Source organism: Synechococcus sp. CBW1108 (genome assembly GCF_015840335.1).
GTDB lineage: Bacteria > Cyanobacteriota > Cyanobacteriia > PCC-6307 > Cyanobiaceae > Cyanobium_A.
In genome coordinates this window covers 820831-874871 of the sequence record NZ_CP060395.1, presented here as the reverse complement: position 1 = coordinate 874871, position 54041 = coordinate 820831, and the positions used below count along the sequence as shown (strand labels likewise).

The 54041-nt window shown below is 66.5% G+C and carries 60 protein-coding genes and 2 tRNA genes (2 of these 62 only partly in view); 32 read left to right on the top strand and 30 right to left on the bottom strand.

Going from position 1 to position 54041, the window contains the following annotated elements:
• The 3 genes in view from H8F27_RS04700 to H8F27_RS04690 are tightly spaced (each overlapping or abutting the next) and all read left to right on the top strand, a layout consistent with a single transcriptional unit that may run on beyond the window.
• A protein-coding gene (locus tag H8F27_RS04700) for an efflux RND transporter permease subunit (protein ID WP_197151641.1) crosses the window boundary here: on the top strand, positions 1–1226 show its 3' portion. Its footprint begins 2065 nt before the window's first position; the window shows 1226 of its 3291 coding nt (coding positions 2066–3291); the start codon falls outside the window, past its left edge; it ends in the stop codon at positions 1224–1226.
• Entirely contained in the window at positions 1226–1534 is a 309-nt protein-coding gene (locus H8F27_RS04695) for a hypothetical protein (protein ID WP_197151639.1), read from the top strand. The genes H8F27_RS04700 and H8F27_RS04695 overlap by 1 nt, the downstream gene beginning before the upstream one ends.
• Positions 1525–2832: an APC family permease gene (locus tag H8F27_RS04690; RefSeq protein WP_231596638.1), complete on the top strand. Its 1308-nt coding sequence runs from the start codon at positions 1525–1527 to the stop codon at positions 2830–2832. Before H8F27_RS04695 ends, H8F27_RS04690 begins: the two co-directional genes overlap by 10 nt.
• Here the strand turns inward: H8F27_RS04690 and H8F27_RS04685 are convergent.
• On the bottom strand, positions 2825–4462 hold the full coding sequence (locus tag H8F27_RS04685; protein WP_231596518.1) for an alpha-D-glucose phosphate-specific phosphoglucomutase: 1638 nt from the start codon (positions 4460–4462) through the stop codon (positions 2825–2827). The two genes, H8F27_RS04690 and H8F27_RS04685, sit on opposite strands and share 8 nt — an antisense overlap.
• A 110-nt stretch (positions 4463–4572) precedes the next feature.
• Between H8F27_RS04685 and H8F27_RS04680 the strand changes: the two genes are divergently transcribed.
• Positions 4573–4968 (top strand): hypothetical protein, encoded by a 396-nt coding sequence (locus H8F27_RS04680; protein WP_231596517.1) that lies wholly within the window; start codon positions 4573–4575, stop codon positions 4966–4968.
• Positions 4969–4989: 21 nt separating this feature from the next.
• On the opposite strand, the gene H8F27_RS04675 is transcribed toward H8F27_RS04680, so the two are convergent.
• The 11 genes from H8F27_RS04675 to sufR all read right to left on the bottom strand — a co-directional run bounded on the left by H8F27_RS04675 (position 4990) and on the right by sufR (position 12975).
• Positions 4990–5373, bottom strand: a complete 384-nt coding sequence (locus H8F27_RS04675; protein WP_197151635.1) for a hypothetical protein — start codon at positions 5371–5373, stop codon at positions 4990–4992.
• Between the two features lie 111 nt (positions 5374–5484).
• A complete protein-coding gene (locus tag H8F27_RS04670) occupies positions 5485–6714 on the bottom strand; it encodes an FAD-dependent oxidoreductase (RefSeq protein ID WP_197151633.1) in 1230 nt (409 codons plus the stop codon).
• The gene (locus tag H8F27_RS04665) at positions 6711–6953 is read right to left on the bottom strand and encodes a hypothetical protein (protein WP_197151631.1); all 243 of its coding nucleotides are present in this window, start codon (positions 6951–6953) and stop codon (positions 6711–6713) included. Before H8F27_RS04665 ends, H8F27_RS04670 begins: the two co-directional genes overlap by 4 nt.
• 49 nt (positions 6954–7002) lie before the next feature.
• Positions 7003–7416, bottom strand: coding sequence for a hypothetical protein (locus tag H8F27_RS04660; RefSeq protein ID WP_197151629.1), 414 nt, complete (start codon positions 7414–7416; stop codon positions 7003–7005).
• Between the two features lie 74 nt (positions 7417–7490).
• The gene (locus H8F27_RS04655; RefSeq protein WP_197151627.1) at positions 7491–8903 is read right to left on the bottom strand and encodes a phosphatidylserine/phosphatidylglycerophosphate/cardiolipin synthase family protein; all 1413 of its coding nucleotides are present in this window, start codon (positions 8901–8903) and stop codon (positions 7491–7493) included.
• A 130-nt stretch (positions 8904–9033) separates the two neighbouring features.
• Positions 9034–9216, bottom strand: a complete 183-nt coding sequence (locus H8F27_RS04650) for a hypothetical protein (protein ID WP_197151621.1) — start codon at positions 9214–9216, stop codon at positions 9034–9036.
• Positions 9207–10283: a DUF4912 domain-containing protein gene (locus tag H8F27_RS04645; RefSeq protein ID WP_197151619.1), complete on the bottom strand. Its 1077-nt coding sequence runs from the start codon at positions 10281–10283 to the stop codon at positions 9207–9209. Before H8F27_RS04645 ends, H8F27_RS04650 begins: the two co-directional genes overlap by 10 nt.
• 165 nt (positions 10284–10448) lie before the next feature.
• On the bottom strand, positions 10449–11210 hold the full coding sequence (locus H8F27_RS04640) for a phycobilisome rod-core linker polypeptide (protein WP_197151617.1): 762 nt from the start codon (positions 11208–11210) through the stop codon (positions 10449–10451).
• Positions 11211–11301: 91 nt separating this feature from the next.
• Positions 11302–11919, bottom strand: a complete 618-nt coding sequence (locus H8F27_RS04635) for a phycobiliprotein lyase (protein WP_197151615.1) — start codon at positions 11917–11919, stop codon at positions 11302–11304.
• The gene (locus H8F27_RS04630; RefSeq protein WP_197151613.1) at positions 11916–12314 is read right to left on the bottom strand and encodes a hypothetical protein; all 399 of its coding nucleotides are present in this window, start codon (positions 12312–12314) and stop codon (positions 11916–11918) included. Before H8F27_RS04630 ends, H8F27_RS04635 begins: the two co-directional genes overlap by 4 nt.
• Positions 12304–12975, bottom strand: coding sequence for an iron-sulfur cluster biosynthesis transcriptional regulator SufR (gene sufR / locus H8F27_RS04625; RefSeq protein ID WP_197151611.1), 672 nt, complete (start codon positions 12973–12975; stop codon positions 12304–12306). Before sufR ends, H8F27_RS04630 begins: the two co-directional genes overlap by 11 nt.
• A 209-nt stretch (positions 12976–13184) precedes the next feature.
• Here sufR and H8F27_RS04620 point away from each other — a divergent pair, with 209 nt between their 5' ends.
• Genes H8F27_RS04620 through H8F27_RS04600 form a run of 5 tightly spaced genes read left to right on the top strand, consistent with a single transcriptional unit; the run spans position 13185 to position 18260 of the window.
• Positions 13185–13553, top strand: coding sequence for a ferredoxin-thioredoxin reductase catalytic domain-containing protein (locus tag H8F27_RS04620; protein ID WP_197151604.1), 369 nt, complete (start codon positions 13185–13187; stop codon positions 13551–13553).
• Between the two features lie 14 nt (positions 13554–13567).
• Positions 13568–15007, top strand: a complete 1440-nt coding sequence (sufB, locus tag H8F27_RS04615; RefSeq protein WP_197151603.1) for a Fe-S cluster assembly protein SufB — start codon at positions 13568–13570, stop codon at positions 15005–15007.
• Between the two features lie 57 nt (positions 15008–15064).
• Positions 15065–15838 (top strand): Fe-S cluster assembly ATPase SufC, encoded by a 774-nt coding sequence (gene sufC, locus H8F27_RS04610; RefSeq protein ID WP_197151601.1) that lies wholly within the window; start codon positions 15065–15067, stop codon positions 15836–15838.
• Positions 15838–16950, top strand: a complete 1113-nt coding sequence (locus tag H8F27_RS04605; protein ID WP_197151600.1) for a SufD family Fe-S cluster assembly protein — start codon at positions 15838–15840, stop codon at positions 16948–16950. Before sufC ends, H8F27_RS04605 begins: the two co-directional genes overlap by 1 nt.
• Positions 16947–18260 carry a SufS family cysteine desulfurase gene (locus H8F27_RS04600; RefSeq protein WP_197151598.1) on the top strand — a complete coding sequence of 438 codons (1314 nt, stop codon included), beginning with the start codon at positions 16947–16949 and terminating at the stop codon, positions 18258–18260. Before H8F27_RS04605 ends, H8F27_RS04600 begins: the two co-directional genes overlap by 4 nt.
• Here the strand turns inward: H8F27_RS04600 and H8F27_RS04595 are convergent, their stop codons facing one another.
• Positions 18261–18983 (bottom strand): trans-aconitate 2-methyltransferase, encoded by a 723-nt coding sequence (locus H8F27_RS04595; RefSeq protein WP_197151596.1) that lies wholly within the window; start codon positions 18981–18983, stop codon positions 18261–18263.
• Between the two features lie 59 nt (positions 18984–19042).
• Between H8F27_RS04595 and H8F27_RS04590 the strand changes: the two genes are divergently transcribed.
• From H8F27_RS04590 to H8F27_RS04580, 3 genes are all read left to right on the top strand, one after another.
• Positions 19043–19582 carry a DUF1543 domain-containing protein gene (locus tag H8F27_RS04590; RefSeq protein WP_197151595.1) on the top strand — a complete coding sequence of 180 codons (540 nt, stop codon included), beginning with the start codon at positions 19043–19045 and terminating at the stop codon, positions 19580–19582.
• A 177-nt stretch (positions 19583–19759) separates the two neighbouring features.
• Positions 19760–20845 (top strand): S-methyl-5-thioribose-1-phosphate isomerase, encoded by a 1086-nt coding sequence (gene mtnA / locus H8F27_RS04585; protein ID WP_197151593.1) that lies wholly within the window; start codon positions 19760–19762, stop codon positions 20843–20845.
• A 48-nt stretch (positions 20846–20893) separates the two neighbouring features.
• Positions 20894–21568, top strand: coding sequence for a class II aldolase/adducin family protein (locus tag H8F27_RS04580; protein WP_255517735.1), 675 nt, complete (start codon positions 20894–20896; stop codon positions 21566–21568).
• Here the strand turns inward: H8F27_RS04580 and H8F27_RS04575 are convergent.
• Both H8F27_RS04575 and H8F27_RS04570 read right to left on the bottom strand, forming a co-directional pair.
• Complete coding sequence (locus H8F27_RS04575; protein ID WP_197151588.1) at positions 21541–22911, bottom strand: sodium/glutamate symporter; 1371 nt, start codon at positions 22909–22911, stop codon at positions 21541–21543. The genes H8F27_RS04580 and H8F27_RS04575 overlap by 28 nt on opposite strands.
• The gene (locus H8F27_RS04570; protein WP_370594466.1) at positions 22908–24827 is read right to left on the bottom strand and encodes a prolyl oligopeptidase family serine peptidase; all 1920 of its coding nucleotides are present in this window, start codon (positions 24825–24827) and stop codon (positions 22908–22910) included. Before H8F27_RS04570 ends, H8F27_RS04575 begins: the two co-directional genes overlap by 4 nt.
• Before the next feature lie 211 nt (positions 24828–25038).
• On the opposite strand from H8F27_RS04570, the gene def reads away from it, so the two are divergent.
• From def to rpsU, 4 genes are read left to right on the top strand one after another with little or no spacing between them, the layout of a single operon-like run.
• The gene (def, locus tag H8F27_RS04565; protein ID WP_197151586.1) at positions 25039–25623 is read left to right on the top strand and encodes a peptide deformylase; all 585 of its coding nucleotides are present in this window, start codon (positions 25039–25041) and stop codon (positions 25621–25623) included.
• Between the two features lie 30 nt (positions 25624–25653).
• Entirely contained in the window at positions 25654–25851 is a 198-nt protein-coding gene (locus H8F27_RS04560; protein WP_197151584.1) for a hypothetical protein, read from the top strand.
• Between the two features lie 52 nt (positions 25852–25903).
• Positions 25904–26584: a DUF3747 domain-containing protein gene (locus H8F27_RS04555; protein WP_197151583.1), complete on the top strand. Its 681-nt coding sequence runs from the start codon at positions 25904–25906 to the stop codon at positions 26582–26584.
• A 44-nt stretch (positions 26585–26628) separates the two neighbouring features.
• Complete coding sequence (gene rpsU, locus H8F27_RS04550; protein ID WP_010304532.1) at positions 26629–26799, top strand: 30S ribosomal protein S21; 171 nt, start codon at positions 26629–26631, stop codon at positions 26797–26799.
• Between the two features lie 9 nt (positions 26800–26808).
• On the opposite strand, the gene H8F27_RS04545 is transcribed toward rpsU, so the two are convergent.
• On the bottom strand, positions 26809–28359 hold the full coding sequence (locus H8F27_RS04545; RefSeq protein WP_197151581.1) for a YifB family Mg chelatase-like AAA ATPase: 1551 nt from the start codon (positions 28357–28359) through the stop codon (positions 26809–26811).
• A 56-nt stretch (positions 28360–28415) separates the two neighbouring features.
• On the opposite strand from H8F27_RS04545, the gene H8F27_RS04540 reads away from it, so the two are divergent.
• From H8F27_RS04540 to H8F27_RS04530, 3 genes are read left to right on the top strand one after another with little or no spacing between them, the layout of a single operon-like run.
• Positions 28416–28757: a histidine triad nucleotide-binding protein gene (locus tag H8F27_RS04540; protein WP_197151579.1), complete on the top strand. Its 342-nt coding sequence runs from the start codon at positions 28416–28418 to the stop codon at positions 28755–28757.
• Between the two features lie 38 nt (positions 28758–28795).
• The gene (locus H8F27_RS04535) at positions 28796–30787 is read left to right on the top strand and encodes an ABC transporter ATP-binding protein/permease (RefSeq protein ID WP_197151577.1); all 1992 of its coding nucleotides are present in this window, start codon (positions 28796–28798) and stop codon (positions 30785–30787) included.
• A 4-nt stretch (positions 30788–30791) separates the two neighbouring features.
• Positions 30792–31004: a chlorophyll a/b-binding protein gene (locus tag H8F27_RS04530; protein ID WP_197151575.1), complete on the top strand. Its 213-nt coding sequence runs from the start codon at positions 30792–30794 to the stop codon at positions 31002–31004.
• Between the two features lie 57 nt (positions 31005–31061).
• Here H8F27_RS04530 and H8F27_RS04525 read toward each other — a convergent pair whose 3' ends face one another.
• The 4 genes from H8F27_RS04525 to psbX form a co-directional block, all read right to left on the bottom strand.
• On the bottom strand, positions 31062–31556 hold the full coding sequence (locus H8F27_RS04525; RefSeq protein ID WP_197151573.1) for a hypothetical protein: 495 nt from the start codon (positions 31554–31556) through the stop codon (positions 31062–31064).
• Complete coding sequence (locus H8F27_RS04520; protein WP_231596515.1) at positions 31553–31942, bottom strand: hypothetical protein; 390 nt, start codon at positions 31940–31942, stop codon at positions 31553–31555. Before H8F27_RS04520 ends, H8F27_RS04525 begins: the two co-directional genes overlap by 4 nt.
• A 189-nt stretch (positions 31943–32131) precedes the next feature.
• Complete coding sequence (locus H8F27_RS04515) at positions 32132–32995, bottom strand: Ycf66 family protein (protein ID WP_197151572.1); 864 nt, start codon at positions 32993–32995, stop codon at positions 32132–32134.
• A 69-nt stretch (positions 32996–33064) separates the two neighbouring features.
• The gene (psbX, locus tag H8F27_RS04510; RefSeq protein ID WP_197151570.1) at positions 33065–33187 is read right to left on the bottom strand and encodes a photosystem II reaction center X protein; all 123 of its coding nucleotides are present in this window, start codon (positions 33185–33187) and stop codon (positions 33065–33067) included.
• Between the two features lie 88 nt (positions 33188–33275).
• Here psbX and H8F27_RS04505 point away from each other — a divergent pair, with 88 nt between their 5' ends.
• Positions 33276–33614, top strand: a complete 339-nt coding sequence (locus H8F27_RS04505; protein WP_197151569.1) for a YggT family protein — start codon at positions 33276–33278, stop codon at positions 33612–33614.
• Here the strand turns inward: H8F27_RS04505 and accC are convergent.
• Positions 33611–34969 (bottom strand): acetyl-CoA carboxylase biotin carboxylase subunit, encoded by a 1359-nt coding sequence (gene accC / locus H8F27_RS04500; protein ID WP_197151567.1) that lies wholly within the window; start codon positions 34967–34969, stop codon positions 33611–33613. The genes H8F27_RS04505 and accC overlap by 4 nt on opposite strands.
• A gap of 135 nt (positions 34970–35104) precedes the next feature.
• On the opposite strand from accC, the gene H8F27_RS04495 reads away from it, so the two are divergent.
• The 3 genes from H8F27_RS04495 to msrB all read left to right on the top strand — a co-directional run bounded on the left by H8F27_RS04495 (position 35105) and on the right by msrB (position 36995).
• A tRNA-Leu gene (locus tag H8F27_RS04495) sits at positions 35105–35186 on the top strand.
• Positions 35187–35237: 51 nt separating this feature from the next.
• Positions 35238–36497, top strand: coding sequence for a glycosyl transferase (locus H8F27_RS04490; protein ID WP_197151565.1), 1260 nt, complete (start codon positions 35238–35240; stop codon positions 36495–36497).
• A 27-nt stretch (positions 36498–36524) separates the two neighbouring features.
• Entirely contained in the window at positions 36525–36995 is a 471-nt protein-coding gene (gene msrB / locus H8F27_RS04485) for a peptide-methionine (R)-S-oxide reductase MsrB (protein ID WP_197151544.1), read from the top strand.
• A gap of 15 nt (positions 36996–37010) precedes the next feature.
• Here the strand turns inward: msrB and H8F27_RS04480 are convergent, their stop codons facing one another.
• Both H8F27_RS04480 and smc read right to left on the bottom strand, forming a co-directional pair.
• Positions 37011–38018 carry a PRC-barrel domain-containing protein gene (locus H8F27_RS04480; protein WP_197151543.1) on the bottom strand — a complete coding sequence of 336 codons (1008 nt, stop codon included), beginning with the start codon at positions 38016–38018 and terminating at the stop codon, positions 37011–37013.
• Between the two features lie 67 nt (positions 38019–38085).
• Positions 38086–41718 carry a chromosome segregation protein SMC gene (smc, locus tag H8F27_RS04475; RefSeq protein WP_197151541.1) on the bottom strand — a complete coding sequence of 1211 codons (3633 nt, stop codon included), beginning with the start codon at positions 41716–41718 and terminating at the stop codon, positions 38086–38088.
• 99 nt (positions 41719–41817) lie between these two features.
• On the opposite strand from smc, the gene H8F27_RS04470 reads away from it, so the two are divergent.
• Both H8F27_RS04470 and H8F27_RS04465 read left to right on the top strand, forming a co-directional pair.
• Positions 41818–42240: a DUF883 family protein gene (locus H8F27_RS04470; RefSeq protein ID WP_197151539.1), complete on the top strand. Its 423-nt coding sequence runs from the start codon at positions 41818–41820 to the stop codon at positions 42238–42240.
• Positions 42237–42623: a phage holin family protein gene (locus H8F27_RS04465; protein ID WP_197151538.1), complete on the top strand. Its 387-nt coding sequence runs from the start codon at positions 42237–42239 to the stop codon at positions 42621–42623. The genes H8F27_RS04470 and H8F27_RS04465 overlap by 4 nt, the downstream gene beginning before the upstream one ends.
• A 4-nt stretch (positions 42624–42627) precedes the next feature.
• On the opposite strand, the gene H8F27_RS04460 is transcribed toward H8F27_RS04465, so the two are convergent.
• Positions 42628–43812, bottom strand: coding sequence for a class I SAM-dependent RNA methyltransferase (locus tag H8F27_RS04460; RefSeq protein ID WP_370594491.1), 1185 nt, complete (start codon positions 43810–43812; stop codon positions 42628–42630).
• Positions 43813–43835: 23 nt separating this feature from the next.
• Here H8F27_RS04460 and H8F27_RS18115 point away from each other — a divergent pair.
• Positions 43836–43925: transfer RNA gene (locus H8F27_RS18115), tRNA-OTHER, on the top strand.
• A 212-nt stretch (positions 43926–44137) separates the two neighbouring features.
• Here the strand turns inward: H8F27_RS18115 and H8F27_RS04450 are convergent.
• Positions 44138–44983, bottom strand: a complete 846-nt coding sequence (locus H8F27_RS04450) for an oxidoreductase (RefSeq protein WP_197151536.1) — start codon at positions 44981–44983, stop codon at positions 44138–44140.
• Between the two features lie 158 nt (positions 44984–45141).
• Between H8F27_RS04450 and H8F27_RS04445 the strand changes: the two genes are divergently transcribed.
• Positions 45142–45504 (top strand): hypothetical protein, encoded by a 363-nt coding sequence (locus tag H8F27_RS04445; protein WP_197151535.1) that lies wholly within the window; start codon positions 45142–45144, stop codon positions 45502–45504.
• Positions 45505–45559: 55 nt separating this feature from the next.
• Here H8F27_RS04445 and H8F27_RS04440 read toward each other — a convergent pair whose 3' ends face one another.
• Genes H8F27_RS04440 through H8F27_RS04430 form a run of 3 tightly spaced genes read right to left on the bottom strand, consistent with a single transcriptional unit; the run spans position 45560 to position 47026 of the window.
• Complete coding sequence (locus tag H8F27_RS04440) at positions 45560–45919, bottom strand: SemiSWEET transporter (RefSeq protein WP_197151534.1); 360 nt, start codon at positions 45917–45919, stop codon at positions 45560–45562.
• Positions 45916–46551 (bottom strand): DUF938 domain-containing protein, encoded by a 636-nt coding sequence (locus H8F27_RS04435; RefSeq protein ID WP_197151533.1) that lies wholly within the window; start codon positions 46549–46551, stop codon positions 45916–45918. The genes H8F27_RS04440 and H8F27_RS04435 overlap by 4 nt, the downstream gene beginning before the upstream one ends.
• A 34-nt stretch (positions 46552–46585) precedes the next feature.
• Positions 46586–47026, bottom strand: a complete 441-nt coding sequence (locus tag H8F27_RS04430; protein WP_197151532.1) for a hypothetical protein — start codon at positions 47024–47026, stop codon at positions 46586–46588.
• Positions 47027–47210: 184 nt separating this feature from the next.
• On the opposite strand from H8F27_RS04430, the gene H8F27_RS04425 reads away from it, so the two are divergent.
• The 4 genes from H8F27_RS04425 (at position 47211) to H8F27_RS04410 (ending at position 50534) form a co-directional block, all read left to right on the top strand.
• Positions 47211–48179, top strand: a complete 969-nt coding sequence (locus H8F27_RS04425) for a DnaJ C-terminal domain-containing protein (protein ID WP_197151531.1) — start codon at positions 47211–47213, stop codon at positions 48177–48179.
• A 25-nt stretch (positions 48180–48204) separates the two neighbouring features.
• Positions 48205–49206, top strand: coding sequence for a porphobilinogen synthase (gene hemB, locus H8F27_RS04420; protein ID WP_197151529.1), 1002 nt, complete (start codon positions 48205–48207; stop codon positions 49204–49206).
• Between the two features lies 1 nt (position 49207).
• Positions 49208–50029, top strand: coding sequence for a hypothetical protein (locus tag H8F27_RS04415; RefSeq protein WP_231596514.1), 822 nt, complete (start codon positions 49208–49210; stop codon positions 50027–50029).
• A 115-nt stretch (positions 50030–50144) separates the two neighbouring features.
• The gene (locus H8F27_RS04410; RefSeq protein ID WP_197151526.1) at positions 50145–50534 is read left to right on the top strand and encodes a VOC family protein; all 390 of its coding nucleotides are present in this window, start codon (positions 50145–50147) and stop codon (positions 50532–50534) included.
• On the opposite strand, the gene H8F27_RS04405 is transcribed toward H8F27_RS04410, so the two are convergent.
• Positions 50492–51064 (bottom strand): hypothetical protein, encoded by a 573-nt coding sequence (locus H8F27_RS04405; protein WP_197151524.1) that lies wholly within the window; start codon positions 51062–51064, stop codon positions 50492–50494. The genes H8F27_RS04410 and H8F27_RS04405 overlap by 43 nt on opposite strands.
• Before the next feature lie 5 nt (positions 51065–51069).
• A complete protein-coding gene (locus tag H8F27_RS04400; RefSeq protein ID WP_197151523.1) occupies positions 51070–51465 on the bottom strand; it encodes a nucleotidyltransferase family protein in 396 nt (131 codons plus the stop codon).
• Positions 51466–51642: 177 nt separating this feature from the next.
• On the opposite strand from H8F27_RS04400, the gene H8F27_RS04395 reads away from it, so the two are divergent.
• Positions 51643–54041 carry the 5' portion of an endonuclease MutS2 gene (locus tag H8F27_RS04395; protein WP_370594465.1) on the top strand. The gene runs 34 nt beyond the window's last position, so 2399 of the gene's 2433 nt are visible here — the first part of the coding sequence; it begins with the start codon at positions 51643–51645; its stop codon lies beyond the right edge, outside the window.

The following is a 54041-nucleotide window of genomic DNA, read 5'->3' as shown; positions in this document are numbered from 1 at the left end:
CAGCCCGGGCGGTGGTGCAGCGGCTCAACCACCAGTTCCAGAAGATCGAGGGAGCCAAGGTGATGGCCCAGCAGCCGGCAGCAGTGCCGGGCTTCAGCGCCCAGGGCGGGCTCTCATTTCAGTTCAACGACCTAAGTAATGGCGGATACAGTCCCACCGATCTGTTAGTCATGGCTAACCAGCTGATCGACAAGGCCAAGGCCAGCGGCTTCTTTTATAACCTTTACACTCAGTTTGTGAGTGATGCCCCGGTGTGGCGAATCGAGCCCGACCGCGACCGTATGGCTTCGCTGCAGGTGGATTTCGGCACGGCGATGAAGGTCCTAGGGGCGGTTAACGGTGGGGCGTTCGTGAATCAGACCTACGAGAACGGACAGTACCGCCAGGTGTATGTGCAGGCCGAGGGCAGTAGGCGCGAAACCATCGACAGCCTGGAGAATCTCTACGTTCCCGCCGCCGGTGGGGCCCAGATCCCGCTGATGAACCTGGTGACGGTGCGGCTGGACAGTGCTCCGTCGATCATCAGCCACTTCGATCTCAACCGCACGGTGCTGATTCAGGGCTTTGAGGCGATCGGTAAGAGCACCGGCCAGGCCATCGATGCGCTCACCGCTACCTTCCAGCGGCTTAACTTCACCAACATCGGCATGGACTGGTCGGCCCTGAGCCGCTCGGAAGTGGCGGCCGGTTCCCTGGCGGCGCTGGTGTTTGCCCTGGGCCTGGTGGTGGTGTATCTGGTGCTCTCGGCCCAGTACGGCAGCTACATCGATCCGCTCGTGATCCTGATGACGGTGCCGCTGGCGATCCTGGGGGCACTGCTGTTCCTGGTGCTCAACAAGCAGGTGAACAATGTCTACGCCCAGGTGGGTCTGGTGACCTTGATCGGCCTGGCGGCCAAGAACGGAATCCTGATCGTGGACCTGGCCAACCAGCGCATGGAGGCGGGCCTGTCGGACGTGAAGGCGGCGATGGGGGCGGCCCAGTCGCGCCTGCGGCCGATTCTAATGACTGCCTCAGCAGCTCTTTCCGGCTTCTTCCCGCTGGTGGTGGCAAGTGGTGCCGGCGCCATGAGCCAGCGCTCGATCGGCTCGGTGATCTTCGGTGGGCTGCTGGTGGCCACGGCGATGAGCCTGTTCGTGGTGCCGGCCTTCTATGTGTTGATGAAACGGCTGGAGGCAAGCTGGTTCCCGGCCAGTGCCAGCAATCCCTCCATCCCTGCTTCCTGATGCCCCTGCCCCATCCGCCCGGATACCAGCCGCCGCGCCAGAGTCAGCTGGATCGACGTCGGGTGCTGCTGGCCGCCGTGGTGTTGGCGGTTCTGGCGGCGCTGCTGCTGGTGCTGGGGCGCCGCGCCGCCGCCCATGCCGGCAATGCCATGGCCCAACCTTCGCTGGAGCGGGCCCTGGTGGTGGTGCTGGTTGCGGCTGGTGCGGCGCCTGGGGTGAAACGATGCGTCAGCTGGCAGGCATCGCCCGGGCCAGCGATTCGGAGGGCTGAGCTTTGCTGCGACGCTGTTTGGGCCCTGTGGCGGTGACGGCCCAGGCCATCGGCACGGTGGGGCTCACGCTCACGGCGGTGTTCAACATCCCTGAGGCGATGCGCACTGCCGGCTCCGCCACCTGGATCAGTTATGCCCTGGCCCTTGTGGTGGTGCTGCTGGTGGGCGAAACCCTGGTGCTGTTCCGCCAGCTGCCCGGCAGCCCCAACGGCATTGCCGGCTATGTGAGCGCTGGGCTGGGCCCGCGCACAGGTGCGGTGGCCAGCTGGGCCCTGCTGCTGGGCTATGGCGCCACGCTGCTGGGCTGTCTGGTGTTCTTTGGATTCTTCCTCGACCAGCTGGCCCTGCATCTGGGCCTGCAGGCGCCGCGGCTGCTGGCCTATTTGATCGGGGCCCTGGGTTGTTTGGAGCTGGCCCGCCGCGACGTGCAGCTCTCCACTCGCACGATGATGGTCACCGAGAGCCTCTCGGCCCTGATAATCCTCAGCCTCACTGCGGCGGTGGTACGGCAGGGCTGGGGTGCCCCGGATCTGGCGGCCATCAATCCCCTGAACGACACCGCTGCTCAAGTGCGCTCCGGATTGATGGTGGCGGTGCTCAGCTTCATCGGCTTTGAGAGCGCCGCAAACCTCGGTAGCGAGGCGCTCCAGCCGGAGCGGGCAGTGCCGCGCAGCATCCGCACCGCCGTGCTGATCGCCGGCGGGCTGTTCGTGGTCTGGGGAGCATTCCTGCCGGAGGGGCTGGCCTGGCTGCCGGCGGCGGCCCGTCAGGGCCTCGATCCGCTCAGTGCCCTGGCAGATCGTATGGGCATTCCCGGGGCGGGGCTTTGGATCAAGGTGGGTGCGCTGCTGTGTCTATTCGGCCCCTGCATCGGGGTTCTCACCGCCCTGGCCCGGCTGCTGTTCGGCCTGGCCGAGCAGCAGCTGGTGCCGGCCCCTCTGGCCCGGGTGCATCCCCGCTTCGGCACCCCGTCTTGCGCCCTGCTCGCGGCTGGTCTGCCCCTGGTGGCCGGAGGGGCGCTGGTGGTGCAGCGCAATCTCACCATCAACCAGATCTTCGGCCTGTTTGGTGGGTTCACCGTGCTCGGCTTTCTGCTGGTGTATGGCCTGGTGGCCCTCTCCAGCCTGCGGGTGTCCCTGCCGGTCAACACCCGCGCCCGGCAGCTGCTGGTGGGCGGCACCGCTCTGGCGGCCGTGAGCGCCATGGCAGTTGCCTATCTCTCCGGCACCGTGGGTCAGCAGAACGGCATGCTGATCACGTTCGCGGGTCTGCTGCTGATCGGCGTGCTGCGGGTTTGGTGGGTGCTGCCGGTGGCAGCTGATCGCCTCAGGTGATCACGGTGGGGCGATCCATGCCGGTGCGCGTCTTGATTTCCGCCAGCGCGTCGATGGCCCTGATCAGATCGCCCAGGGCGGCCTGGGGATCTTGGGCCAGGTTGCCGCCTGGGGCCACATAGCTCTCCAGGTACACCCGCAGGGTGGCGCCCTGGGTGCCGGTGCCCGAGAGGCGCAGCACCACGCGGCTGCCGTCGTCGAGCAGCAGGCGCAGGCCCTGGCCGCTGGTGAGGGAGCCATCCACCGGATCGGTGTAGGCGAAGTCGTCGGCGGTGGCGACCCTGCGGCCGGCGAAGCTCTGGCCCACCAGCCCTGGTTGCATCTCCTTCACTCGGTTGTAGAGGCCGTGGGCCGCCTCGCTGGCGATCGCCTCGTAGTCGTGGCGGGAGTAGTAGTGGCGGCCGAAGCGGGCCCAGTGCTCGGCCATGATCTGGCTCACCGGCTCCCGCCGCCTGGCCAGGATCTGCAGCCAGAACAGCACCGCCCAGAGGCCGTCCTTCTCGCGGATGTGATCGGAGCCGGTGCCGAAGCTCTCCTCGCCGCAGAGGGTGATCCGCCCAGCGTCTAGCAGGTTGCCGAAGAACTTCCAGCCGGTGGGGGTTTCGAAGCAGGGCAGGCCCAGGTCTTTGGCCACCACATCGGCGGCGGCGCTTGTGGGCATCGAGCGGGCCACGCCGGCTAGACCATCGCCGTAGCCCGGAGCAAGGGTGGCGTTGGCGGTGAGCACCGCCAGGCTGTCGCTGGGGTTCACGAAGCAGCGGGTCCCCAGGATCATGTTGCGGTCGCCGTCGCCGTCGCAGGCGGCACCGAAGCGGTAGGCGTCGCTGCCCAGCAGCAGCTCGGCCAGGTCGTGGGCGTAGGTGAGGTTGGGATCGGGGTGGCCGCCGCCAAAATCCTCCAGGGGGATGCCGTTGCGCACGGTGCCCGCGGGCGCTCCGAGCACCCCTTCGAAGATGCGGCTGGCATAGGGGCCGGTCACCGCGTGCATGGCGTCGAAGGCCATCGGGAAGTCGCCCCGCAGCAGATCGCCGATCTGGTCGAAGTCGAAGAGTCGCTGCATCAGCGCCACGTAGTCGTCGACGCCATCAATCACATCCACCTGCAGGTCGCCGATGCTGCTGCGGCTAGGTGTCGAGAGGTCGGGATCGCTGCCTCCTTCGCAGATTCGGTAGCCGTCGAGGGTCTGGGTGGCGGCGTAGATGGCGTCGGTGATCGATTCAGGTGTGGGGCCGCCGTTGGCGCCGTTGATCTTGACGCCGAAATCGCCGTCGGGCCCGCCGGGGTTGTGGCTGGCCGAGAGGATCACGCCACCCACGGCACCGTGCTGGCGAATCAGGTGGGAGGCGGCGGGAGTGGAGAGGATGCCGCCGGTGGTGGTGATCAGCCTGGCCACGCCATGGGCGGCGGCCATGCGGGCGATTACGGCGATGGCCTGGCGGTTTCCGTAGCGACCATCGCCACCCACCACCAGGGTGCCCCCCGCCACACCTGGCAGCACCCGCAGGCTCGCTTCGATGAAGCTTTCGAGGTAGTGGGGAGCCTGAAACTGCCTGCTGCTCTTGCGCAGGCCGGAGGTGCCGGGTTTCTGGTCGCTGAAGGGCCGGGCGAGGGCGATGTGCTGGACGTTCATGGAACCGCTGCAGGTCATCGGCCAAGCCCACTGGGGCTCAGGGGGCACCAAATTAGCCCTTGCCTGCGGCCCTGGCCGGGCTGGCTAGGGTCCAGAAAAGAACGGTTGTCGTGTCAACTCGTGCCTCCGGGCGCTGCCCTATTCCCAACCGGGCAGTCCGGTTGCTGATCTGCCTGCTGGTGCTCGCTCCGGCCGGAGTCGCGGGGGCTGCTGGCCCCAGCAAGGTTGTGGGTGGGGCCAGGTCGATCCCCATGGATCAGGCCCTGCAGCGCAGCCTGCTGGCGGCGGAGGCGGTGATCCATCGCCGGGGCAAGGAAACCTGCCTGCGGGGCAAGCTCACCAATGCCCTGCTGGGCCTTTCGGCCAGTTGCGAGGCTGCCGGCCAGCGGGGTGGACTCTGCGCCCTGGCCGATCAGGCCGTCGTGCAGATGGGCTGGTCGCTGGCCTTCATGGAAAGCACAGCCCGCCAGGTGCTCGAGCTGATGCCCACGGCCCCAGAGCGTTGATCCCCGCGACCCGGGCCCGGTTCAGGAGCCCTGAATCAGGCCGAAGCCCTTTTTCTCCTTGGGCTTTTCTTCCTTCTTGCTCGGCACGACAGTGCGGTTTTGCAGCTTGCAGAAGGGGATCAGGTCCTGGCCAGCCCGGTTGATGGTCTCGCGTCGCTCGTAGCTGTTGGTGGCAGCGGGCTTGGCCCGTTCCCGGATGGTCCAGATGGCGTCCTTACAGTTAGCCCCGAGTCGGGGATGGTCCATCAGGGGATCCGCCATGGCGCTGGCCTTATTGCAGCTTTCGGCCGTGTTCTCTCGTCCGCAGGTGAAGGTGAGCAGCTGGAGCTCGCGCAGCTCATCCAGGGTGGGATAGGGCGGATCCTTGGGGGCCGCCTGCAGGGGCATGGCCAGGAGCAGGCCCATCAGGCTGGCCCCCAGCCCCGGCAGGAGCTTGGCTGACTGCTTGGCTGACTGCCTGGGAGCGCAGACTGGGTCGATCCGATCGGCGGCCATAGGTGCACGGCTGTGCTCCCATCATGGCGGTTGTGGCAGAGCGCTCAGGCCATGGCGCAGGGGCTGCTGCTGGTGGCTCCAGTGGGAGGCGATCGCTGGGCCGATCAGGGGTGCCGCCAGGGCCAGCCCCCGGCGCAACCAGGCCTGGCTGCGCAGCTGTTCCCCCCGGGCGGCTTCCAAGGCCTGGAGGGCCTGGATGGCCTCGATTTCAGGCCTGCGTTCGGCCTCGATGGCTGCGAGGGTGCCATCGAGAGCCTGCCCCCCATCAATGGTCTGCCCGCAGAGCAGGGGCACCAGCCGGGCGCTGGCCACGCAGGCATCGCGCAGAGCCATGTTGATGCCCTGGGCGCGCACGGGGCCCATCGGGTGGGCCGCATCTCCCAGCAGCAGCAGTCCGGGTCGCCACCAGCGCTCCGCCAGAGCAACTTTCACCGCCAATCTGGTGGGTTCGCTCAGGCCTGCTCCCCATTGGCGCAGCCAGAGCGCCAGCTCGCCCGAGCAGAGGCCGGCTAGCTTTTCGATCCACTCCGGTTGGCCCAGGGCGGGGGCGCGGTCGCCGGCGGCCAGCACCCAGCCCAGTTGCAGGCCACCGGCGGCGCTCTCAAAGGCGCTGAACACGCCGGTCGCTCCGACCAGGGTGGTGAAATTCCCCTGCAGGGGTGAGCCGGCCGGGCAGGCCAGCTGAAACCAGAGCAGATCGATCGGGCTGGTTCCATCGATCAACTTCAGTTTGGCCTTCTGCCGCAACAGGGAGGCCCGGCCATCACAGGCCAGCACCAGATCGGCCTCCAGGCTCCGGCCATCGCCCAGTTGCACCCCCACCACCCGCTCCTGGCGCCAGTGCAGGTCGACGGCGGGTTGGCCGCGCTCCAGGACGAAGCCAGGGAAGGCCTGGGCCTGCTCGATCAGCAGTTCAAGCAGGGCCTGCTGACTCACCAGGGTGCAGGGGCGGCAGGGATCCCCACCGAGGGGCTCGGCTGCGCTGAACAGCTCCCGCCCGTTGACGATGAAGCGCCAGCCCTGCAGGGGGCGGTGGGGCAGGGCAGGCAACAGCTCGGCCAGCCCCATGGCGCTGAGGGCATCGAGCCCCGAGGGCATCAGGGCCTCCCCCCGAAACTGGCGCACCAGGCTTGTGCGGGCTTCCACCAGGGTCACGGTCAGCCCTGATCGGGCCAGCACCAGGGCCAGGCTGGCACCGGCTGGCCCACCACCCACCACCACCACCTGGGGATGGGTGCGAGGCCGGTTCAAACGAAGGAGTTGTAGTTGCGGGTGGCGCCGCTCACCGGATCTACATGGCCCGTCAGCTGGCTTTTTTTAGTGAGCAGGTAGTCGACCAGCTCCTGTTGCACGGCCAGCAGCTCCGTGGTGCAGCCCCGGAAGGCCGCCCGGTGGCGGATGTCGTCGTGCCTGGTGTGCAGGTCACGCAGCATCAGCTGGATTGCATCCAGGGTCGCTGATGTAGAGCGAGTGGCCTGCGGGGAATCCATTCAACCTGGGGAGAAAAACTAGTTCCCAGCCTAGGAGCTGCCCTGCTGTTCAACAGTCGCCGAAGAGGGCGGATGCCACGGCCTGGAAGGTGTCGAAGGTGTCCTGGGTTTCCAGACCGCTCACGGCCAGGGATACGGTTTGCTGGCGGGGATTGCACTCCACCGCCAGGCTCACCGCCCGGATGGCGTGGTCGGCGTGGAAGGCGGCGCTGTGGCAGTCGGCGGCATAGAGGGTTTCGGTGGCATGGGTGAAGCCCAGCTGGGTGGCCAGCAGAGAAATTCCGGCCAGGGATTCGCCCAGGCTGCCGGTGCTACGGATTGCCGTGGTGTAGACCACCGGCGCTGCGGGGGCGGTGTCTTCGGCTGGGGTGATCAGGGATTGGGCCAGTGACTTCACCAGGCTTCCTGTTTTTAAGAGGCTGCCGGTTCTTAAGAGGCTTCCGGTCTTTTGCAGGGTCTCCATGGCTGAAGCGCGGCCAGACTGACCGAGTAAGCATAGGGTTGGGCCACTAGATGTGGTGGCCTGTGCCTGTCAGCTCATCCACCGGTGGTGTTGACCTGGGTGGTTTTCCCTTGGGTGGTGTTCGTCTGGTGGATCCCCCGCTGCACCCCGCTGCCGCAGCTCAGCCGTTGGCGCTCGATTTTGCGCTGCAGCCGGGGGGTAAGGCCCAGCTCGGCCCCCTTCCAGAGCCGGTTGATTTCGGCGGTGAAGTGTTCGGCGAGCTGGGGGGAGTCAAACACCAGCAGGGTTTCGTCGTTTTGGTGGGCGGCGCTGGGGCTCCAGTTGAAGGAACCGGTGATCACGGTGCGGTTGTCGATCACCGCCAGCTTGTGGTGGAGCTTGTCGCCGCTGGCCAGCCGCGGGGTGCCAACCCCCTCCAGGGGCTTTTGCCAGGGCCGGTTGCCTGCCTCCAGGCCGCAGCGGTGGTCGGGCAACTGGATGCCCAGCAGATCCAGCACTTCGCTGAAGGCCCGGTTGGCGAAGCCAGGGTCGGCCAGCAGGCGGATCTTGACGCCGCGCTCCTGCAGGCGGGCCATGGCATCGGCCAGGCCCTGCTCTGAGAGCACGAACAGGGCCAGATCCAGCTGTTTGCGGGTGCCCAGGAGCAACTTTTCCAGCAGCCCTAAGCCCTGGTTGGGATCCTTGCGGCGGTGGGGAGCGAACAGCACCGTGACCGGGGTCTGCCCCACCAGCGCCCGCTGGGCCGCCCCACCCCCTTTGGCCAGGCCAAAGCGGCTGTCGTTCTGGCCGCCTGGGCCGTCACCCCACATCCGTTCAAATTCGGCCACGAAGCTCGATGCCAGGGCGCTGCTGTGCAGCCGCAGCAGGTGGTTGACGTTGCCCCGACTGCGATTGCTACCCGGATCGCCACTGGGATCGCCACCGGGATCGCCATGGATGCACGAGGGGGTGAAATTGGCCGACCCCGTGACCACCACTGCCCGATCCACCACCATGAATTTGTGGTGCATCAGACCGCTGCCGGCGCTGCCATCGGCGGTGTCATCGATCAGGGGCACACCGGCCCGCTGCAGGATGGCCACCGCATCGCCCCAGCCGAGCGCCTGGAGCTGGTGGTGCCGGTTGCGCTTGTGCGGCGCCAGACCGATCGGATTCTCTTGAGACCATGGGGTGCTGTAGGTGTTTTCCAGCACCACCTTCACCGTTAGCCCCTCGCGATGGCGCTCAACCAGGGCTTCGGCCACCTTCGGCAGCGAGAGCTCCTGCACCGCCACCAGAATCTCCCGCTTCGCCTGCTGGATGCTGGCGAGCACAAAGGCCTCCAGGTCGTCGCCCTGGCGCCATTGGCCCGTGATCGGGCTGCGGTAGCGGCTGGTTTCTGAGTGGTTGAACACCAGCTCGATGCCCTTGGGCAGGGGCGCGTGCTTGGCGGGCTTTCCCAGCAGCTGGGCTTCGGCGCTGCAGCTGGCCAGGCCAAGCCCCAGCAAACTGGCCCAGGCCAGCGGTGCAAATGATGGGCTGAAGGGTTTGATCGCGCTCAGAAGCGACTGCAGCCAGGGTTCCCACAGGCCCGTTTCTCAGGCTTGTTGCTCAGGCTTGTTTCTTAGCCCGGGGCGCCTAGTGGTGCCCGGGCATTTCAGCGCTGCGCAGCATGACCACAAACCAGACGGTGCCAATCAACACGGCGCTGAGCATGGCGGCTGGCAGTCCCAGCCGAATCAGCACCACAGGCACGATCAGGGGGAAGGCCACGGCCCCTGCCATGGGGGTAAGGGCCACGGCGATGCGCTTCAGAACCATTCGCCTATGGCCTTGTCTGCAGGATTGCTGTTGTCTTCAGGGGTCGTGCGGTTGAATTCCAGGGTGATGTTGCGCTTCTGCTCGCCATCGGCGGCTACCGCCTCGATCGGGTAGAGCTGTTGGCCGTCACGGAAGGGCACCTGCACCCGGAAGGTGCCGTCCGCAGTGAGGGGAACCTCCTGATCGCCGATGCACAGCCGTGCCGAGGGGTCGGTGGCCCCGTAGACGATCAGCTCGGCGTCGGCCACCAGCCAGAAGGAGCGTTGGCGAGATCCCACGCCGCCCCGGCCGGAGTCGTTGCGGCCACTGGCCCAGATGCCGGCCCCTGAGGCGTGGAGCTCGCTCGTGTCGATGCCGGCCTCCTCCAGTTCGTGGAAGGCTTCAGAGCCGCGGCCCAGGCGACGCCAGCGGGAGGTGGCGGTTTGGTAGAGCCTTTCATGCAGGCCGGAGTCGGGGCTCGGCGCCGCAATCGCCGGCATGCTGACGCCCGGAGAGGTCTCTAGCGAAAAGGGCACAAATTGGTCGAGGATCTGCTCGCTGGGATGGAGGGCTGGCACCCGGGCCACTGAAGAGAAGGCCAGGGAGATCCAGCCGCCCCCATTGCCTAGGCGGTAGCCAAGCTCCACCCGGTAGTCACGGTCACTCAGGGGCACCGGCAAATACCACTCGGTGGCATGGCTGTCGACCACCACTTCCTGCAGGGCGTGGGGATGGGCAGATCCCATGGGCAGCCCGGTTACATCGGCAACCCGCAGGCAGAGCTGGGACGCGCCACCGGCTTGAGCCTGGTTGCGATCGGCCGGGGAGATTTCCCAAAAAACGTATGCCCACTGGGGATCGCGCGGCAGAAAAACCACATTGGTGGTCACCGAGCCCGGGCGGGGCGCGGGGGGGAGCTCGTCCTCAATGGCCTCGAGGCTGGGCGGATCCTCGTCTTGGCGGTCGTTGATGGCTGCCAGGAGCTCGTCCTTGGACTTACGGCTGTAAAGGCTCACACCGAGGCCGCTGGCCACCTGACGCAACTGCCTCAGGGTCATACGAGCCATAGCAGCGAGAGCTTGGGTCATAACAACAGAATTCTTTCGGGATCAATCTGGATGAGTTTCTTGCCCACGGTCGGCCTTGCGGCCCGGCGGTCAGCATCCACTGACGCCTGGGCCCTGGCAAGGCATTGAAAAAGGCGGCCCTTGGACCGCCTTACAGGCTTGATGAAGCCAGTGGTGCCGGCCGATTCAGCGACCGATGCTGCGGTAGGGAACTTTGGCGAGGTAATCGATGCTCGCGTTGCCGGAGCCACCGCCCTGGCTGCGCATGGCTGGCAGGTTGCGTACCCAGGGCAGGTAGTCCTCGGGGAAGCCCCCCCGGCGCTGACGGGAGCGGGCGGGGATGGTTTTCATGCCGCCGCTGTAGACGATCTGGGGGAAGCCCAGGATGCCGCGGTAGTAGGCCTCGTAGCGCGGAGTGGTGATGTTGAAGGGGGTTTCGCCCAGATCCCGGGAGCCCACCACGCGGTTGCGGTGGTAGGGAACGGTGTCGTAGCCAAAGGCGTCCAGGTATTCCTGGCCGTTGAGAATGTCGTCAACCATGCCCCTTACCCCGCGGGTCATAAGCACGGCTGCCCAGGCGATCTCTTCAGACCTGCCGTGGGTGGGGCGACCCAGAAGCTTTTCCACCAGGTGGCGCACCACTCGGTAGTTGCTGTTCAGGTTGTAGAAGCTGCGCGTGAATGTGTCTGAGAGACAAAGGGAGCGAATGAAATCCCGCACACTCATTTGGCCGTCGCGCAGCTGGCTCTCCAATGTCAAGTTGCGGTCGACCTTGAAGGCGTAGAAGAAAATTTGCCGATAACAAGACTCAATGAGCAGATTTAGGTCTTTGGGATCCATAGCCCTGTCCATGGACGCGGCTTTGGAGTCCTCATCCGAGCCCACCCGCAGCGGGTTGACCCGCGAGTTCTGGGTGGTGGGCGCGTACTTCAGGAGGGGCAGGGCCACACGACATCAGCATCCGTCAACCAGGATCGTATTGGGGCGGCTGCAGTGGGGTTCGCATGGCTCTTGCAGGGCTCACAGTCCGTAACGTTCGTCACCATCCCAGCGGTGAGAGCGTCGGCCCCGTTGCGGCCGCCTCGGCTGCTCCTGCGGAGCTCGGGACCTGGGCTTCCAGCACCCTGGTTTCGACGCAGAAGGAAGCGGTGTTGGAGAGGCCCTCCACCGTGCTCGTGCGCAGGCGCACATCGGCCCCCGCGAAGCTGAAGTGCTCCAGGCTGTTCATGGTCTCGTAACCGGTGGTGAGCAGCAGGCCATCCCGTTCATCCATGGCGAAATGGCCAGCCACCGCGGCGGTTTCCGCATAGCCCCGGTCGCGCAGCAGCAGTCCGGTCCGGCCGCGGCCATCGGTGGGGATCAGGCCGAACAAGCTTTCCCCGTCGTGGGCCTCACCAGCCCTGTCCCAGGCCATTGAGGCGTTCCAGGTGACCCGGCAGCCGCCCACGAGCCGGGAGGGGTCTTCGCCATGCATCACCGCGATGGCGATCAGGCGCGGATCTGCGGCGGCGATCTCCACCACCTCGATGAAGGAGCTGCCTGCCTCTGCCCGCCGGTGCAGGAGGTGGTGGCTGCTGCGCTGGGAGCGCCAGCGACCGCAGCTCAGCTGGAAAAAGCTGAGGGCATCGGGGATCGATAGGGGCCGGTTGTCGCTCACGGGGGCAAGTTGACTGCAGAAATGATCGCAATGCGTTGGTTTGCCTGGTTGCGGGCCCAGGCGATCAGGTCTCTGAGCTCGAGGCTGAGGGGCGGCCGCCCCAATTCGGCTGCGAGCTGCTCCAGTTGGCGACCGGCCGACTCCAGTTGGCTGCTGAGAACTTCGATGAAGGCCCTGTCCTGGGCGATCGGGGGCTGGTCTGCGGCCCAGCTGCGGATCGCCGACCGATCCGGCAGCTCGCCGCTGCCAGGCTGGGCCCCGTGGGCTGCGGCAATGGCCTGCAAGGTGCGCAGTCCGTGGGCCAGCAGCCGCAGGTGGTGGCGCTCCAGGGCAGGCAGCAGGGTGGATTCGAGCTCGGCTAGCTCGGCCGGGCTCAGGGGGCCGTCAGCCGCCACTGCTGGGAATCAGGCGGAAGCCGCAGGAGTGGCCCTTCTCCAGGCGCCATTGCACGCGGTCAACCTGGCAGTCGGGAAAGGTGTGGCGGATCAGCTGCAGCTCCTGGTCGCAGATGCAGGGAAACTGCTCGGCTATGCGCATCACCGAGCAGTGAAATTCACTGATCAGCCAGCCATCGGGGTGTTCGGGGTCGGGGCTGCACTCCGCCAGGTATCCCTCCTGGCGACGAAGCTCCACCAGCCGCTCGAGCCGTTGGGGGAGCGCCCCCTCGCCGATCCTTCCCCGGTAGGTGCCGGCCTGCTGAAGGGCCTGTTGCTCAAGCAGGTTATGGAGCATTTCCGCCGGCAGGTTGCCTGCCATCGACTGCAGCAGTCCGAGGGCAAAATGGTCGCTGCCATCGGCAAATTGGCCTTGGCCTTTGGCTGTGAGACGCCAGAGATTGCTTGGTCTGCCCGGCCCTTCCTGGGCGGAACTGGCCTCCACCAGGCCGTCTTCTTCGAGGCTGCGCAGGTGACGGCGCATCACCTGCACCGAAACTGCCAAGTGGTCGGCCAGGTCGCCGGCGGTGGCTTCGCCCTGGCGCACCAGCACTGTGAGGGCAGCTTCTCTGGTGGGAGCAGCCTCTCTGGTGGGAGCAGGGTCGGTTTGCTGGCGGGGCATTTGGGGGCTGGCGCTCAGGGCTGACGCCGAACTCCATCACCATGCCACGCCCCAACGAAGACTGGGGCCCCCCAGTCTCCAGGCCCGTGCCCTAGGCTCGTTAGGTAACGAAACGAAGATGTTTCGTAACTGGGCTTTGAAATCGCCGTCCGGCATTCTTTCGGTCGCGTTTCCCGAGCGCGCACAGATCATCAACCCACTTTCGAGCCATGTCCGACTCTGCGGCCAGCCCTGCCGCTGCCAGCTCTGCAGCTGACAGCCTGGAGGTGATTCGCAAGTTTGCTGAGACCTACGCCCAGCGCACCGGCACCTACTTCTGCAGTGATCCCGGCGTCACCGCCGTGGTGCTGGCGGGTCTGGCCAAGAACAAGGATGAGCTCGGTGGGGCCCTTTGCCCTTGTCGCCACTACGAAGACAAGCAGGCAGAGGTCTCCCAGGCTTTCTGGAACTGCCCCTGCGTGCCGATGCGAGAACGCAAGGAATGCCACTGCATGCTCTTCCTCACCGAAGACAACCCCTTCCGCGGGGACAAGCAGTCGATTGCCCTCGATGAAGTCAAGGCCCTTACTGCCGGCTGAGTCCGCTGACCGAGATGAGCACCGCAACTGTTAGCGATCTGGTTTCGCAGCCCTATAAACACGGGTTCGTTACAGATATTGAAACCGAGAAGATTGCCAAGGGCCTCAGTGAAGACGTGGTCCGTTTGATCTCGTCCAAAAAAGATGAGCCGGATTTTCTGCTGCGCTTTCGTTTGAGGGCATACCGCCAGTGGCTGCAGATGGCAGAGCCCGACTGGGCAGCCCTGGGCCATCCCAGGATTGATTATCAAAACATTATTTACTACGCCGCCCCCAAGCAGCAGGAAAAAAAGGCCAGCCTCGACGAGGTAGATCCCAAGCTGCTGGAAACATTTGAGAAGCTGGGTATCCCGCTCAGCGAACAGAAGCGCCTCTCCAATGTGGCTGTGGATGCGGTCTTTGACAGCGTCTCAATCGCCACCACCTACAGGGAAAAGTTGGCGGAACATGGGGTAATTTTCTGCTCAATCAGCGAGGCGGTCAAGGACCATCCCGAGCTGGTGGAGAAATACCTGGGGTCGGTGGTGCCAGGTAATGACAATTATTTCGCGGCGCTAAATTCCGCCGTGTTTAGTGATGGCTCTTTTGTTTTCATTCCCAAGGGTGTGGAATGCCCGATGGAGCTATCTACCTATTTTCGGATCAATTCCGCTGACACTGGTCAGTTCGAGCGCACATTGATCGTGGCTGAGGAAGGTGCCTCCGTGAGCTATCTCGAGGGATGCACGGCCCCGATGTTTGATACCAACCAGCTCCATGCGGCGGTGGTAGAGCTGGTGGTGCTAGACGATGCTTCGATCAAGTATTCCACGGTGCAAAATTGGTATGCTGGCGATGAAAACGGCGTCGGCGGTATCTATAATTTTGTGACTAAACGCGGCCAGTGCCGTGGTGATCGCAGTCGGATCAGCTGGACTCAGGTGGAAACGGGCTCGGCAATCACCTGGAAATATCCCAGCTGTGTTTTGCAGGGAGCTGACTCGGTTGGAGAATTCTATTCTGTCGCACTTACAAACAACTACCAGCAGGCAGACACGGGCACGAAAATGATCCATGTCGGGGCCCGCACCCGCTCCACCATTGTGAGCAAGGGAATCAGTGCTGGTCACTCATCCAATAGCTACCGCGGTTTGGTCCAGATGGGGGCCAAGGCGATTGGGGCTAAGAATTACAGCCAATGCGACTCGATGTTGATCGGGGATCAGGCAGCAGCCAATACCTACCCCTACATCCGCTCCCAGCAGCCCGACGCCGTGGTGGAGCATGAGGCCAGCACCTGTCGTATCTCCGCCGACCAACTCTTCTACCTGCAAAGCCGGGGTATTGGCTTTGAAGAGGCCGTTTCGATGATGGTGAGTGGCTTCTGCCGCGACGTGTTCAACCAGCTGCCGATGGAATTTGCCGCTGAGGCCGACAAGTTGCTTGCCCTCAAACTCGAGGGATCAGTGGGCTGAATTCTCCTAGTTATTTATTGATTTCTCTCTATTCCTATACCTTCCTATTGCCTCGCTGTGATTCGCCCCGACGCCCCACTGCTGCTTGAGATCCGTGATCTCCATGCCCGAGTGGAGGATCAACCGATTCTCAAGGGCGTCAACCTCTCGGTGCGTGCCGGTGAAATTCACGCGGTGATGGGCCGCAACGGCAGTGGCAAGAGCACCCTTTCCAAGCTGCTGGCCGGCCACCCCGCCTACAGCGTGACCGCTGGCAGCGTGCTCTTTCGGGGGCAGGACTTGCTGGAGCTCCAACCGGAGCAGCGGGCCAGAATTGGCGTGTTCCTGGGCTTTCAGTACCCGGTGGAGATTCCCGGGGTCAGCAACCTGGAATTTTTGCGGGTGGCGACCAATGCCCGCCGGGTCGAGAGGGGCGACGAGGAGCTCGATACCTTTGCCTTTGAGGATCTGGTGCGCGAGCGGTTGAAGCTTGTTCAGATGGATCCTGCCTTCCTGGAGCGCTCGGTGAATGAGGGTTTCTCAGGGGGAGAGAAGAAGCGCAATGAAATCCTGCAGATGGCGCTACTTGAGCCGCTCGTGGCGATTCTCGATGAAACAGATTCCGGCCTCGACATCGACGCCCTGCGGATTGTGGCTGGGGGGGTCTGCCAGCTGGCCGGCCCCGACAACGCCACCCTGCTGATCACCCACTATCAGCGCCTACTGGATCTGATCACCCCCGACTACGTGCACGTGATGGCGGCCGGCAGGATCCTGCGCACCGGCGGCAAGGAGCTGGCCGTTGAACTGGAGCGCAGCGGCTACGACTGGGTGGACCAGGAGGTGGCCTGATGCCCGCGTTGGCCCTGCCGAAAACCGCCGCCTGGCTGGCCGAGCTGGCGGGCGAGCCCCTGCCGGGCCGCCGTCAGGAAGATTGGCGCTTCACCGATCTCGCCCCGCTGCAGGCCGTTGCAGCTGAGCTGTGGTCGGGGCCCGATCCCTTCAGCCAGTTCAGCCTGCCCGGTGGAATCAGCCGGATCGCTCCTGCGCAGGCCCAGCTGCTGCTGGATCAGGGTCTGCAAGCCACCGGCAGTTCTGCCTCCTGGCCGGTGCGGCTCAACCGGGGCGCGTCTCCCCACTTTCTCGCCCTGCGGGTGAGCGGCTCAGTCGAGCCCCTGCAGTTGACTTTCGATGCGGCCGCAGGCCAGGGCCTGCTGGCCCTGCAGCTGCTGCTGGTGCTCGAGCCGGGGGCCAGCCTGGAGCTGTTGCTGCACCACGGGTCGCGGGCAGCCAATGCCACCAGCTTGGTGACGGTGGCCCAGCTGGGCCAAGGGGCCAAGCTCAACCTTGGCGTGCTGGCTCCCGGGGACGCCCGCGCCTGCCTGCTCAGCCACCTGGCCATCAGCCAGGCCCCCGCCAGTGAGCTGCAGCTCACCACCGCCGTGGGGGGCTGGGCCCTGAGCCGATTCGAGCCCCGCATCTGCCAGAGCGAAGGTGCGGCCCTCACCCGCCTTCGGGCCCTGCAGTTGGTGGCTGGCCAGGAGCTGGCCGATACCCATAGCCAGGTGCAATTCAACGGACCAGATGGCCAGCTCGACCAGCTCCACAAGGTGGTGGCCGATGGCGCTGGCCGCAGTGTGTTCAACGGCGCCGTGTGGGTGCCGCGCAGCGCCCAGCGCACCAACGCCGCCCAGCTCAGCCGCAGCCTGCTGCTCTCGGATCGGGCCCGGGTGGACACCAAGCCCGAGCTGGAGATCGTCGCCGACGACGTGAAGTGTGCTCACGGCGCCACCGTCAGCCGACTGCAGCAAAATGAGCTTTTCTATCTGCAAAGTCGGGGCATCGCCGCCGACCAGGCCTCCCGGCTTCTCTTGCGGGGCTACTGCGATGAGGTGTTGCGTGAGCTGCCTGCCGCCGCGGCTTCTGCCCATCCCCTCCAGCTCCTGCTGCGGGAGCGCCCATGACCATGACCGCCTCCCCGCTGACCCCCGCCCCCGCCACTTCCGGGCTGGCCCAATCCTTGCCCCTGGCGGAAAATCTGGCGGCCCTGACCCGGCCCGATTTCCCCTTGCTGGCCCAGACGGCCTGCCTGGGTCAGCCGCTGATCTACCTGGATTACGCCGCCACCAGCCAGAAGCCGCGCCAGGTGCTGGCGGCCCTGCAGCACTACTACGACCACGACAACGCCAATGTCCACCGCGGCGCCCACCAACTCAGCGCCCGCGCCACCGAGGGCTTTGAGGCTGCCCGGGCCAAGGTTGCCGCCTTCATAGGTGCGGCGAGTGCGCGGGAGATCGTGTTCACCCGCAACGCCAGCGAGGCGATCAACCTCGTGGCCCGCAGCTGGGGCGATGCCAATCTCGGCCTCGGCGATGAGGTGCTGCTCACGGTGATGGAGCACCACTCCAACCTGGTGCCCTGGCAGCTGCTGGCGGCCCGCACCGGCTGCGTGCTGCGTCATGCCGGCCTCACCGAAACCGGCGAGCTCGATCTCGACGATCTGCGCAGCCAGATCACTGAGCGCACCAAGCTGGTGAGCCTGGTGCAGGTGAGCAACACCCTCGGCTGCCTCAACCCGATCGAGCAGGTGGCGGCTCTGGCCCACGCCGCCGGCGCCCTGGTGCTGGTGGATGCCTGCCAGAGCCTGCCCCACCTGCCGCTGAATGTGGCGGCCCTCGGCGCCGACTTCCTGGTGGGCAGTTCCCACAAGCTCTGCGGCCCCACCGGCATGGGCTTCCTCTGGGCCCGCGAGGCCCTGCTGGAGGCCATGCCCCCCTTCCTGGGTGGCGGCGAGATGATTCAGGACGTGTATTTGGATCACAGCAGCTGGGCCGAGCTGCCCCACAAGTTCGAGGCCGGCACGCCAGCGATCGCTGAGGCGATCGGCATGGGCGCCGCCCTCGACTACCTCAGTGCCCTGGGCATCGAACGTATCCATGCCTGGGAGCAGCTGCTCACCCGCCAGTTGTTTGCGCGCCTGCAGGCGATCGAGGGCGTGCGGATCCTGGGCCCTACCCCCGAGCAACAACCCGACCGCGGCGCCCTGGCGGCCTTCACCGTCGACGGGTTGCATGCCAACGACATAGCTGCCCTGCTCGATTCAGCCGGCATCTGCATCCGCAGCGGCCACCACTGCACCCAGCCGCTGCACCGCCTCTACGGCATCCCCGGCTCGGCCCGCGCCAGCCTGGGCTTCACCACCACCCCTGAAGAGATCGACCGCTTCGCCGCGGAGCTGGAGGGCACGATCACCTTCCTGCGTGAGCACAGCTAGCTAGGCCGGCGTCAGCACCGCCATCGCCTCGGCCTTGTCGGGTCCAGCCCAGTTCCAGGAAAGGGTCCATCCCTGGATGCGGGCTGTGGTTCCGATCGCTTCGCGGTCAGCGGGCAGGTCGAAGTTGCTCACGTGGAAGCAGGCATGGGCCAGTTGCTGCGGCTCGAGGGCACCCCCCCAGTGGTTGGTCATCCGTTGGGTGTAGCGATGTCGAAAGGCATCAACCGTTTCACCGGGTTCGCGAAAAATGTCGGCCCAGAGAAAAATGCCACTGGGGCTGATCTTCTTGCGGGCCCCCGCCAGGAAGGCCTCTTGGTTCTCCCCATCCAGGTGGTGGATGGCGAAGGAGGAATAGATGATGTCCACCGGATTGGTGGCCGGAGCCGCTTCAGCCGCTGGCGCCGTGGCCCACTCCAGCAGGTCAGCCTGGATCCAGTCACAGGGGTAGGCCACCTCCCCCAGGGCTTTTGCAGCCAGGGGCAGCACGCTGCTGGCCTGATCCATACCCAGGAGCGAACCGAGGGGGAGGTCCCGCAGCACTGCTGCCAGGGGGTCGGCATCGCCACAGCCCAGGTCTACAAAGTGGGGGCGGTGCCCAGCTGGGGCGCTATTGAAGTAGTGCTTGAGAACCTGCTCCACCGCCCCAACCAGGGCCCGATGGTGCATGAAATCGTGTTGCACGATTGTTTTATAGGTGCTCCATTGGTTTTCAAAGAAGTCCATGGGCGCTCGGCAACCTGTTCATTGTGCTCGCCATAGGCTGGAAAAACGTCCGAGTCCCGATGGCGACGCGCAACGCCCCAAGTCTGTTTCTGGTGGTACTGGGCGGCCGTGCGCCGGGCTGTCACATCGAGCTCCACGACGTGCGCTTCGTGGCCGGCGCCACGATCGAAGCGGCGCTTCCGGAGTTGCGGCGCCAGTGGTTCGGGAGGCGTGAGGGCCTTCACCTGGACAGCTACATGGCGGTGCGGGCGGTGGATGGCTACGCGGTGAGCCTCGGGCGCGAGCCGTCCGCGCCCAGGCCCGAGCGGCTGTGGTTTGTAAACCTGGGCGCCTACCGCCCTGATTCGCTGGCGGAGCTGCACCACTTCGGCCTGGTGGTGGCCCGCTCGCTCCAGGCGGCCAAGGCGGCGGCCAAGCGCCAGTGGCTGCGTGGCGCCCTGCAGCAGCACAAGGATGATCTGGTGGGCGTAGACGACTGCCTGTCGATCGAGCAGCTGGAGCTGCTGGGCGGGGAGCGCTGGCATGTACAGCTGGAGCCCCACCCGGAGGGCCTGAGCCAGAGCCAGGTGCCGGATTGGTTCGGCTACCGGTTGATTTGAGCAGGTAGGGGCCGCTGTTGTGTTGCTGCGAAAGGCTCCGGAAATCTGTACAAGCTGTACGGATTGGAGAACGGTCCATGCCTGGATCCTTCCGGATCTGGTCCTGCTCCGCTCAGCTCGAGTCGGCCTGCCCTCCCCCAGGGATGATCAAGGGCTGATCTCGCACGTCCCGCGCCCATGAACATCGACGGCAAGGCCTGGCGCACGATCTGGCTAGAGCCGGATGGCCGCGCAGTGGGGGTGATCGATCAGACCCTGCTGCCCCACCAGTTCACGACGCGCACCCTGCGCAGCTGCGCTGAGGCGGCCGACGCGATCAGCACGATGGTGGTGCGCGGGGCGCCGCTGATCGGCGTGACGGGCGCCTACGGGCTGATGCTGGCCCTGCAGGCCGACCCCAGCGATGGCGCCCTGGCGGCGGCCTTTGAGCAACTCAATGCCACCCGGCCCACGGCGATCAACCTGCGCTGGGCCCTGGAGCGGGTGCGGGCGCTGGTGGCACCGCTGCCGCCGGCCGAGCGGGCCGAGGCGGCCAGGTTGGAGGCAGCGGTGATCGCCAATGAGGACGTGGCCATGGGCGAGGCCATCGGCGAGCACGGCCTGGCGATCTTCCAGCAGTTGGCGGCCCGCAAGCCCGGCGCGACGCTCAATGTGCTCACCCACTGCAACGCCGGCTGGCTCGCCACGGTCGACTGGGGTACGGCCCTGGCGCCGATCTACAAGGCCCACCGCGCCGGGCTCCATATCCATGTATGGGTGGATGAGACCCGCCCGCGCAACCAGGGCGCCTCGCTCACCGCCTTTGAGCTGGGCCAGGAGGGCGTGCCCCACACCGTGATCGTCGACAACGCCGGCGGCCACCTGATGCAGCACGGCCAGGTGGATGCGGTGATCGTGGGCACCGATCGCACCACCCGCCGCGGCGATGTGTGCAACAAGATCGGCACCTATCTCAAGGCCCTTGCGGCCCACGACAACGGCGTGCCCTTTTATGTGGCCCTGCCCTCCTCCACGATCGACTGGACGATTGGCGATGGCGTGGCCGAGATCCCGATCGAGGCCCGCAGCGCCGAGGAGGTGACCCACATCCAGGGGCGCGGCGCCAATGGGGCAATCACCACGGTGCAGCTAACGCCAACGGGCTCCGCCGGCTTCAACCCGGCCTTTGATGTGACCCCGGCGCGGCTGGTGACGGCCCTGATCACCGAGCGGGGAGTGGCTGCAGCCACCGAAGCTGGATTGGGGCAGCTCTACGCGGGCTGAGACTGAGTGCGTCGCCCACCTAGCGTCAGGCCATCTAGCTCCCTGCCCTTGCCTGCCGTCCCCGGCCCCGAGCCCGAATTGCGCCGGCAGCTTGTGGCCGCTGCCCGGCGCATGAATACCTGCGGCGTCAACCAGGGCACCTCGGGCAACCTGTCGGTGCGCATCCCTGGCGGGATGTTGATCACCCCCAGTTCCCTGCCCTATGAGCAGATGGAACCTGCCGATCTGGTGGCCCTGGATCTGGCCGGTGCTCCCAGGGATGCAGGCGCCAGGCGCCCTTCTTCGGAGTGGCGGCTCCATGCCGACATCCTGCGCAGCCGCCTTGAGATTCAGGCGGTGCTCCACTGCCACTCCATCCAGGCCACGGCCCTGGCCTGCCATGGCCGCGCCATTCCGCCCTTCCACTACATGACGGCTGTGGCCGGAGGCGATGACATTCGCTGTGCCCCCTACGCCCCCTTTGGCACTGCTGAGCTCTCAGGCCTCGCCCTGGAGGCCCTCACCGATCGGCTGGCCTGTTTGTTGGGCCAACACGGCCAGGTAGCTCTCGGGGACAGCCTGGACCAGGCCCTGCGTATCGCGATCGAGGTGGAAACCCTTGCCCACATGTATCTGCAGGCTCTGCAGCTGGGCGAACCGCCCCAGCTCTCGCCCAGCCAGATGGAGGTGGTGCGGCGGCAGTTCCGGGAGCTGCACTACGGCGCAGGTGCGGCCGCCGGCTGAGAGCCAGCCAACCACAGCCCTGCCCCGCCGGCCAGCAGCACCAGGCCAAAGCAGAAGCCCGTCCATACCGGCAACCCCCAGCCCGCCACCGCCAGGGGGGCCACCACCGTGATCACTCCGCCCGCCAGAAATGGTTGGAGCAGCAGCTGTTTGATCGAGAAGGCGGACAGGGCATTGCTCTGGTCTTCCGGGTCGGCCATGCGCAGCAACAGCAAGCCGCTGGCGGCCACGCCGGTGGCCTGGCCGAATTCGATTACCGCCCGCTCAAACCAGTCGGCCGGCAGCACCCGCGGCGCCAGCAGCAGCACCACAGCCAGGTTCCAGGTCAGTCCCCCCAGGGCCAGAACCGACAGCGGCAGCCAGTCGGCCTGCAGCAATTTCAGGTTTAGACCTGCGGTGGCTGCCGTGATCAGGAGATCGGCGGCAAGGGTGCTGAGTTCGCTTTGGATTGGCGCTGAGGCCCACTGGCTGTGGCCACTGCGCTCCAGGACCCAGCGCACAAACAGTGAACCCAAAATGGCCAGGGGAAACACCGGCAGGGCCTGCGCCACTGCGGCCACGCCCCCGCCCAGGGGCACGGTGAGTGCCCGCAGGGCCAGCAGCAGCAGCTCTCCCACCAAAACAGCCACCCCCACCAGGGCCAGATTCACGGCCCAGGCGGCGGGTCCAGCCGGGCTGGCGGCCGCACTGGCCCCTTCGCCCTGGATGGGTTTGGTCGGGCTGGTTGCCAGTAACCAGCCCTGGCGCCTGGCCAGCACCACCACGAGGCCTCCCACCAGGGTGGAGCTCAGGAGTCCCACGGTGGCCATCGCCAGGCCCAGATCCTGCCCACCGGGGAAGCCCAGGGCCGCATAGCTGGGGCCCATGGCCGCGGCGGAACCATGGCCGCCTTCGTAGGCCACTTCGATCAGGCAGGCCATCACCGGGCTGACCCCCAGCAAGGGCTGCAGCACCAGCAGCACCGCTAGGCCGCCCACCACGTACTGGCCGAAGGCAAGTACCAGGGCCAGGGACACCTGGCCCGATACCGGTCGCCACAGGCTGCCGAGCTGGGGCAGAGGCTTGCTGAGCATCAGCGAGCCAAATACCAGGGTGAGCAGCACCAGCGGCAGCCCGGCCCAGAGCTCCAGCACCGGCAGCGGCAGCAGGGGCAAGGGTCCGCCCGGCGCCAGCAGCAGGCCAAGCAAGCCGGCCACCAGTGCTTCCGGGATCCCCCAGAGCCGGAGCTGCAGAGCTGAACCGATCAGCCGTCCCAGGGCCAGGGTCAGGCTGAGGGCTGCGATGGCCAGTGCCAGCCAGCCCAGTTTGGGCAGGGCCTCGATCCAGAGTTCGGGTGGGTTCACAGTTGGAAGTGGCGGCGGAAAAAGGCTTCGGTGGCTTCCAGCACCTCGATCCGAACCGCACCGCTGCGGAAGCCGTGGCCCTCATTGGCAAACAGATGCACCTCCACCGGTATGCCTTGGGTCTGCAGGGCAAGGGCCATGCGCTCTGTTTGGGCCGGCGGCACCACCTGATCATCGAGGCCCTGGAAGAAGATTACGGGGCAGTGGATCTGCCCGGCATGGGCCAGGGGTGAGCGGGCCTCGTAGGTGGGGCGCGCTTGGGGCCAGGGGCCGATCAGCCCATCGAGATAGCGGGCTTCAAAGCGATGGCTCTCGCTCGCCAACGCGCTGGGGTCGCTGACGCCGTAGCGGCTCGCGCCGGCGCGAAAGACATCCGTAAAGCAGAGGGCGGCCAGGGCAGTGAAGCCACCGGCACTGCCGCCTTCGATGGCGATGCGCGCATCGCTGGCTTTTCCCGCCGCCACCAGGGCCTGGGCAGCGGCGGCACAGTCGGCCACATCCACCACGCCCCACTGGCTATCGAGTCGCTCCCGGTAGGCCCGGCCAAAGCCGGTGGAGCCGCCGTAGTTCACATCCAGCACGCCCCAGCCCCGCGAGGTCCAGAACTGAATGCCCAGGTTCAAACCTCGGCGGGCCATGCCGGTGGGGCCGCTGTGGCCCTTCACCAGCAGCGGCGAGCTGGCGCAGGCCCCGGTGGCGGGCGGATAGAACCAGGCATGGCTCTGCTGCCCCCCATGGCCGGCAAACCAGAGCGGCTCGGGCCGGCTGATCGCCTCCAGGGCCAGCGGGCAGGGGGCCATGGGGGTGTGTCGCCAGCTGCCGCTGGCGAGCTCCAACTCCAGCAGCCCTTCCGGGATGGTGGGACTGCTTGCCACGGCCACCAGCTGGCCGGCTTCGGCGCAGAGGGCGGCCAGGTCGTCGAAGGGCACACCTAGGGGCTGCCAGGCCTCTGGGGTGCCCACGCGCCCCGCGGCCAGATCCACCCGGCCCAGCTGCCAGACGCCACCGGTGCAGGCGGCGGCAATCAGCTGCTCGCCGTCCCAGGCTGTGGTGGCCATCCCGTAGACCCACTGGGGCATGGCGAATTCGGCCTCAAGGGGCAGCAGGGGCTGCCAGCTGCCGGTGCCGATCTCCAGCCGTTGCAGGTTCCACCAGCCCGTGGCGTCGCTGGCCACCACCAACTCGGTGGGGCTGATCCAGAGCGGCTGAAATATCGAGCTGGCCAGCGGGCTTTCCGCCCCGGAGCCCGCCCCGGAGCCGGCCACCGGCCGGGCATCCTCCAGGGCTCCGGCGGCGGTGATCCGGGCTAGCCACAGCTGGCTGCGCTGCCACGGCATCCAGGGTTGGTGCCACTCCACCCAGGCCAGCTGCCCGCCATCGGGGCTGAGGGCGGCATAGCCGCAGAAGTCGGCTGCCAGGTGCAGGAGCTCTGGCTCGCCCCCGGCCAGGGGCACCGCCACCAGTTGGTCGCGGCCCCCGGCCTCCATTACGCCCAGCCAGCGCTGGCGCCGGCTGTCGATCAGCCCATCGGCGAAGGCGCGATCGGTGGGGCTGGTGAGACGGCTGGGCTGGCTGGGGGCGGCCCCAGCTAGCTGGAGCTGCCAGAGGCAGCGGTCGCCGTCATCGACGAAGACCAGGGTGTCGTTGGCCAGGGCATAAACGCCGCCGCCATAGCCGTGCACCCGGCTGCGCAGGTTCCAGTGGCCGGGGGTGAGCTCGCGGGCTAGGGACCCAGCGGGCTCACGCCGCATCAAGGTGGTGCGGCCCTGCTCCTGGGGGCGTTGCTCCAGCCATAGCAGCCGTCCACCCCTGAGTTTGGGCTCCTTGATCGTTGGGATGCACCCCTCCACCAGCGAGGCGGCCAGGGGGCCTTGCTCCAGGTTGGGCCGTGCCGGCCCCCCCAAGGATGGCTTCAATACTGGGCCCAACTGATCGTTCAACGGCTAGTCCAACGGGGAGTTCAAGGCGAGTTCAAGGGCGATTTGAAGAGTGTGCTGTTCAGCCTGGCCGCCCAACTTGGCCGCCTAACCCCCAGCAGGGGGCGGCTGCTTGGGCGAACCGGCTTAGAATCGGGCTTATCAATCCAAGTATCCTTTGGCCCCCAGCTCCGCTGCCAGCTTTGCCCAGATGGCTCGCACCGCGGTGCAGGCCAGCCGCGGCGTGCAGGTGCCCAAGCAGGCGCTTGAGCAGCCCCCCCTCACCATCCACACCCTGGGCGATGCCGAGCTGCGCACCACCGCCAGGCGCATCAGCAAGGTGGATGGGAACGTGCGCGAGCTGGCCCGCAACATGTTGCGCAGCATGTACAGCGCCAGTGGCATCGGCCTGGCCGCCCCCCAGGTGGGCGTGCACAAGCAACTGCTTGTGATTGATCTCGATCCCGAAAATGCCGCCACCCCGCCGCTGGTGCTGATCAACCCGGAGATCAGCTCCTTTGGGGCCGCCATCGAAACCTATGAGGAAGGCTGCCTGAGCATCCCTGGCGTCTATCTCAATGTGGTGCGTCCAGCTGCCGTTGAGGTCAGCTTCCGCGATGAGCTGGGCCGCCCCCAGCGGCTCAAGGCCGATGGGCTGCTGGCCCGTTGCATCCAGCACGAAATGGACCATCTCAGCGGGGTGTTGTTCGTAGACCGGGTCACCGATGAGCTCAGCCTCAACGAGGGGCTCCAGGAGAAGGGCTTCCAGCGGGCCGACGTCCACACCATTCGCTGAGCTTTCCACCATGTCAATCAGGTTTTCCCCATGCCGATGAAGCCCTTGGCCGGGCTGTTCCTGGCCCTGGCCTGCCTGCTTGGAATCGCGGCCACCGGCTCGGTGTTTGAGCTCGCCTATGGCGATCCCGACCTGGGAACCCAGCTCACCGGCTGGATTCTGGGCTTGAGCCTGCCGGGCACCCTCTTGGCCTTACTGGTGGCCATTCGCATCAACAAGCCTGCCTAGCCGGGGCTTCCCAGGGTGCATACGATTGCATCGATACCTGCTTGATGCCGCGATGCGTTTGCCCGATCCCCGCACCCCTGCGCTTGCTCTGGCAGCATTCACGGCCGTTCTGGGTGTCTGGGCACCCAACCCTTCCCGGGCCAGCGCCCTGTTTCAAGCGGTCGACCTGAGCCAGGAAAGCTTTGTGCTCGTGGCGGCGCCGATCGGGGATGGCACGCGAGCCCAACTCAACATCTATGAACAGGTGAAGCCCACCCGGCCCTGCTTTGCCGTCGTGCCTGGCGCGCCTGCGCCGGTAGAGCCGCTGCTGGGCAGCTTTGATTTCACCGGCATCTGCAGCCGCTTTATCGATGCCAATGGCTACTCCGTGCGGGTGGGCGGCGATGATCAGGGTGCTAGCTACCGGCTCACCGTGGTGCGCAAAAGTGGCGACAACCTGTTGCTGGCCGTGCCCACCAAGGCTGGGGCGGGGCCGGAAATGGTGGTAGCCCGCACCCAGGGTGCCGGCACGGGCTTCCTGCAGTTGGTGTTTGAGCCGGGCTGGCAGCTCAAGCGCCGGGCCTTCGGCGGCCGCAACTTGGGCCACGTCTACGTCTATCGCGAGGGTTGGCCCGATGCCCTGGCCCAGCCGGTCCTACCTGTCAATCCTGACCAGTCCGTTCAACCAGTACAACCAGTACAGCCAGTACAGCCAGTACAGCCAGTACAGCAGCCGGGCGAACCCCAGGTATGAGGCGGTTGCTACATTGATCGACTCCGTGAGCAGCGCAGCGCTTCATGACCCAGGTCACCGTCGGCGAAAACGAAGGCATTGAATCGGCCCTGCGCCGCTTCAAGCGCCAGGTGTCCAAGGCGGGCATCTTTGCCGACCTCAAGCGCCTGCGCCACCACGAAACTCCCGTAGAGAAATACAAGCGCAAGGCCCAGCAGCGCCGCCGCCGCCGCTGAGTCACCAGCTCAGTGCAACTGGTCAAAAGAGCGGTAGGTGAGAGCTTCAGCGATCGCAGCCGCACTTATTTGAGATTGGGCGCCAAGGTCGCTGATTGTCTGGGCGACCCGTAGCAGTCGGGCCCCGGCCCGGGCGCTCAGTTGCCGCTGCTTTAAGGCCCCCTCCCAAACCAGCAGGGCCTGGGGCTCCAGCTGCACCACCTGATGCAGGACGCCGCCGGGAATGCGGCCATTGCTGCAGCCAGCGGGGTTGCGGGCGGCCATCTGCTCGCGGGCCCGCAGTACCCGTTGCCGCACCACGGCCGTCGACTCGGGCCCATCCCCATCGCTGTGCTGGCGAAAGGGGGCGGTGAGGGCGTGACTGCTGGGGCGGCGCATCACCACCTGGAGGTCGATGCGATCCAGCAGGGGGCCTGACAACCGCCCCCAGTAGCGCTGCCTTTGCCCTTCGCCACAGCTGCAGCTGCGCTCCGGATCCCCCAGCCAGCCGCAGGGGCAGGGGTTCGTGGCTGCCACCAGGGTGATCTGACAGGGAAAGCGGGTGCGTTGTCGCGCCCGGTGGATCCATACTTCCCCGTCTTCCAGCGGCTGGCGCAGCTGGTCGAGCACCGCCCGCCGGAATTCGGCCAGTTCATCGAGGAACAACACCCCGTGGTGGGCCAGGGCCAGCTCGCCCGGGCGCGGCAAGCCGCCGCCGCCGAGCAGCCCCGCTGCCGAGCAGCTGTGGTGGGGGCTCCGAAAGGGTCTGGTTTCCAGCAGGCCCTGGCTGCTGTCCAGCAGGCCGGCCACCGAGTGGATGGCCGTGAGCTCAAGGGCCTCGGCGGGGTTCAGGGCTGGCAGTAGGCCGGCCAGTCGCTGGGCCAGCATCGTTTTGCCGCTGCCGGGCGGGCCACAGAGCAGCAGGTGATGGCCTCCAGCCGCAGCGATTTCGAGGGCGCGGCGGCCATGGGCCTGGCCCTTGACGGCGGCGAGATCGCCGACCTCCGGGCCAGTTGGGCCGGGCCGGCGCGCCTGGGGGCCAAGCGGCTGCAGGTTCTGATGGCTGGCGTGGGGATGCTGCAGGTGCCAGAGCACCTGGTTTAGATCGCTGGCACCCCACACCTGCAGTCCGTCCACCAGGGCGGCCTCCCAGGCATTGGCCTGGGGCACCACCAGGGCCCGGGCGCCGTGCTGGCGGGCGGCGATGGCGATGGCCAACACCCCCCGGATCGGCCGCAACTCCCCGTTGAGGGCCAGCTCCCCCGCGCTCCATACCGCCTCGCTGCTCGCTTCGGCCAACTGGCCTGAGGCCAGCAGCAGCCCCAGGGCGATCGGCAGGTCGAAGCCGGGCCCCTCCTTGCGCAGGTCGGCCGGGGCCAGATTCACCACCACCCGCGTCTGGGGCACTTTCTGGTTGCTGTGGCGCAAGGCGGAGCGCACCCGCTCCCGGGATTCCTGCACGGCGGCATCGGCCAACCCCACCATCTGCAGCCCCGGGAGCCCCGGCGCCAGATCCACTTCCACCAGCACCGGCCGGGCCTCCAGCCCCAGCAGCGCTGCCGTCTTGCACCGTGCCAACATCCTGCCTGGGGCCACTGGATTATTAGTGCCACCCCTGTCCCACCCCTGGTGTCCCTGTGAGCCAAGACACGATCTTTGCGCGCATCCTTCGGGGCGAGATCCCCTGTGATCAGGTGTTCGCCGATGAACACTGCCTGGCTTTTCGGGATGTGGCTCCCCAGGCGCCGGTGCACGTGCTGGTGATTCCGCGCCAGCCCATCCCCGAGCTGGCCCAGGCCAGCGCAGAGGATCAGGGCCTGCTGGGCCATCTGTTGTTGGTGGCGGCAAGGGTTGCCCGCCAGGAGGGGCTAGAGGCCTTCCGCACTGTGATCAATAGCGGCGCGGCAGCCGGGCAAACCGTTTTTCATCTGCATGTGCACGTGATCGGTGGGCGTCCCCTGGCCTGGCCCCCGGGCTGAGCGCGGCCCGGCAACAATGGCCTGATCTAGTTCCCCCCATGAATTTCTTTAAGGCCCTACGCGATCAGCTAGGCAAGCTGCAGCGTCTCGCCCAGCCCTACTTCCTGCCGGTGGACGACACCCGGGGCTGGCAGTTCCTGTTGCTGGTGGCCGCGCTGCTGGCGGTGGTGGTGGGCAGCACCTTGCTACTGCTGACTGGGGTGCTGGCCCTCAGTGGGGCCCTGATCCCCGAATTGCGCAGCCGCTTTTTGCCGGGGGTGCCGGAGCAGGTGGCGGCGATCTGGCGTAGCCCGATCGGGCCGCTGGTGATGGTGTTGCTGGCCGGTGGACTGGGCTGTTTTGTGGCCTTTCGCGGCAAATTGAGGCAGGGCCGCTGGCTGCCCTGGCTGCTGATGGGAGTGATCACCCTGCTGATCCTGGTGATCAATGGGATAAATGTGGGAATCAGCTTCATCGCTCGCAATATTGAAAATGCCCTGGTGGCCTATAAGGCGGATGATTTTTGGAAAATCGTAGCCATATATGCTTTTTGTCTGGTGCTGGCCCTGCCTATCCGGGCGATCCAGAGCTACCTGATTCCCAAGCTTGGCTTGTTATGGCGAGAGTGGCTGAGTGGGCGCTTGTTGAATCGCTACCTCTCTAATCGAGCCTATTATATTCTCAATCCAAACGATGAGTCGATCGAAGAAATTGATAATCCAGACCAGCGAATTTCCCAGGATACGGCCAGTTTTACTGGCACTAGCTTGAGCGTTGTTGTTGAGATCATCGCAGCCCTGCTCACATTTGCCAGTTTCATCATTGTGCTATGGAACATCAGTGACCAGCTGGCCTTGGTGCTTTTGATGTACTCGGTGGGGGGCACCGGTTTGATTGTGTTTGCAAGCCGTAAGCTGGTCAATCTAAATTATTTGCAGCTCAAGCTAGAGGCCGATTTTCGTTATGGCCTTGTGCACATCCGCGATAACGCCGAGTCGATCGCCTTCTACCGCGGAGAGCAGCAGGAAGCCAGCGAGGCCCAGCGGCGGCTGGGAGGAGCGATTCAAAACTACGACCGTTTGATTGTCTGGGAAGCCCTGATCAGTGTGATCCAGCGCTCCTACGATTATTTCTCTAGATTTTTGCCCTGGCTGGTGATTGCACCGATCTACTTCGCTAAGCAGGTTGATTTTGGTGTATTTACCCAGGCCAGCATTGCCTTCAGTCAGGTTTTGTTTTCGGTGAGTTATATCGTTAACAACATTGATCGCCTCGCCGCCTTCTCCGCTTCGATTAGCCGTTTGGAGGGATTCCAGGGAAAGGTTGATGCGATCGGCACTGAAGCCGCCGCCCTAGAGGCCCAGCTGGCGGCCACCAGTGGGGGCCGTGACGACGGCTCGATCCTGGTCAGCCATGTGGACCTGGTGCCGCCCCGCACCAACCGCACCCTGATTCGGGATCTGAGCCTCGAGGTGAATCGCAGCCAGCGCCTGCTGGTGGTGGGGCCTTCCGGCTGTGGCAAAACCTCTTTCCTGCGCATGGTGAGCGGCCTTTGGCCGCCGGCATGCGGGCGGGTGGAGCGGCCCAGCGAGGGGGAGTTGATGTTCATCCCCCAGAAGCCCTACATGCTGCTGGGCAGCCTGCGGGAGCAGCTCTGCTATCCCCAGCAGCCGGATCGCTTTAGCGATGGCCAGCTGCGCCATGTGCTCGAGGAGGTGCGCCTGGGCGAGCTGGTGCAGCGTTATCCCGACCTAAATATCATCCAAGACTGGCCCCGGCTGTTGTCCCTGGGCGAGCAGCAGCGTTTGGCCTTTGCCCGCCTGCTGCTCAATTCACCCAGCTTTGTTGTGCTCGATGAGGCCACCAGTGCCCTCGATGTTGCCACGGAGCGCCACCTCTATTCCCTGCTAAGCGAGCGGGAAATGGCCTTTGTGAGCGTGGGTCACCGCCCCACCCTCACCGCCTTCCACGACACGGTGCTGGAGCTCGACGGCAGTGGTAAGTGGCGACTGTTGCCGGCGGCCGGCTATGACGTGGGACGTCATGCCTGATCCCATGCCTGCTGAGACTCCGGCCACAAATCCACCCACTAGTGCAACCACCAGTGCAACCACCAGTGCCACTACCGGCGACATTCCGGCTTTTGGCTGGAGTGGCTACGCCGAGCGGGTCAATGGTCGTTTTGCCATGGTGGGTTTTGCGGCCCTGCTGCTGATCGAGGCCATCAGCGGAGACACCTTCCTGCACTGGGCGGGCCTGGTGCCCTGAGCCCTCTCCCTGAGTCGCCGCCCTGGAGGCCTCTCACTGGGGGCCCTGGGCCCGCACTCAGGGGATATGGATCAGGTCTACCTGCCAGATCCCATTGCGGCTCACCTGCACGGCCAGCTGGCGGCCATCGGCCTGGAGTTGCACTGCTTTGGGCACACCGTTGGGCACCATGGCGATTGGCTGCAGGCTCTGCAGCGAGCGGCGGTAGAGCACCAGCTCGGTGCGGCCTTCCAGCTGGCGCACCAGGGCTATTTTTTCCCCAGCTGCATCGATACTGACGCTCAAGGGCTGGGCATCGGCCCGGTTGAGGCCTAGCAGGGGCTGGGGCTGCTGGCGCTCCAGATCGAGCAGCATCACCTGCTCCCGCCCGCCCCGGCCGCTGATCAGGGCCAGCCAGCGACCCGAGAGAGAAGGCTCCCGGGTGGCGCCCAAGGCCTCGAGGCGGCTGTTGACTGGTTGCAGTGGCCTCGGCATCGGCCCCATGCAGCTGCCCAGCAGCAGGGCCATGGCCATGAGAGTGCCTGTGGCCGTTGCAAGGACAGGCACCCTCATGGGGGGGCTCCAGGACCGCCCCCCTGGATGGCCATCCCGCCCGGGCGGTCGGGCTCCAGCAGGCCAGTCAGATCAAACAACTGCACCCGCACCTGGCCATCGAGGGCCACCTGCACGGCCAGCCGACCCGCTTCCGGGGCCAGGCTGAGCCGCAGGGCGGTGTGATCGGCCGGCAGGGGCAGCCTATGCAGGGCCCCGCTGAGCCGATCTTCGATCAAGGGCACCCGCTGGCTGCCCTGCTGCACCAGGGCAGCCACGTAGCGGCCGTTCCAACTCAGGGAGGGGGAGCTGTGGGGCTGGTGCCTCTGGAAGTGGCGGAGGTTCAGGACCTTCCCGCTGGGTTGTTCCTGTAGCAGCAGGGTGGGCCCACTGCTGCGCTCCACCACGGAGGCCAGCAGCTGCCCCTGGCCGCTTAGGGCCGGATCCTGGCGGCTGGCTTCACCGAGGCCGCCGGCGGGGCCGGCACTGCGGCGGCCGAACCAGGGTCCACCGCTGCAACCTGCCAGGAGCAGGAGGCAGGCTGGCAGCAGCAGGGCTGCCAGGGCTGGCGCCGTATTTGGTTGGTTCAGGGCGCCTCAGTCGTCGAAGCGGGAGCTGTTGTCCCGCGGCCGGGGTGCGCCAGGTCCGCGGGGTTTCAGCGGAGTGAAGTCTGCATCGCTGATCTGCTCGCTTGCCCCAGAGATAGGAGAACCCTGGGGGATTCCGGCTGGCCCGGTTGGGGGGGCAACCTCAGGGGTGGTGGCTCGCCTGGTGGAGCGGGGCATGGCCTCAGGTGCTGCAGTGGGTCGGCTGCCCCGGCGCGGTTCTGGGGTGGCATCACGCTCGCGGCGGCGGGAGCCGAAATCGGCGCCTGGCCTGGCGGCTGACCGTGCTGAGCCGCTGAAACGGCTGGGCTCAGGCTCCTGGCTTGGGCTTGCCCAGTCGCCCTGGGCCGGCCTGCGGCTCGCTGCCCGCTCGGGGATGGCCGTGCGGTTGGGCCGGCGTGCCCTGTAGAAGTCTTCGTCTTCGCTTTCGTCTTCGCGGGAAGGAATGCGGCGGCGCAGGGGCTGGGGCTCATCAAAGCGATCCACATCAGCTTCGCCCCAGGTTCTTCCGGCCACCCGGGCGCGGGCGGGCCCCGGGGTGGGCATCGGTTCGTCGTCGTCGAAGTAGGAAGAGCGCCGCGCCTGCTCGGTGGTCACACCCCGCAGCCGGACGCTTTCGTAGGCGAAGAAAACGGTGGTGGCGGCCAGCAGGAACTGGCCAAACTGGAGGATGGGGTCCAGGCGCCAACCCTGAAAAAACAAAATGCCGCCGCAGAGCAGGCCAATCGCCGCAAAGAAAACGTCGTAGTCGCGGGCCAGGGCGGGCTTGAAGCTCCGCATGAAATAGAGCAGGGCGCCGCCGACGGCCAGCACAATGCCCACGATGCTGGCCCAATTCAGGCTGGCATTAACCACGGTGTCTCACCCGTTCAACCATTCGCCCACTGTAGGCAGGCTGCCTGGGCTGCCTAGGCCCCAGCTCTTTCAGAGGCGACGATCGAGGCGATCGTTCTGGCTGATCAGCACCAGGGCGATGGTGATGGGCACCACCACGATCACTGCCCCCCAGGCGAGGCTGCTCAGGAAGTTGGCTAGGGAAGGCGTCATAGCGGGCCAGTTTTGAACGTAAACCGTTCCCCAATCCTAGGCAGTGGGGGCGGGTTCCTACGCTGGCAACCCAGCTGCTTAGAGCTTTGTGACGGCCCTGCCCTCGTCTTACCTGTCGTGGCACTCCTTGGCGTCAGGGGCCCATCTGGTTTTGGGGCTCGGGCTGGCGATCTGGACCCTGTTGTTTCTGTTTCGGATCGTGCTCACCTGGTACCCCCAGGTGGATCTGAGCCGAGGGGTGATGCGTTTGATTGGCGGCCCCACCGAGCCCCTGTTGGCCCCCACCCGTCGACTGATCCAACCGATCGGGGGTGTTGATGTGACCCCCGTGGTTTGGGTGGGCCTGCTCAGCCTGGTGCGCGAGTTGTTGGTGGGGCAGCAGGGGTTGATCACCCAGGTGCTGATGCGGTCGGGGGCTGTCGCCTAGGCACCCGTCTGAGGAAGCATGTCTTGCTCGACAAACTTGGTGTGCACATCGCCGGCCTGGAACTCGGGTCGATCCAGCAACTGCAAGTGGAAATCGATCGTTGTGGGGATGCCGGTGACAGCACATTCCGACAGGGCCCGGCGCAGGCGCCGCAGGGCATGGGGCCGGTCGGTGCCCCACACGATCACCTTGCCGATTAGAGAGTCATAGAAGGGAGGGATCTCATAGCCCGTGTAGACATGGCTGTCGACCCGCACCCCCGGGCCGCCGGGGGGCAGCCAGCCGGTGATTTTGCCCGGAGCGGGCCGAAAATTCTGACGGGGATCCTCTGCGTTGATCCGCGCCTCGATGGCGTGGCCGCAGAGTTTTACCTGGTCCTGGGTAATCGAGATGGGTTCGCCGCCGGCGATGCGCAGCTGCTCGGCGATCAGGTCGACGCCGGTAACCATTTCGGTGACTGGGTGCTCCACCTGGATGCGGGTGTTCATCTCCATGAAATAGAACGTGCCGTGGCGGTCGACCAGAAATTCGACGGTGCCCGCTCCCTCGTAGTTGATGGTGCGTGCCGCTGCCACGGCGGCTTCACCCATCTGGCGGCGCAGATTTGCATCGATGGCAACGCTCGGTGCCTCCTCCAGCAGCTTCTGGTGGCGCCGCTGGATTGAGCAGTCCCTTTCGCCTAGGTGCACCACGTTGCCGTGGCGATCGGCCAGCACCTGCACTTCCACGTGCCTCGGCCGGTCGATGAATTTCTCCATGTAGAGCCCGGGGTTGCCGAAGGCGGCTTCCGCTTCCCCCTGGGCTGCCTTGAACAGGCTTTCGAGCTGGTCGGGGCCGGGCACCAGCCGCATGCCCCGGCCCCCGCCGCCGGCGGTGGCCTTGATCATCACCGGATAGCCCATCCCATCGGCGAGGCGGGCGGCGTCGGCAGTGCTGTCGAGCAGCCCTTCGCTGCCGGGGATGGTGGGTACGCCCACCCTCTGCATGGTGGCCTTGGCGGTCGACTTGTCTCCCATCGAACGAATCGCCTCGGGGGATGGCCCCACAAAGGTGATGCCGTGGTCGGCGCAGATCTCGGCAAAGCGGTCGTTTTCCGCCAGAAAGCCGTAGCCGGGGTGGATGGCGTCGGCCCCTCGGGAGGTAGCCGCGGCCAGAATGTTGGGGATATGGAGGTAGCTCTTGGAGCTGGGCGCCTCCCCGACGCACACCGCTTCGTCGGCCAGTTGCACGTGCAGGGCGTTTTTATCCACCGTGCTGAACACGGCCACCGTGGGAATGCCCAGTTCCCGGCAGGTGCGCAGGATTCGCAGGGCAATCTCGCCACGGTTGGCGATCAGCAACTTGCCGATGGGCATCCGCGGCGACTCAGCTGATATGGGCCAAAGCGGACTGTATCAGTGCCTCCCAAGCCGGCCGGCACCAACCGGCTACAGGGAAGAGCGATGGGTATATTGCACGCTTGGGGCGCCCTGCGGTGATCCCAGATCGATGCGGATGTGGTGGAATTGGTAGACACGCACGTTTGAGGGGCGTGTGGCTTCGGCCTTACGAGTTCAAGTCTCGTCATCCGCATTTCTTTTTCATTTCAGCCAGCCGTTGCCTGAACCGAAGCGGGTTCCCAGGGTGACCCCGCCGCCACCGGTCTCGATCGTGCTGGTCAGCAACGGCCCTGGGGAGCTGTCCACCTGGGTCAGGCCCCTGGCCCAGCGCCTGCAGCGCCGCATCCCCCTGCGCCCCATCGCCGCTGCGGCGGACTGCAGCTTGGAGCTGGTGCTGGTGCCCTGTCCCAATGGCACGGGCCGCGAACACCTGGCTGCGGCGGGGTGGGGGTTGTTTGAGCGCATCGTGCCGGCGCGCCAGTTCTGGTCGCTGCTGCTTTCCCCTGGGAGGTTTGGTCCCTGGGGAAAGCGCGGAGTGGTGGTGTTTCTGGGGGGGGATCAGTTCTGGACGGTGCTGCTGTCGGCGCGTCTGGGCTACCGACACCTCACCTATGCCGAATGGGTGGCGCGCTGGCCGCGCTGGAACGATCGCATTGCGGCCATGGGGCCTAGGGCCGCAGCCCGGCTGTCGCCCCGTTGGGCGCAGCGCTGCACGGTGGTGGGAGATCTGATGGCCGATCTCTCCGAGTCGGCCCGCAGCGAGGCACCGTTGCCCCAAGGGGAGTGGCTGGCCCTGTTGCCGGGCTCCAAGCGGGCCAAGTTGCGGGTGGGAGTGCCGTTTTTACTGGAGACGGCCGATCGCATTGCGGCGCTGCGCCCGGGCTGCCGTTTCCTGTTGCCGCTCGCCCCCACCACCAGCATCGATGAGCTGCTTGCCCAGGCGGGTCCCGCCAATCCGATTGCCAGCTCCTACCGATCGGGGCTGCCGCGGCTGCGGGAGCCGGATCTGCTCGTGACGCCGGCCGGCACCCCGATCCAGCTGGTGCGTGAAAATCCTGCCCACGGCGCCCTGAGCCAGTGCGCCCTGGCCCTCACCACCGTGGGCGCCAATACGGCCGAGTTGGCCGCCCTGGGGGTGCCCATGCTGGTGCTGCTGCCCACCCAACACCTGCATGTGATGCAGGCCTGGGATGGGCTGGCCGGACTGGTGGCGCGGCTGCCGCTGCTGCGCTGGGGGTTTGGCCTGCTGCTCACGGCCTGGCGCCTGCGCCACCGGGGTTTCCTGGCTTCGCCAAACATCGCTGCGGGTCGCTTGCTGGTGCCAGAGCGGGTGGGGGTGATCACGCCCGAGTCGATTGCGGCCGAGGCCGCCGATTGGCTTGGCTCCCCTGAGCGCCTCGCCGGGATGCGGGCTGATTTGCATGGTTTGAGGGGCCAGTCGGGGGCGGTGGCCAGCCTGGCGGAGCTGGTTCTGGAGCTCCTGCCCCCGGGCCTGGGTTCCTAAGGTTCACGCCAGTATTTGTTCCCTCCCATGGCCGACGCAGCCAGCATCCCTAACCTCCCCCCCCCCAACCCCTCTGCCTGCGGCCTGGACAGCGGCCTGGCGCGGGGCACCAGCGAGGAGCAGTGGCGCCAGCAGCTCACGCCAGAGCAATTTCGCATTGCCCGCCAGGGCGGCACCGAGCGGGCCTTCAGCGGTGCCTACTGGAACCACAAGGCCAGCGGGATGTACCACTGCGTGTGCTGTGACGCCGAGCTGTTTAGCAGTGCCACCAAATTCGAATCCGGCACGGGTTGGCCCAGCTTCTGGGACGGCGTGAGCGCGGGCGCCATCAGCACCCACACCGACAGGTCCCACGGCATGGTGCGCACGGAGATCCGCTGCGCCAACTGTGACGCCCACCTGGGCCACCTTTTCAACGATGGGCCTGCCCCGACCGGCCAGCGCCACTGCGTCAATTCAGCCTCGCTGGTCTTCCGGCAGCCCCGAAATCAGCCCTGATTCACCAGCCCAGCTTCACCAGGGATCCGCCAGGTCTTCGGCCTCCACATCCACCGGCTCTCGGGCGGGAGTGGGGGCGGGGCGGCGTTGGGGCGCCCGGGGCAGGGGCTCGGCCTGGAGGGGCCGGCGGGGGGTCTCGGGGCGGCGCTCCGGAAAGCTGGGTTCTTCGAATCTGGGTTGCTCGAAAGACCTCTCGTCGTAGCGGGGTTCGTCTTCGTCGAGGTAGCGGCGTTGACGCAGGGGTTGCTGCTGGCGCCGTTCCTCCAGCTCGACGTAGTCGAGTTCTGCCTCTGCTTCCAGGGCCCGGCTGGTGGCTGGCTGGATGCGGCGCTGCTCCTGTACCGCGGGCTGGCCTGCAGCCAACTGGTTTTCCACCGGCACCATGCCTGAGCGGTAGCGCTCCCGCTCCTCCTGTTCCCAGCTGGGCCCGCCAATGCCCAGCTTTTCCAACAGGCCTGAGCCCAGTTGCTTGAGCTTGTCTTCGGCCCCCTCGTAGACAATGATCCGATCTGGTCCACTGCTGACAATCTCCTCAACCCTGAGTTCCCAGGTGCTGAGTACCCCTTCGCCCAGGATCGGCACCCCCAGGGCGCCGATCACGAGGGTGGCCAGCTCACCGGTTTCGATGTCGAAGCTGAAGCCCAGTACCCGGCCCAGCTGGGCGCCTGCCTCGGTGATCACCTGGCAGTTGATCACCTTGCTGTAGCGATCAGGGTTGAAGCCCTCGGCCAGGGAGTCGGCCGAATCCACCAGGATCACATCGCCCACCTGGCGGATCCGATCGAGGGGCATCCAGCGCGGCAGGCCCGGCAGGAAACGGGTCAGGGGGTTGTCGCGCAGGCCCAGCGCCACCACTTCGCGCCGGTCGACATCCACCACCACCTCACCGACAACCCCCAGTCGCCGGCCGGTGTCGCGGGTGATCACCTGGGTGCCCATCAACTCGGAGCGCAACCAGAGGCGATCGCTCGGGGCGGCAGCGGCTGCTCCGAGATCGGTGGAAGGGGGAATGGAGGAGGTCAATGAAAGGGTCGAACCTGGGGCCCAGTCGATCCATTGTGGCCCACCTGGTTCGCTGGGGTAAGGGCGGTCAGGCCGCGGGCGGTAACCCCACCACCTGGGTGTGGGCTCCCCGGGCCTGGGTGACGCCGATGGTGCGGGTGGCAGCTGCGATCATCGGGCGCCGGTGGCTCACCACCATGAACTGGGCCTGGTCGGCCTGGCTGGCGATCAGGGCTGCCAGCCGTTCGACGTTGACCCCGTCAAGGAAGCTGTCCACCTCATCGAGGGCGTAGAAGGGCGATGGCCGAAAGCGCTGGAGGGCAAAAAGGAAACTCAGGGCCGTCAGTGACTTCTCGCCGCCGCTCATTGAGTTGAGGCGGCGCACGGCCTTGCCCTTGGGATGGGCCACCAGGGTGAGGCCCCCATCCAGGGGGGATTCGGGATTTTCCAGCTGCAGGTGACCTTCGCCGTCGGAGAGACCCTCGAAGATCGTGCGGAAGTGGCCGTCCACCGCCGTGAACGCCTCCAGGAAAGCCTCCTGGCGCAGGGTGGCCACGGTTTCGATGCGCAGCAGCAGCTCCTCGCGTTCCTTGCTGAGCACCTCGAGGCGCTCCTCCAGCTCCGCCAGCCGGATTTCCAGCTGCTCGAGCTCTTCGAGCGCCAGCATGTTCACCGGTTCGAGGGCTTCCATGCGGGCCTGGAGGCTGCGCAGCTCTTCCTGCAACGCCTCCAGACCCGCCTCGCGCACCTCAGTCGGGATCTCGGGCCGGGGATCGGGCAACTCCCGCTCCAGTTGCTCGAGGCGCAGTTGGTCGCCGCGCAGCTGCTCGGCCAGGGAGTCGAGCTCTTCAGCCAGGCGTTGCAGCTCCCACTGCTGCTGCTGCAGGGCCTGGCGTTGGGCTGAGAGCTGGGCCTCGGCGGCGTCGCGGGCGCGCCGCCGCTCGCCGAAGCGGGTTTGCAGATCCTGCTGCTGGCTTTCCAGGGCGCTGCGCCGCTGCTGGTCGGCCTGCTGCCGCTCCTTCCACTGGGCCCGGTCTGCCACCAGGGCATTGACGGCCGCCACCAGCCGCTGTTCATCGGTCGCCAGGGCTTGGAGCTGGTTGCTCAGCCGCTCGGCCACCAGCGCCCGCTCGCGTCGGGCTGCCAGCAGGCCATCGCGCTGGTTGCGGGCCGCGGCCAGGGCGGAGTCGGCCGACTCCAGCTCGCTCTGGAGGCCCTGCCAGCGGGCAGCGTCGCCGGAGGCCTGCACGGCGGTTTCGCTCGCCTCGAGGGCCGTGCGCTGGGCCTGGAGGGGGCTGAGGAGCCCCTCCAGCTCCTGTTGGCGCTGCAGATCGCTCTGCAGGGTGGCCTGCAGTTGCCCCAGGCGGGTGCCCAGCTGCTGCTGGCGTTGCTGCTGGGGGGCCAGGGCGCGCTGGGCGGCGCTGCGCTCGGCCTCCAGGGCCGCCTGACGTTGCTGGAGCTCCAGCAGCTGGGGCCGCAGGCGCTCGAGCTGCTGGCCCAGGTCGGCTTCCCTGCGGCGGCAGGCCAGCAGGCTCTCGCCCAGCTCCAGCAACCGTTGGCGATGGGGTTCGGCCTCGTCGCCATCCTGGGCCCGACCAAAGCTGAGTTGGCCGCCCCGCTGCTGCAGGCTGCCGCCGGTCATGGCACCGCTCTTCTCGAGCAGTTCGCCCTCGAGGGTCACCGCCCGGCAGCGGCCCAACTCGCGCCTGGCGTTGGCCAGGTTGTCGAACACCAGGGTGTCACCGAAGACGTAGCGGAACACCTCCGCGTAAACCGGCTCGTGACGCACCAGCTCGACGGCCCTGCCGACTAGCCCGCCACCACCTGCACTTCCTGCCCCACCCCCTGCCCCACCACCGCGTTGCAGGGCGGCCCCGCCACTGCCACTGGAGCCGCCACTGGAGCCGCCCCGAATCTTGTTGAGCGGCAGAAAGGTGAGCCGGCCGGCCCGGCGTTGCTTGAGCAGCTCAATCGCCTGGGCGGCGATGCGGTCGTCGTCGACCACCACCTGGCCGAGGCGCCCGCCGGCCGCCACCTCGAGCGCATAGCGATGGCGCTCCTCCACCTCAGCGAGCTGGGCCACGGGCCCGTGGATGCCGTCGAGGCCCGCCTCCAGTAGCACCCTCAGGGCGCCGGTGCCACGGCTTTCCTGCAGGGTTTCGCGGCGACTGTCGAGCCGGGCGATCTCCCGCTCCAGGGTGGCCTGTTCCTGCTCCAGGCGGCTGCGGGTGCGCTGCTGCAGGGCCAGGGCCTCGGCCAGCTCCTGCACCTGCTGCTGCCTCAGCCGGGTGGCCTCCCCCACCTGCTGCCAGGCGCTTTCGATGGCCTCGAGCTGCTGCTGGACGCCCTGTTGGCTGATCCCCTCCTGCTGCTCCTCGGCCCCCAGCTCCGCTAGCCGCTCCTGCTGCTGGCGCAGCCGCTCTTGCAGTTGTTGGCGCTCCGCCTCCAGTGGCCCGATCTGCTCGGCCAGTTGCTGGCGGGCCAGGCTGCGTTGCCTCTGTTCCTCCAGCCAGCTGCCGGAGCGGCCCGCCACTTCGCCCAGGCGGCGGCGGGAGAGTTCCACGGCGCCTTCAGCGCTGCGGCAGGCCTGCTCGGCGGCTTCCAGCTCGGCCAGATCGGAGCTGGTCTCGAGGGCCTGCTGCTGCTGGCGAAGGTCGCCCTGGCCGCGGGCCAGTTCCTGCCGCTGGCGTTGCAGCGCTTCGGCTTCGAGCTGGTGTTTTTCCCCCTGGCGGGCCAGTTCGCGGCCACTGGCTTCGAGGCCGGCAAGTTCGGCCTGCACGGCGATCAGCTGGTCTTCGCCGAGGGCCTTCACCTCCGCCTGCAGCTGCTCGAGGGCGGCGGTGGCGGCCCCCAGCGCCTGCTCGCCGGCGGCGATGGCCTCGCGGCCTGTCTGTTGCTGGGCGGTGAGCTCTTCGCGGCGCCGGCTGAGGGCGGCCTGGTTGGCCCGGGCCGCTTCGAAGGCCAGTACTTGCTCCTGTAGTCGGCCCGTGTGGTGGCGCTGGCGCAGGTCTTGGTAGGTGCGGGCCTTGGCGCAGTCGCGTTCGAGTTTCTGGCGGGAGCCCAGCAATTCCTGCTGGACGATTGCACAGCGCTCCTGGCGCTCCTGCACCTCGTCGAGCTTGGCCCGACTCTGCTCTATCCGGGAATCGAAGAGGGCGACGCCGGCCAGCTCATCGATGATGCCGCGTCGATCCTTGGCGCCCATCGAAACGATGCGGGTCACGTCGCCCTGCATCACCACATTGCTGCCCTCCGGATCCACCCGCAGGCGCCGCAGCTGGCCCTGTAGCTGCTGCAGGTTGCAGGGCACCCCGTCGGCGCTGAAGCTGCTGGCATAGGTGCCGCCGGGGGCCACCCGCAGGCGGCGGCTCACGGTCCACTCGGTCTGGTCGGGTCTGATCCAGGGGCCCTCCTCGGGGGGCTCCAGGCCCGCTTCGGCTGGGTCGGGCTGCCAATCGCTGAGGTCAAAGCGCACGTTCACTGAGGTTTCGGCGGCCTTGCCCTCCCGCAGCATGGCGCTGTTGATCAGGTCTGGCAGGCGATCGGCCCGCATGCCGCGGCTGCTGGCCAGGCCCAGGCAGAACAGCACCGCGTCGAGAATGTTGCTCTTGCCAGAGCCGTTGGGGCCGGTCACCACGGTGAAGCCCTCTTCCAGCGGAATCGTGATTGATCCGCCGAACGACTTGAAGTGGGTGAGCCCGACCTGATTGATGTGAACCAACAGGCCCGTGCGCCGAGCAGCAGAAATGTAGCGGAGGGTTTCGAAATCTCAACCCCCTCCTTAGGTTGTGGGTTGAGCTGAGTTGCCTCCCCCTCCGCCATGACCGCCGAAGCGCCTCCCCACAGCGCCAGCCCCGAGGGCTTTCGCGATCGTTTCGAGACCCTGATCCCCTCCATTCAGCGGGAGTGGCCGGCCGTGGCCCGCCAGGCCCTTGAGGCCACCCGGGGCAGCTTCGATGAGGTGGTGGAGGTGATCGCCAGCCAATCCGGTCGAACGGCCACGGTGGTCAAGGACCAGCTTCTCGAGCTGCTGGACGTGGCCGGCGGCCAGACAAGCCGCCTGGCCGAAAACCTGGCACCGATCGAAGCCCAGCTGGAGAGCCTGCTCGATGAGCTCAATTCCAGCCTGCGGCCTCGGATTGAGAAGCCGGTGCGGGAGCGTCCCCTGCTGGCGATCGGTATTGCCGCGGGCGTTGGGGTGTTGCTGGGCCTGCTGCTGGCCTCAGGCCGGCGTTCCTCATGACGGATTCGACCTCGCCCGGCGTGGCCCGGGTGGCGGCGGGCCGGGTTGGCGCCCTGCTGACTTCTGTGATGGACCTGCACGTGCGCATTGCCCTGCAGGAGGTGGATCGGGAGAAGCGGCGCCTGATCAGCGGTGCCCTGCTGCTCAGCGGCGGGCTGGCCCTGCTGCTGCTGGCCCTGATCGGTGCCGAGCTGGCCCTGCTCCTATGGCTGCACGCGGCCCTGGGGCTGAGCTGGATCCATGCCGCCCTGGTGGTGGCCGCTTTGGATCTGGTGCTGGCCGGGGTGTTTGTGCGGGTGGGCGGCCAGCTGCTCAAGGGGCCCTACCTGCCCCAGACCACCGCCGGTCTGAGCAAGACCACCAGGGCGATTCTGGGGCGCTAGTTGATTAGCGCACCTCGTAGTGCAGCCAGCGGCAGTCAATGCCCCCGTTGCTGATCGGGATGCGGCGGCTCGCCTTCATCCTCAGGGCGCCGGTGAGTTCAGGGTTGCCGCTCAGCAGCCACAGGCTCCAGCCGCTGCAGCGCTCCTTCACCATGTGGCCCAGGTCGGCGTAGAGGGATTCCAGGGCCTCGCCCCCACCGAGGCCCCCACCGAGGCCCCCACCGAGGCGCTCGCCGTAGGGCGGGTTGCAGACCAGGATCCCTGGCCCGGTCGGCGGCTCAAAGTCGCGGCAGTCGCCCTGGCGCAGATCGAGGGCCCCGGCCACGCCGGCCTCCTTGGCGTTGCTGCGGGCCTGCTCCAGCACCCCGGCGTCCTGCTCCATGCCCACGATTGGTGCCAGGGCCTTGCCGCAGGGGAGGGTCTCCCGGGCCAGGGCGGCGGCGGCCTCGCGCTCCTGCTGCCAGAGCTGGGGGTTGAAATCGGGCCAGCGCTCGAGGCCGAAGGGGCGCCCCAGCCCCGGCGCCCGGCCCAGGGCCAGGCAGGCGGCTTCGATCAGCAGGGTGCCGGAGCCGCAGAGGGGATCTGCCAGGGGTACCGAGCCATCCCAGCTGGTGAGGGCGATCAGGCCGGCGGCCAGGTTTTCCTTGAGCGGGGCCAGGCCCATGGCAGCCCGGTAGCCCCGCTTATGCAGGCTGGCGCCGCTGCCATCGATGCTCAGGGCTGCTGCACCACCGCCTAGGTGCAGGTGCAGGGCCAGGTCGGGATCGTCCAGGTCGACCGAGGAGCGGGCGCCCCACTGCTGGCGCTGCAGATCTACCAGGGCATTTTTGACCTGCAGGGCGCTGTAGTGGCTGTGGTTGAGGCCGGGGGCGCTGCCGGTGGCATCGACCCGGAAGCTGGCACCAGGAGGTAGCCAGCGGCTCCAGTCGACGGCGCGCTGCACACCGGCGTAGAGCTCGTCGCGGCTGTGGCAGGGAAAGCTGGCCAGCTCCCGCAGCAGCCGGAAGGGCAGGCGGGCCTGGAGGTGCAGCCGGTAGTAGCCGGCCAGGTTTGTTTGGAAGCGCACGGCCCGGCGTAGGGGTGGGCCGGCCTGACAGCCCAGGGCCGTGAGCTCGGCCGCTGCTGCTTCCTCAAGACCCGGTGGCACCACAGCCACGCCGCTGATTGAGCTGGTGTCTTGGTCGGTGATGCCCACCCCTGCGGTCTGCGGTTGAAGCTGTCACAATGACGGAGTCCGGTTTCGGTCGGACTAGGTGATCCACACCGGTGCTTCGGACAGCGGTTCGATTCCGCTCAGCTCCATTCCCCCTTCCCGGGGCTGCAATGGTTTCGACGGGGTATGAGGAGGGTGACTGAAGCCTGCTCGGTAAGAGCAAATCCGTAACAGCGAATAACATCGTTCGTTTCTCCCGTCAGACCGCCCCCGTGGCCGCCTGACCCTTTAAGGGAGATGGGGTGAGATCAGCCTTATCACCCAAATGATCCATGGGGCCTGGAAGGGCCCTTTTTAGTAGTTAGCGGCGGCGGAAGTTGGCCATCGTGAGCGAGTCGTAGATGCGATCGCCGAGCAGGTTGCGCACCAGCAGCAGGGGCCGGGCCAGATAGCCCACCACGTAACGGCTGCGGGGATGGGCCGCACAGGCTGCAGCTGCGATCGTGCGGCCCACCAGGTTGGGTGAGGAGCTGCGGCGGGCGTCGTAGATGTCAGCAAAGCCCTCCAGCAAAATCTTGGTGAGTTGGCCGTAGGGGCCGTTGCCGGAGCGCTCCAGCAGGGGCTCCTGCATCATTTCGGCAAAGTTGGTGCGGATGATGCCGGGTTGCACCACCACCACGTGAATGCCGAAATCGGCAAGCTCCAGCCGCAGGCAGTCAGACCAACCCTCCAGGGCGTGCTTGGAGGCGTGATACCAGGCCCCCAGCGGCGCATAGATGCGCCCACCCATTGAGGAGACGTTGATGATTCGCCCCGAACGGCGCTCTCGCATAGCCGGCAGCAGGCGCTGGGTGAGGTCCGCCAGGCCGAACAGGTTCACTTCAAACTGGCGGCGAGCCACAGCCAGTGGCGTTTCCTCTACCGAACCGTAGACGCCATAGCCGGCATTATTTACGAGCAGGTCGATGCCGCCGGGGTTGTCCTGGGCGAGGCGCTCCGCAGCTGCCGCAATGCTGGCGGGCTTGGCCAGATCGAGGGCCAGTGGCTGCAGGCCGGCAGGCACCAGGGGGGCCATCGGCTCCTGGCGCCGCGCCGCCCCAACCACCTTGAAGCCGCGCTCGAGTAGGGCCTGCGCTGTCGCCAGGCCGATGCCGGAGGAGGCCCCGGTGACCAGGGCTACGGGCGGGCGGGCTGTATGCGGCTGCACTGCGAGAGGCTGGGGGCAAAAATTCACCGTAGGGCCCGGTGAGTCAACTCCTTCAAACCCTGCAGACTTGCACTTGATCAGGCAATGGCTCTCGCTTTTTCAATCAGAGCCTGATCAACTCTGGTCTAGACTTGCTGCTACTGGGAAATTCTGAATTAATGGCCAAATTCCAATTTGAATTCACTCCAAAGCAGGATGTTGAGTTCAGGCAGCTTGTGGCCAAGCAGAGAATTGCTGCCATCGCCATCGCTTTGCTTGTTGTAATCAAGGCTGGGGGCGCCCTCCAGGGTGCCTCCTCTGCCAACTGGCAGGAAATTATGTTTGCAGTAGCGTCTTTCCTGGTGGCAATGTATTCCTGCTATTCATTGTATTTTAGCAGTGTAAGGCTCTACAGGATTACTAATTCGGCTGGCAATGATTTGAGCAATCTGTTCGCCGGCTTGCAGGGTCTAGAGAATTGCTTTGCCGCCTTGGCATTGGCGATTTTATTTAGCGTAATTCCTGATTATTTGGTTGGCTAGGCCCAGGCTTATTGTTTGCTAAGCCAGGCCGATTGCTTGCCTTTGTAATTTATTTTTATAATTGACTTGCTCGTGTCCTCGGCCTGGTAATTCTATGCTTTCTCCCGGTTTTGCTAGACCCGGCTTTGCTGTTGCTGCGCTTTTCGCCTAAATGATCCTCCAGCTTGCGCTGCAGAATCAGGCCCGAGAGCACAACCGTGATCGCATTGGCAATGATCAGAGGGCCATTGCGCGTGAAAATGCCATAAACCAGCCACAGGGCAATACCACTGGTGAAAAAGGCATACATGCTTAGGGAGATCCCCCGGGTGTCGCCACTGCTGAGGGTTCTCATTGCCTGGGGAATGAAGCTCAAGGTGGTCAGGGAAGCTGCCGCGTAGCCCAGCAGTTCAATGGCGGATGTTTGTTGGCTCATGGCAACATCCTGCTGGATTGCCAGGGCCCTGAGCTGAAGATCAGGGTGCGGTTGTTGGTTGGCATGGCCACATCGTCAAGGGGCTCCAGGCCCACGGCGAGGGCTTGCTGCTTTAGCTCAAGTGCATCCCGCACCCCCATGGCTGGATCGAGGCTGCGCAGATGGGCATCGAAACTGAGGTTGCTGGCCGCGGTGTGCACCCCACCGTCGTGAAAGGGGCCGTAGAGCAGCAGCAGGCCACCGGGCTCCAGCACCTGGTGCACTCCGGCCAGCAGCTGGGGCAGGGCCAGTGCCGGCATGATGTGGCAGGTGTTGGCGCTGAATACGGCGTCGAAGCGGCCGTTAGGCCACTGTTCGGCCTCGGTCACATCGAGGCGGATTGCTGTGGGCAGTTCGGCAGCTGGCGCCAGCTCCTGCCGGGCCAGGCCTGCCAGTTGGCCCCGCAGGATTGCCAGCCCCTCCTGTCGCTCGCTGGCTTGCCAGGTCAAAGCTGGGATGTTCGCGCCGAAATAGGCGGCGTGCTGACCGTTGCCGGAGCCAATCTCAAGCACCCGCGCCCGCTCGGGCAGCCAGGCTTGAAGCAGGGCCAGGAGCGGCTGCTTATTGCGTTCGCAGGCTGGGGAGAGGACCACGCGCTTCAGATTGGGATGGCTGCATGGCAGCTTTTTAGGGGGTGCTTCCTGGGAAGCCGCTCCAGATCTTCAGTTCCTGGAGGGTCTGGACCCCTTCGCGGCGCTCCTTGCCTGGCTGGTCCCAGGTGGGGTAGGCGCGGATCTGGGCCGCCTGGCAGCGGGCCCGACCTGGGTCAGTTTTGTCGCACTCCACGTAGGGAAGGGTGTTGCCGGCCTCTTTGCCAAACAGATTTTTCTGCTGGAAGCAGGCTGGACACCACCAGGCGCCATAGAAAATCGCCCCCTTGGCTCGCAGGTAGTCGCTGAGGGCCTTTTGTTCCGGGCTGGAGGGGGCCAGGTCCTCGCCGAGGCTGGGGGTGGTTGGGGCGCCAGGAACGTTGGCTCCTTTGGCGGCACTGGCGGTGGCCGTAAAGCCCAGAAGCACCGTGCTCAGGCCGATCAATAGGGCAGAACGCAGGGAGCCGAACTCGGGCATCGGGGTGCGGGTGTGCGGGTCAGCGGCCGGAGGCTACGGCTGATGGCCGGCTCTGGCCGGGCCGTGTGCGCAAAACCACAGCGGGGAGTTGGGGCGCCGGCGTTCGGCCTTCCGCCCTTCGGCGCTGCGGCTGAACAGCCCCATGGCTGAAACAATGGACAACTAGCGGTGGATAGGGAGGTCGATGGGCGCAAACGGCTACCGCGACTACTTCAAAGTGCTGGGCGTGGAGCGGAGCGCCGATGCGGACGCCATCAAGCGGGCCTTTCGCAAGCTGGCCCGCCAGTACCACCCGGATGTCAATCCAGGCGATGCGGGTGCCGAGGCCAAGTTCAAGGAGGTGAGCGAGGCCTATGAGGTGCTCTCCGACCCGGATAAGCGCCGCCGCTATGAACAGTTTGGCCAGTACTGGAGCCAGGCCGGCGGCGGCTCTGGCACGGGCGGGGTGGACGTTGACTTCGGCCGCTACGGCAATTTCGACGATTTCATCAACGACCTGCTGGGACGTTTTGGTGGGCCCGCCCCTGGCGGTGCCCCGGGCGGTTTCGGTTTTAGTTCGGGCTTTCCCGGTGGATTTGCCGGCGGTATGTCCGGAGGTGGCCGCGCCCCGGCGGTGAATCTCGATGCTGAGGCCAGCATCAGCCTCTCCTTTGCCGACGCCTTCCGCGGTTCCGAGCGCACCCTGGCCGTCAACGACGAGCGGGTGCAGGTGCGCATCCCCCCGGGGGTGAAGCACGGCAGCCGGCTGCGGCTTAAGAGCAAGGGCAATCTGCAGCCCGGCACCGGCCGCCGCGGCGACCTCTACCTCAACCTGCAGCTCCAGGAGCATCCGGTGTGGAAGCTCGACGGCGACCAGCTGCGGGCCGAGCTACCCCTCAGCCTCGATGAGCTGGCCCTCGGCGGCGAGGTGCGGGTGGCCACCCCCGATGGAGAGGCCTCCGTCCAGGTGCCCCCCGGCATGACCCTGGGCCGCAGCCTGCGGCTCAAGGGCAAGGGTTGGCCGCTCAAGGACGGCCGCGGCGACCTGCTGCTCACCCCGGTGCTCAAGTTGCCAGGCCAGCTCAGTGCCGAGGAACGGCAGTTGCTGGAGCAGTTGCGCGCCGCCCGCAGTGCCGATCCCCGGGCGGGTTGGATTCAGGCCGCCCGTCTCTAGGATCCGCCCTAGAGAGATTGGCCCCATGGAGCTCACCTACCGCCCCCGCAGGCTGCGCCGCACCCCGGCCCTGCGGGCGATGGTGCGGGAGCACCAGCTCAGCGCCGCCGACTTCATCTATCCGCTCTTTGTGCATGAGGGCGCCAGCAACGAGCCGATCGGGGCCATGCCAGGGGCCATGCGCTGGAGCTTGGAGGGGCTGGTGGAGGAAGTGGGCCGCGCCTGGGACCTGGGCATCCGCTGCGTGGTGCTGTTCCCCAAGGTGGCCGACGGCCTCAAAACGGAGGACGGGGCCGAGTGCTTCAACGAGCATGGCCTGATCCCCCGAGCCATTCGCCGGCTCAAGGAGATGCATCCGGGCATGGCGATCATGACCGACGTGGCCCTGGATCCCTATTCCTGCGATGGCCACGACGGCATCGTCAGCGATGGGGGGGTGGTGCTCAACGATGAGACGGTGGCGGTGCTCTGCAAGCAGGCCGTGGCCCAGGCCCGGGCCGGTGCCGACCTGATCGGCCCCAGCGACATGATGGACGGCCGGGTTGGGGCCATCCGCGAGGCTCTCGATGAGGAGGGTTTTGAGCACATCGGCATCATCAGCTATACCGCCAAATACGCCTCCGCCTATTACGGCCCCTTCCGTGAAGCCCTGGATTCCGCTCCTCGGGCCGCCGCCGGCAAGCCCATCCCTGGCGACAAATCTACTTATCAAATGGATCCGGCCAATGGCCGTGAAGCCCTCACCGAGGCCCAGCTCGATGAGCACGAGGGCGCTGACATCATCATGGTGAAGCCAGGCCTGGCCTACCTCGACATCATTTACCGGCTGCGGGGTGAAACCGAGCTTCCCATTGCCGCATACAACGTCAGCGGTGAATACGCCATGGTCAAGGCGGCGGCTGAGAGGGGCTGGATCGACGAGCGGGCGGTGGTGCTGGAAACCCTGCTCTGCTTCAAACGGGCCGGCGCCGATCTGATCCTCACCTATCACGCCTGCGAGGCGGCCCAGTGGCTGAGGCAGGGATGAGTTGATTCAATTGCGATCGGGGCCCACCCTGGCAACGGCCCTTTATCTGGCCTTGATTACGGCCCTTGCTAACGCCAGCGCCATCCCTCTTCTGTTGTTTCCGAAACTGGGAGCCCTGGCATCGGTGCTGTTCAGCGATCCCGCTGGCAGCTTGGCCCGCTCGCCCCGGCTGCTGGTGTTGACGCCAGTGCTCACGGCGATTCTGGGGGTGGGAATCAGCCGCACGATTCCCTATGGCCCCGTTTCGGTGGTGCTGATCCTGCTGTTGAGCTTGCTGGTGATCCGGGCCCTGCGCTCGCCGATCGTGCCAGCCATTTCAGCCGGGATGCTGCCCCTGGCCTTGGGGATCACAAGTTGGCAGTATCCGGCCACCATCCTGGTCGGCACCGGAGGTCTGGCCCTGTTGGCGGTGCTGCCCAGCCGCTTGGCCCCGGGCACCATTCCCCAACCTCGCCTAGCTCTCGGCCATGGCCCCATTCCCTCCCCATGGCTGCCCCTGGCCATTTTTGTGGCCGGGGGTCTGCTGCTGGTGCAGCTGCTCGGCTCGCGCGTAGTGCTCTACCCACCTCTGTTTGTGATCTGCTGGGAAATGCTTGCCCAGCCCCATCACTGCCCCTGGCAGGAGCGTCCCTTTGCAGTGTTGCTGGTCACGGGAGTGGCAGCGGTGGCGGGTTCAATTCTGGTGGAAATCCTGGGGGTTTCTCCCCAGGCGGCCTTCCTGGCGGTGTTGGTCACTGGTCTGGCCCTGCAACTGGCGCAACTGACCTGCCCCCCGCCTATGGACTCGCCCTGCTTCCCCTTGTCATCCCCTCCCCATCGATGACTTACCCCCTGCATACCCTTGTCGGCACGGCCTGGTTGCTGCTGGTGGTCAAGCTGCACCAGAACCACACTGACTGGCGCAGTGCCCGACAATGCCTTCTTTGCTACAGGCGTCCATGGCTCCGGCCCCAGTCCATCGCCTTGGCCATGTGGCCCTGCGGGTGCAGGACATGGAGCGGGCCAAGGCTTTCTATCTCTCCTTGGGCTTGCAACTCACCTGGGATGCCCCCGACTGGGCCTACCTGGAATGGCCAGGCGGCGGCACGGGCATCGCCCTGCTCAGCGAAAGCTACCGGGCCGCAGGCCCCCACTTCGCTTTCCACTTTCACCAGCGCTCGGAGGTGGATGAGGTACGCGCCGGCCTGTTGGCGGCCGGCCACAGCTGTGGTCCGGTGCACGACCACCGCGACGGCACGGCCTCCTTCTACCTGCAGGATCCGGAAGGCAACTGGCTGGAGATGCTCTATGAGCCCGCCGGCGGAATCCCCTCCAACCTGGGCGGCTGACCAAGTCCTCCAAGGGGCCTGCGGCCGGCCTCTCCAATGGTGATCAGTTCCTTCAGCCAGCTATCGAAGCTCGCCAGATCGGCGCTTAGCCGCGGCCAGAGTTCCAGGGCACCTGCCAACCGCAGGTTCACTTGCTCTGGATCCAGATCGTCGGCGTAGAGGTGACGGACAACATGGCGAAATCCCAGCAGTTTCGCCAGTGATTGAGCCGTAGAGGCAGACAACAGGGGCGGTCTTAGGTCCGTGGCCTGGGTGAGGCGATCCAATAGCCGGCGGTGCCAGTCGGCACCTTCAGGAGTGCCGCCATTCAGTACCCGCACGATCTGCAGCAGGCAGCGCTCGATGCCGGTGTAGAGGTTTTGCAGACGTAGGGCTGCCGCATCCACCCGCTCGGCATCAGCGCCCTCGCTTTGCCATCGCTGGGAAAGCCTCTCCAAGCTTGCGATCAGGGCTTCCAGCCGCTGGCGCTCCACCGCCAGATCGGTTGCCAGATCGCGCAGTCGCCTGGGCGGGGGTGGATCAGGTGGCATGGCAATCAGCGCAGGGGTTGGCCATCTCGCTGGATCCGCTCCTGCCAGCACAAGGGCAACGCCTCCAGTCGCACAAGGTCGAGGGCGACCGGCGAGGCTTTGTGGCGGTCTAGTTCCCGACCAGCGCAGCGTTGCGCCAAATCCAAAGCCTCAATCAGGTCCCCGGCCGGCAACTGTGCCACAGCTAAATCGAGATCCGAATCGGCATGAAAGCCTGGTCCCAGGCTCGAGCCAAATAGCCAGAGCGACACTTCGGGCCACTGAGCACGCAGCTCGGACGCCACGGTCGCCGCCACCTCCAGCAGCTGGCGGCGGCGCTGCTGCAATTGCCCGGCCTCGCTGGCCCAGCGGCGCTGCCAGTGTTCACGCTGTAGGGGTGTCAGCAGGGGCGTCTTGGCCATGTATTCATCGTAGGCAAGTTGCTTGTCGTGGGATTCCAGTTGGTTTAACTCCCCTATGCCCAAACTCGCTGCCGCTGGTGCATTGCCCGAGAATGGTCAGAGCAAGTCTCATCACCATGGCTGCGGCCCCAACCCAATCACTCGGCCCCTTGGCCCAGGGGCTGCCGCTCAACGCTGGTGAGTGATGCCGCCATCGCCGCCGAAACCCTGGTGCTGCTGGAGTGGCCGCGGCTGGCGGCCCACCTGGCCAGCTTTGCCAGCACCGACGCCGGTGGTCGCCACTGCCGCGCCCTGCCCCTGCCTGCCGATCTCGCCGCCAGTCAACGGCTGCTGGCCGAAACCACCGAGTTGTTGGGTCTCGATGGGTTGGTGGAGGGCGGCCTCAGTTTCCTGGGGGCGGTGGACATCAGCCCCACGGTGGCCCTGGGCGCCAAGGGCGGCTGCGCCGGTGGCGAGCAGCTGCTGGCCCTGGCCGGCACCCTGGCGGCGGCGCGGCGGCTGAGGCGTCAGATCGACGATCCGGAGCTGCGACCGGTCTGCACCGAGCTGGTGAGCGAGCTGCGCACCCTGCCGGAGCTGGAGCAGCGCCTGCACCACTGCCTGGAGGAGGGCGGCCGGGTGGCGGATCGGGCCAGCGAGGAGCTGGCGGCCCTGCGCCGCCGCCTGCAGGCGGCGTTGGCCGAGCGGCGCGAGCGGCTGCAGGAGCTGGTGCGCCGCTACGGGCCCCTGCTGCAAGACAGCGTGATCTCGGAGCGCTCAGGCCGGCCGGTGCTGGCGGTGAAGGCCGGGGCCGCCGGCCAGGTGAAGGGCCTGGTGCACGACAGCTCCGCCTCGGGCCAGACGGTGTTCATCGAACCCCAGGCGGTGATCTCCCTCGGCAACCGCCTGCGGGAGCTGCAGGGGCAGGAGCGGGAACTCGAGCGTGAGGTGCTGTTGGCCCTCAGCGCCCTGGTGGGGGAGCAGGCGGAGCCGTTGGATCAGCTGCATGGGATTTTGGTGCGCCTGGATGCTGCCCTGGCCCGGGCCCGCTACGGCGCCTGGCTGGGGGCGGTGCGCCCTGTGCTGCTGGACGGCTCGGCGGCCCCCTTTGAGCTGCGCGACCTGCGCCATCCGCTGCTGCTGTGGCAGCACAAGCGCGAGGGCGGTCAGCCGGTGGTGCCGGTGACGATTCAGGTGGCCCCAGAGCTGCGGGTGGTGGCGATTACCGGCCCGAACACCGGCGGCAAGACCGTCACCCTCAAGAGTGTGGGCCTGGCGGCGCTGATGGCCAGGGCCGGCCTGTTCCTGCCCTGCAGCGGCACGCCGCGCCTGCCCTGGTGCGCTCTTGTGCTGGCCGACATCGGCGATGAGCAATCGCTGCAGCAGAACCTCTCCACCTTCAGCGGCCACATCCGCCGCATCGCCCGCATCCTGGCTGCCCTTCCCGCTGGGGCTGGGGAAGGTCTGGTGGCGGGGCCGGCCCTGGTGCTGCTCGATGAGGTGGGTGCCGGCACCGATCCGCTCGAGGGTTCGGCCCTGGCCACGGCCCTGCTCAAGCACCTGGCCGATCGGGCCCGGCTGACTATCGCCACCACCCACTTCGGCGAACTCAAGGCCCTCAAGTACAACGACCCGCGCTTCGAGAACGCCTCGGTGGCGTTCAACGTGGAGACCCTCTCACCCACCTACCACCTGCAGTGGGGCATCCCAGGCCGCAGCAATGCCCTGGCGATCGCCAGCCGCCTCGGCCTCGCTGGCGCCGTGCTGAGCGAGGCCGAAGCGCTGCTGGCGCCGCGCGGCGAGGGGGAGGTGAACCAGGTGATCGCTGGGCTGGAAAACCAGCGCCAGCGCCAGCAGGAGGCCGCCGAGGAGGCCGCTGTTCTGCTGGCCCGCACCGAGCTGCTGCATGAGGAGCTGCTGGAGCGCTGGCAGCAGCAAAAGCAGCAGAGCGCCGAGCTGCAGGAGCAGCGGCGCCAGCAGCTGGAGCGCTCGATTCGCCAGGGCCAGAATGAGGTGAAGCGGATCATCCGCCGGTTGCGCCAGGGTTCAGGCTCGGGGGCCGCCAGCAGCGCCGCCCTGGGTGAAACCGCCCGCCAGGCCGGCCAGCGGCTCAAGCACCTCGAGCAGCAGCACCGCCCCACCCCGGAGCGGCGCGAGCATCGCGGCTGGATGCCGGTGGTTGGCGATCGGGTGCGGGTGTTGTCGCTGGGCAAAGCCGGCGAGGTGCTGGCCCTCTCCGATGACGGCCGGGAGCTCACCGTGCGCTGCGGCCTGATGCGGCTGACCCTGGAGCTGGCCGCGATCGAGGGGCTTCATGGCGAAAAACCGTCACCCCCTGAGGTGCAGGTGCAGGTCAAGGGGCAGCGGGGGCTGGGCGGCCGGGGCCCCGCTGTGCGCAGTGAGCGCAACACGGTGGACGTGCGCGGCCTCAGGGTGCATGAGGCGGAGGCCCAACTGGAGGAGCGCCTGCGCCAGGCCAATGGCCCGGTGTGGGTGATCCACGGCATCGGCACCGGCAAGCTCAAGGGCGGCCTGCGGGCCTGGTTGGCAACGGTGCCCTACGTGGAGAGGGTGAGCGATGCCGAGCAGGGCGACGG

What these genes read in the sequence shown, in the direction of transcription:
- H8F27_RS04445 (WP_197151535.1), top strand. Translation starts at nt 45,142, where the DNA reads ATGGCCAAATTCCAATTTGAATTCACTCCAAAGCAGGATGTTGAGTTC.
- H8F27_RS04620 (WP_197151604.1), top strand. Translation starts at nt 13,185, where the DNA reads ATGTCCGACTCTGCGGCCAGCCCTGCCGCTGCCAGCTCTGCAGCTGAC.
- H8F27_RS04545 (WP_197151581.1), bottom strand. Translation starts at nt 28,359, where the DNA reads ATGTTGGCACGGTGCAAGACGGCAGCGCTGCTGGGGCTGGAGGCCCGG.
- psbX (WP_197151570.1), bottom strand. Translation starts at nt 33,187, where the DNA reads ATGACGCCTTCCCTAGCCAACTTCCTGAGCAGCCTCGCCTGGGGGGCA.
- H8F27_RS04595 (WP_197151596.1), bottom strand. Translation starts at nt 18,983, where the DNA reads ATGGACTTCTTTGAAAACCAATGGAGCACCTATAAAACAATCGTGCAA.
- H8F27_RS04560 (WP_197151584.1), top strand. Translation starts at nt 25,654, where the DNA reads ATGCCGATGAAGCCCTTGGCCGGGCTGTTCCTGGCCCTGGCCTGCCTG.
- H8F27_RS04675 (WP_197151635.1), bottom strand. Translation starts at nt 5,373, where the DNA reads ATGGGCCTGCTCCTGGCCATGCCCCTGCAGGCGGCCCCCAAGGATCCG.
- H8F27_RS04530 (WP_197151575.1), top strand. Translation starts at nt 30,792, where the DNA reads ATGCCTGCTGAGACTCCGGCCACAAATCCACCCACTAGTGCAACCACC.
- H8F27_RS04525 (WP_197151573.1), bottom strand. Translation starts at nt 31,556, where the DNA reads ATGAGGGTGCCTGTCCTTGCAACGGCCACAGGCACTCTCATGGCCATG.
- H8F27_RS04410 (WP_197151526.1), top strand. Translation starts at nt 50,145, where the DNA reads ATGGCTCCGGCCCCAGTCCATCGCCTTGGCCATGTGGCCCTGCGGGTG.
- H8F27_RS04695 (WP_197151639.1), top strand. Translation starts at nt 1,226, where the DNA reads ATGCCCCTGCCCCATCCGCCCGGATACCAGCCGCCGCGCCAGAGTCAG.
- H8F27_RS04470 (WP_197151539.1), top strand. Translation starts at nt 41,818, where the DNA reads ATGACCGCCGAAGCGCCTCCCCACAGCGCCAGCCCCGAGGGCTTTCGC.
- H8F27_RS04440 (WP_197151534.1), bottom strand. Translation starts at nt 45,919, where the DNA reads ATGAGCCAACAAACATCCGCCATTGAACTGCTGGGCTACGCGGCAGCT.
- H8F27_RS04600 (WP_197151598.1), top strand. Translation starts at nt 16,947, where the DNA reads ATGACCATGACCGCCTCCCCGCTGACCCCCGCCCCCGCCACTTCCGGG.
- hemB (WP_197151529.1), top strand. Translation starts at nt 48,205, where the DNA reads ATGGAGCTCACCTACCGCCCCCGCAGGCTGCGCCGCACCCCGGCCCTG.
- msrB (WP_197151544.1), top strand. Translation starts at nt 36,525, where the DNA reads ATGGCCGACGCAGCCAGCATCCCTAACCTCCCCCCCCCCAACCCCTCT.
- H8F27_RS04685 (WP_231596518.1), bottom strand. Translation starts at nt 4,462, where the DNA reads ATGAACGTCCAGCACATCGCCCTCGCCCGGCCCTTCAGCGACCAGAAA.
- H8F27_RS04665 (WP_197151631.1), bottom strand. Translation starts at nt 6,953, where the DNA reads ATGGATTCCCCGCAGGCCACTCGCTCTACATCAGCGACCCTGGATGCA.
- H8F27_RS04660 (WP_197151629.1), bottom strand. Translation starts at nt 7,416, where the DNA reads ATGGAGACCCTGCAAAAGACCGGAAGCCTCTTAAGAACCGGCAGCCTC.
- mtnA (WP_197151593.1), top strand. Translation starts at nt 19,760, where the DNA reads ATGAACATCGACGGCAAGGCCTGGCGCACGATCTGGCTAGAGCCGGAT.
- sufR (WP_197151611.1), bottom strand. Translation starts at nt 12,975, where the DNA reads ATGCCCCGCCAGCAAACCGACCCTGCTCCCACCAGAGAGGCTGCTCCC.
- accC (WP_197151567.1), bottom strand. Translation starts at nt 34,969, where the DNA reads ATGCCCATCGGCAAGTTGCTGATCGCCAACCGTGGCGAGATTGCCCTG.
- H8F27_RS04465 (WP_197151538.1), top strand. Translation starts at nt 42,237, where the DNA reads ATGACGGATTCGACCTCGCCCGGCGTGGCCCGGGTGGCGGCGGGCCGG.
- sufB (WP_197151603.1), top strand. Translation starts at nt 13,568, where the DNA reads ATGAGCACCGCAACTGTTAGCGATCTGGTTTCGCAGCCCTATAAACAC.
- rpsU (WP_010304532.1), top strand. Translation starts at nt 26,629, where the DNA reads ATGACCCAGGTCACCGTCGGCGAAAACGAAGGCATTGAATCGGCCCTG.
- H8F27_RS04650 (WP_197151621.1), bottom strand. Translation starts at nt 9,216, where the DNA reads ATGGTTCTGAAGCGCATCGCCGTGGCCCTTACCCCCATGGCAGGGGCC.
- H8F27_RS04405 (WP_197151524.1), bottom strand. Translation starts at nt 51,064, where the DNA reads ATGCCACCTGATCCACCCCCGCCCAGGCGACTGCGCGATCTGGCAACC.
- H8F27_RS04645 (WP_197151619.1), bottom strand. Translation starts at nt 10,283, where the DNA reads ATGACCCAAGCTCTCGCTGCTATGGCTCGTATGACCCTGAGGCAGTTG.
- H8F27_RS04590 (WP_197151595.1), top strand. Translation starts at nt 19,043, where the DNA reads ATGGCGACGCGCAACGCCCCAAGTCTGTTTCTGGTGGTACTGGGCGGC.
- def (WP_197151586.1), top strand. Translation starts at nt 25,039, where the DNA reads ATGGCTCGCACCGCGGTGCAGGCCAGCCGCGGCGTGCAGGTGCCCAAG.
- H8F27_RS04400 (WP_197151523.1), bottom strand. Translation starts at nt 51,465, where the DNA reads ATGGCCAAGACGCCCCTGCTGACACCCCTACAGCGTGAACACTGGCAG.
- H8F27_RS04605 (WP_197151600.1), top strand. Translation starts at nt 15,838, where the DNA reads ATGCCCGCGTTGGCCCTGCCGAAAACCGCCGCCTGGCTGGCCGAGCTG.
- H8F27_RS04425 (WP_197151531.1), top strand. Translation starts at nt 47,211, where the DNA reads ATGGGCGCAAACGGCTACCGCGACTACTTCAAAGTGCTGGGCGTGGAG.
- H8F27_RS04430 (WP_197151532.1), bottom strand. Translation starts at nt 47,026, where the DNA reads ATGCCCGAGTTCGGCTCCCTGCGTTCTGCCCTATTGATCGGCCTGAGC.
- H8F27_RS04555 (WP_197151583.1), top strand. Translation starts at nt 25,904, where the DNA reads ATGCGTTTGCCCGATCCCCGCACCCCTGCGCTTGCTCTGGCAGCATTC.
- H8F27_RS04535 (WP_197151577.1), top strand. Translation starts at nt 28,796, where the DNA reads ATGAATTTCTTTAAGGCCCTACGCGATCAGCTAGGCAAGCTGCAGCGT.